General features: G+C 69.3%; 56 protein-coding genes (2 of these 56 running past the window's edge). 27 read left to right on the top strand and 29 right to left on the bottom strand.

Features of this window, described 5'->3' with window-relative positions:
* The 5 genes from HNQ05_RS06445 to HNQ05_RS06425 form a co-directional block, all read left to right on the top strand.
* Nucleotides 1-1,028, top strand: partial view of a cbb3-type cytochrome c oxidase subunit I gene (locus tag HNQ05_RS06445; RefSeq protein ID WP_147148616.1) — the 3' end only. Its footprint begins 1,351 nt before the window's first position; only the last 1,028 of its 2,379 coding nucleotides appear in the window; its start codon lies beyond the left edge, outside the window; its stop codon occupies nt 1,026-1,028.
* A gap of 54 nt (nt 1,029-1,082) precedes the next feature.
* The gene (locus tag HNQ05_RS06440) at nt 1,083-1,643 is read left to right on the top strand and encodes a methyltransferase family protein (RefSeq protein WP_183677673.1); all 561 of its coding nucleotides are present in this window, start codon (nt 1,083-1,085) and stop codon (nt 1,641-1,643) included.
* A 43-nt stretch (nt 1,644-1,686) separates the two neighbouring features.
* Entirely contained in the window at nt 1,687-2,649 is a 963-nt protein-coding gene (locus HNQ05_RS06435; RefSeq protein WP_147148612.1) for an aldo/keto reductase family protein, read from the top strand.
* 228 nt (nt 2,650-2,877) lie between these two features.
* Nucleotides 2,878-4,227, top strand: a complete 1,350-nt coding sequence (locus tag HNQ05_RS06430) for a hypothetical protein (RefSeq protein ID WP_147148610.1) — start codon at nt 2,878-2,880, stop codon at nt 4,225-4,227.
* A gap of 71 nt (nt 4,228-4,298) precedes the next feature.
* Entirely contained in the window at nt 4,299-5,063 is a 765-nt protein-coding gene (locus HNQ05_RS06425) for an SDR family NAD(P)-dependent oxidoreductase (protein ID WP_147148607.1), read from the top strand.
* Nucleotides 5,064-5,075: 12 nt separating this feature from the next.
* Here HNQ05_RS06425 and HNQ05_RS06420 read toward each other — a convergent pair whose 3' ends face one another.
* Nucleotides 5,076-6,836, bottom strand: a complete 1,761-nt coding sequence (locus HNQ05_RS06420; protein ID WP_183677671.1) for a sensor domain-containing diguanylate cyclase — start codon at nt 6,834-6,836, stop codon at nt 5,076-5,078.
* A 75-nt stretch (nt 6,837-6,911) separates the two neighbouring features.
* On the opposite strand from HNQ05_RS06420, the gene ligD reads away from it, so the two are divergent.
* Nucleotides 6,912-7,823 (top strand): non-homologous end-joining DNA ligase, encoded by a 912-nt coding sequence (ligD, locus tag HNQ05_RS06415; RefSeq protein WP_147148604.1) that lies wholly within the window; start codon nt 6,912-6,914, stop codon nt 7,821-7,823.
* Between the two features lie 5 nt (nt 7,824-7,828).
* Here ligD and HNQ05_RS06410 read toward each other — a convergent pair whose 3' ends face one another.
* From HNQ05_RS06410 to HNQ05_RS06395, 4 genes are read right to left on the bottom strand one after another with little or no spacing between them, the layout of a single operon-like run.
* Complete coding sequence (locus HNQ05_RS06410) at nt 7,829-9,034, bottom strand: NRAMP family divalent metal transporter (protein WP_147148602.1); 1,206 nt, start codon at nt 9,032-9,034, stop codon at nt 7,829-7,831.
* Entirely contained in the window at nt 9,027-10,319 is a 1,293-nt protein-coding gene (locus HNQ05_RS06405; protein WP_147148600.1) for an APC family permease, read from the bottom strand. Before HNQ05_RS06405 ends, HNQ05_RS06410 begins: the two co-directional genes overlap by 8 nt.
* Nucleotides 10,304-10,732, bottom strand: coding sequence for an NUDIX hydrolase (locus HNQ05_RS06400; RefSeq protein WP_183677669.1), 429 nt, complete (start codon nt 10,730-10,732; stop codon nt 10,304-10,306). The genes HNQ05_RS06405 and HNQ05_RS06400 overlap by 16 nt, the downstream gene beginning before the upstream one ends.
* On the bottom strand, nt 10,729-11,451 hold the full coding sequence (locus HNQ05_RS06395; protein ID WP_147148596.1) for a DUF72 domain-containing protein: 723 nt from the start codon (nt 11,449-11,451) through the stop codon (nt 10,729-10,731). The genes HNQ05_RS06400 and HNQ05_RS06395 overlap by 4 nt, the downstream gene beginning before the upstream one ends.
* Nucleotides 11,452-11,483: 32 nt before the next feature.
* On the opposite strand from HNQ05_RS06395, the gene HNQ05_RS06390 reads away from it, so the two are divergent.
* From HNQ05_RS06390 to HNQ05_RS06375, 4 genes are all read left to right on the top strand, one after another.
* A complete protein-coding gene (locus tag HNQ05_RS06390) occupies nt 11,484-12,839 on the top strand; it encodes an FAD-binding oxidoreductase (RefSeq protein WP_147148594.1) in 1,356 nt (451 codons plus the stop codon).
* Nucleotides 12,840-13,032: 193 nt separating this feature from the next.
* Nucleotides 13,033-14,091 (top strand): iron ABC transporter substrate-binding protein, encoded by a 1,059-nt coding sequence (locus HNQ05_RS06385; protein WP_147148592.1) that lies wholly within the window; start codon nt 13,033-13,035, stop codon nt 14,089-14,091.
* Between the two features lie 97 nt (nt 14,092-14,188).
* Entirely contained in the window at nt 14,189-15,730 is a 1,542-nt protein-coding gene (locus HNQ05_RS06380; protein ID WP_183677667.1) for an ABC transporter permease, read from the top strand.
* Complete coding sequence (locus tag HNQ05_RS06375; RefSeq protein ID WP_147147089.1) at nt 15,727-16,776, top strand: ABC transporter ATP-binding protein; 1,050 nt, start codon at nt 15,727-15,729, stop codon at nt 16,774-16,776. The genes HNQ05_RS06380 and HNQ05_RS06375 overlap by 4 nt, the downstream gene beginning before the upstream one ends.
* Nucleotides 16,777-16,851: 75 nt before the next feature.
* On the opposite strand, the gene HNQ05_RS06370 is transcribed toward HNQ05_RS06375, so the two are convergent.
* Nucleotides 16,852-19,509 carry a PD40 domain-containing protein gene (locus HNQ05_RS06370; protein WP_147147087.1) on the bottom strand — a complete coding sequence of 886 codons (2,658 nt, stop codon included), beginning with the start codon at nt 19,507-19,509 and terminating at the stop codon, nt 16,852-16,854.
* A 52-nt stretch (nt 19,510-19,561) separates the two neighbouring features.
* On the opposite strand from HNQ05_RS06370, the gene HNQ05_RS06365 reads away from it, so the two are divergent.
* On the top strand, nt 19,562-19,771 hold the full coding sequence (locus tag HNQ05_RS06365) for a hypothetical protein (RefSeq protein ID WP_147147084.1): 210 nt from the start codon (nt 19,562-19,564) through the stop codon (nt 19,769-19,771).
* Here the strand turns inward: HNQ05_RS06365 and HNQ05_RS06360 are convergent.
* The 3 genes from HNQ05_RS06360 to HNQ05_RS06350 are packed head-to-tail and all read right to left on the bottom strand — an operon-like array spanning nt 19,768 to nt 22,574.
* Entirely contained in the window at nt 19,768-20,496 is a 729-nt protein-coding gene (locus tag HNQ05_RS06360; protein ID WP_147147082.1) for a cytochrome c biogenesis CcdA family protein, read from the bottom strand. The two genes, HNQ05_RS06365 and HNQ05_RS06360, sit on opposite strands and share 4 nt — an antisense overlap.
* A 13-nt stretch (nt 20,497-20,509) precedes the next feature.
* Nucleotides 20,510-22,117, bottom strand: coding sequence for a mercury(II) reductase (merA, locus tag HNQ05_RS06355; protein WP_147147080.1), 1,608 nt, complete (start codon nt 22,115-22,117; stop codon nt 20,510-20,512).
* Between the two features lie 52 nt (nt 22,118-22,169).
* Nucleotides 22,170-22,574, bottom strand: coding sequence for a heavy metal-responsive transcriptional regulator (locus HNQ05_RS06350; RefSeq protein WP_147147078.1), 405 nt, complete (start codon nt 22,572-22,574; stop codon nt 22,170-22,172).
* A gap of 369 nt (nt 22,575-22,943) precedes the next feature.
* Here HNQ05_RS06350 and HNQ05_RS06345 point away from each other — a divergent pair, with 369 nt between their 5' ends.
* The 3 genes from HNQ05_RS06345 (at nt 22,944) to HNQ05_RS06335 (ending at nt 25,493) form a co-directional block, all read left to right on the top strand.
* The gene (locus tag HNQ05_RS06345; protein WP_147147076.1) at nt 22,944-23,594 is read left to right on the top strand and encodes a hypothetical protein; all 651 of its coding nucleotides are present in this window, start codon (nt 22,944-22,946) and stop codon (nt 23,592-23,594) included.
* Nucleotides 23,595-23,624: 30 nt separating this feature from the next.
* Entirely contained in the window at nt 23,625-24,497 is an 873-nt protein-coding gene (locus HNQ05_RS06340; protein ID WP_147147074.1) for a hypothetical protein, read from the top strand.
* A gap of 183 nt (nt 24,498-24,680) precedes the next feature.
* Nucleotides 24,681-25,493, top strand: a complete 813-nt coding sequence (locus tag HNQ05_RS06335) for a hypothetical protein (RefSeq protein WP_147147070.1) — start codon at nt 24,681-24,683, stop codon at nt 25,491-25,493.
* A 130-nt stretch (nt 25,494-25,623) separates the two neighbouring features.
* On the opposite strand, the gene HNQ05_RS06330 is transcribed toward HNQ05_RS06335, so the two are convergent.
* Together HNQ05_RS06330 and HNQ05_RS06325 are read right to left on the bottom strand one after the other, a co-directional pair.
* Entirely contained in the window at nt 25,624-26,532 is a 909-nt protein-coding gene (locus tag HNQ05_RS06330; protein WP_147147068.1) for an alpha/beta fold hydrolase domain-containing protein, read from the bottom strand.
* 61 nt (nt 26,533-26,593) lie between these two features.
* Nucleotides 26,594-27,490: a hypothetical protein gene (locus HNQ05_RS06325; protein ID WP_147147066.1), complete on the bottom strand. Its 897-nt coding sequence runs from the start codon at nt 27,488-27,490 to the stop codon at nt 26,594-26,596.
* A 169-nt stretch (nt 27,491-27,659) separates the two neighbouring features.
* Between HNQ05_RS06325 and leuS the strand changes: the two genes are divergently transcribed.
* From leuS to HNQ05_RS06275, 10 genes are all read left to right on the top strand, one after another.
* A complete protein-coding gene (leuS, locus tag HNQ05_RS06320; RefSeq protein ID WP_147147064.1) occupies nt 27,660-30,290 on the top strand; it encodes a leucine--tRNA ligase in 2,631 nt (876 codons plus the stop codon).
* Between the two features lie 182 nt (nt 30,291-30,472).
* A complete protein-coding gene (locus HNQ05_RS06315) occupies nt 30,473-30,688 on the top strand; it encodes a cold-shock protein (RefSeq protein WP_013457102.1) in 216 nt (71 codons plus the stop codon).
* 153 nt (nt 30,689-30,841) lie between these two features.
* Entirely contained in the window at nt 30,842-31,933 is a 1,092-nt protein-coding gene (locus HNQ05_RS06310; RefSeq protein ID WP_147147052.1) for a hypothetical protein, read from the top strand.
* 9 nt (nt 31,934-31,942) lie between these two features.
* Entirely contained in the window at nt 31,943-32,455 is a 513-nt protein-coding gene (locus HNQ05_RS06305; protein WP_147147049.1) for a DinB family protein, read from the top strand.
* Between the two features lie 65 nt (nt 32,456-32,520).
* Nucleotides 32,521-32,811 carry a hypothetical protein gene (locus HNQ05_RS06300; RefSeq protein WP_183677665.1) on the top strand — a complete coding sequence of 97 codons (291 nt, stop codon included), beginning with the start codon at nt 32,521-32,523 and terminating at the stop codon, nt 32,809-32,811.
* Nucleotides 32,811-33,023: a YdeI/OmpD-associated family protein gene (locus tag HNQ05_RS06295; protein ID WP_183677663.1), complete on the top strand. Its 213-nt coding sequence runs from the start codon at nt 32,811-32,813 to the stop codon at nt 33,021-33,023. The genes HNQ05_RS06300 and HNQ05_RS06295 overlap by 1 nt, the downstream gene beginning before the upstream one ends.
* A 4-nt stretch (nt 33,024-33,027) precedes the next feature.
* Nucleotides 33,028-33,423: a methylmalonyl-CoA epimerase gene (mce, locus tag HNQ05_RS06290; protein ID WP_147147045.1), complete on the top strand. Its 396-nt coding sequence runs from the start codon at nt 33,028-33,030 to the stop codon at nt 33,421-33,423.
* Complete coding sequence (locus tag HNQ05_RS06285; RefSeq protein ID WP_147147044.1) at nt 33,420-33,737, top strand: VanZ family protein; 318 nt, start codon at nt 33,420-33,422, stop codon at nt 33,735-33,737. Before mce ends, HNQ05_RS06285 begins: the two co-directional genes overlap by 4 nt.
* Before the next feature lie 217 nt (nt 33,738-33,954).
* The gene (locus tag HNQ05_RS06280) at nt 33,955-35,178 is read left to right on the top strand and encodes a DUF1800 domain-containing protein (RefSeq protein WP_246104110.1); all 1,224 of its coding nucleotides are present in this window, start codon (nt 33,955-33,957) and stop codon (nt 35,176-35,178) included.
* An 8-nt stretch (nt 35,179-35,186) separates the two neighbouring features.
* Complete coding sequence (locus HNQ05_RS06275; RefSeq protein ID WP_147147039.1) at nt 35,187-36,392, top strand: DUF1501 domain-containing protein; 1,206 nt, start codon at nt 35,187-35,189, stop codon at nt 36,390-36,392.
* Nucleotides 36,393-36,453: 61 nt separating this feature from the next.
* On the opposite strand, the gene HNQ05_RS06270 is transcribed toward HNQ05_RS06275, so the two are convergent.
* The 9 genes from HNQ05_RS06270 to HNQ05_RS06230 all read right to left on the bottom strand — a co-directional run bounded on the left by HNQ05_RS06270 (nt 36,454) and on the right by HNQ05_RS06230 (nt 44,140).
* Nucleotides 36,454-36,702 carry a ferredoxin gene (locus tag HNQ05_RS06270; protein ID WP_013457093.1) on the bottom strand — a complete coding sequence of 83 codons (249 nt, stop codon included), beginning with the start codon at nt 36,700-36,702 and terminating at the stop codon, nt 36,454-36,456.
* A 74-nt stretch (nt 36,703-36,776) separates the two neighbouring features.
* A complete protein-coding gene (locus tag HNQ05_RS06265; protein WP_147147037.1) occupies nt 36,777-37,328 on the bottom strand; it encodes a CBS domain-containing protein in 552 nt (183 codons plus the stop codon).
* On the bottom strand, nt 37,312-38,058 hold the full coding sequence (mobA, locus tag HNQ05_RS06260) for a molybdenum cofactor guanylyltransferase (RefSeq protein WP_147147035.1): 747 nt from the start codon (nt 38,056-38,058) through the stop codon (nt 37,312-37,314). Before mobA ends, HNQ05_RS06265 begins: the two co-directional genes overlap by 17 nt.
* A 58-nt stretch (nt 38,059-38,116) precedes the next feature.
* Nucleotides 38,117-39,535, bottom strand: coding sequence for a PEGA domain-containing protein (locus tag HNQ05_RS06255; protein WP_147147033.1), 1,419 nt, complete (start codon nt 39,533-39,535; stop codon nt 38,117-38,119).
* Nucleotides 39,536-39,626: 91 nt separating this feature from the next.
* On the bottom strand, nt 39,627-40,577 hold the full coding sequence (locus HNQ05_RS06250; protein WP_147147031.1) for an acetyl-CoA carboxylase carboxyltransferase subunit alpha: 951 nt from the start codon (nt 40,575-40,577) through the stop codon (nt 39,627-39,629).
* On the bottom strand, nt 40,567-41,427 hold the full coding sequence (gene accD / locus HNQ05_RS06245; RefSeq protein ID WP_147147029.1) for an acetyl-CoA carboxylase, carboxyltransferase subunit beta: 861 nt from the start codon (nt 41,425-41,427) through the stop codon (nt 40,567-40,569). Before accD ends, HNQ05_RS06250 begins: the two co-directional genes overlap by 11 nt.
* Nucleotides 41,427-41,864 carry a bactofilin family protein gene (locus tag HNQ05_RS06240; protein WP_147147027.1) on the bottom strand — a complete coding sequence of 146 codons (438 nt, stop codon included), beginning with the start codon at nt 41,862-41,864 and terminating at the stop codon, nt 41,427-41,429. The genes accD and HNQ05_RS06240 overlap by 1 nt, the downstream gene beginning before the upstream one ends.
* A gap of 10 nt (nt 41,865-41,874) precedes the next feature.
* Nucleotides 41,875-42,807, bottom strand: a complete 933-nt coding sequence (locus tag HNQ05_RS06235) for a M23 family metallopeptidase (RefSeq protein ID WP_147147026.1) — start codon at nt 42,805-42,807, stop codon at nt 41,875-41,877.
* Nucleotides 42,808-42,859: 52 nt separating this feature from the next.
* Nucleotides 42,860-44,140 (bottom strand): thymidine phosphorylase, encoded by a 1,281-nt coding sequence (locus HNQ05_RS06230; RefSeq protein ID WP_183677661.1) that lies wholly within the window; start codon nt 44,138-44,140, stop codon nt 42,860-42,862.
* A 170-nt stretch (nt 44,141-44,310) separates the two neighbouring features.
* On the opposite strand from HNQ05_RS06230, the gene HNQ05_RS06225 reads away from it, so the two are divergent.
* Nucleotides 44,311-45,609 (top strand): hypothetical protein, encoded by a 1,299-nt coding sequence (locus HNQ05_RS06225; RefSeq protein ID WP_147147023.1) that lies wholly within the window; start codon nt 44,311-44,313, stop codon nt 45,607-45,609.
* Nucleotides 45,610-45,680: 71 nt separating this feature from the next.
* Here the strand turns inward: HNQ05_RS06225 and fba are convergent, their stop codons facing one another.
* The 5 genes from fba to HNQ05_RS06200 are packed head-to-tail and all read right to left on the bottom strand — an operon-like array spanning nt 45,681 to nt 50,584.
* Nucleotides 45,681-46,607, bottom strand: a complete 927-nt coding sequence (gene fba, locus HNQ05_RS06220) for a class II fructose-1,6-bisphosphate aldolase (RefSeq protein ID WP_147147022.1) — start codon at nt 46,605-46,607, stop codon at nt 45,681-45,683.
* Between the two features lie 32 nt (nt 46,608-46,639).
* Nucleotides 46,640-47,710, bottom strand: coding sequence for a type IV pilus twitching motility protein PilT (locus HNQ05_RS06215; protein ID WP_147147103.1), 1,071 nt, complete (start codon nt 47,708-47,710; stop codon nt 46,640-46,642).
* Between the two features lie 11 nt (nt 47,711-47,721).
* Complete coding sequence (gene panC / locus HNQ05_RS06210) at nt 47,722-48,552, bottom strand: pantoate--beta-alanine ligase (RefSeq protein WP_147147020.1); 831 nt, start codon at nt 48,550-48,552, stop codon at nt 47,722-47,724.
* Nucleotides 48,506-49,480, bottom strand: a complete 975-nt coding sequence (locus HNQ05_RS06205) for a GGDEF domain-containing protein (RefSeq protein ID WP_147147018.1) — start codon at nt 49,478-49,480, stop codon at nt 48,506-48,508. The genes panC and HNQ05_RS06205 overlap by 47 nt, the downstream gene beginning before the upstream one ends.
* A 33-nt stretch (nt 49,481-49,513) precedes the next feature.
* A complete protein-coding gene (locus tag HNQ05_RS06200; RefSeq protein WP_147147016.1) occupies nt 49,514-50,584 on the bottom strand; it encodes a M28 family peptidase in 1,071 nt (356 codons plus the stop codon).
* A 35-nt stretch (nt 50,585-50,619) separates the two neighbouring features.
* Between HNQ05_RS06200 and HNQ05_RS06195 the strand changes: the two genes are divergently transcribed.
* A complete protein-coding gene (locus HNQ05_RS06195; RefSeq protein ID WP_147147014.1) occupies nt 50,620-50,889 on the top strand; it encodes a hypothetical protein in 270 nt (89 codons plus the stop codon).
* A gap of 40 nt (nt 50,890-50,929) precedes the next feature.
* Nucleotides 50,930-52,399 carry an IMP dehydrogenase gene (guaB, locus tag HNQ05_RS06190; protein WP_147147012.1) on the top strand — a complete coding sequence of 490 codons (1,470 nt, stop codon included), beginning with the start codon at nt 50,930-50,932 and terminating at the stop codon, nt 52,397-52,399.
* Between the two features lie 70 nt (nt 52,400-52,469).
* Here guaB and HNQ05_RS06185 read toward each other — a convergent pair whose 3' ends face one another.
* The 4 genes in view from HNQ05_RS06185 to HNQ05_RS06170 are tightly spaced (at most 9 nt apart) and all read right to left on the bottom strand, a layout consistent with a single transcriptional unit that may run on beyond the window.
* Nucleotides 52,470-52,772, bottom strand: a complete 303-nt coding sequence (locus HNQ05_RS06185; protein ID WP_147147009.1) for an MTH1187 family thiamine-binding protein — start codon at nt 52,770-52,772, stop codon at nt 52,470-52,472.
* Nucleotides 52,772-54,535 carry an adenosylcobalamin-dependent ribonucleoside-diphosphate reductase gene (locus HNQ05_RS06180; protein ID WP_147147007.1) on the bottom strand — a complete coding sequence of 588 codons (1,764 nt, stop codon included), beginning with the start codon at nt 54,533-54,535 and terminating at the stop codon, nt 52,772-52,774. Before HNQ05_RS06180 ends, HNQ05_RS06185 begins: the two co-directional genes overlap by 1 nt.
* Nucleotides 54,536-54,537: 2 nt before the next feature.
* Nucleotides 54,538-54,768, bottom strand: a complete 231-nt coding sequence (locus HNQ05_RS06175) for a hypothetical protein (RefSeq protein WP_147147005.1) — start codon at nt 54,766-54,768, stop codon at nt 54,538-54,540.
* Between the two features lie 9 nt (nt 54,769-54,777).
* Nucleotides 54,778-55,288, bottom strand: the final stretch of a protein-coding gene (locus HNQ05_RS06170; protein WP_147147003.1) for an ABC transporter ATP-binding protein. It continues 1,202 nt past the right edge of the window; 511 of the gene's 1,713 nt are visible here — the last part of the coding sequence; the start codon falls outside the window, past its right edge — the gene reads right to left on this strand; the stop codon is at nt 54,778-54,780.

Here is a 55,288-nt window from a genome sequence, read left to right as displayed (position 1 = left end):
ACACCTACCCCGCCGACGTGCCCGGACTGGTCCCCCTCAACCAGATCTCGACGATCGGCGCAGTCGTGCTCACCATAGGCGGCCTCGTCTGGCTCTGGGCAATGTACAAGAGCCTGCGCTCGGGCCCCAAGGCCCCGGCCAATCCCTGGGGCGGCTGGACGCTCGAGTGGGCCACCAGCTCGCCGCCGCCGGCGCACAACTTCGACGTCAAGTTCCCCGAGAAGATCGAATCGGAGCGCCCGCTCTACGACTGGGAACGCGCGGGCCTGAAGCCCGAACCCGTGGATCCGAAGACGATCCATCTGCCCAACTCCTCGTTCTGGCCCGTCTTTACCTCCACGGCGCTGTTCGTGATGTTCTTCGGCATGGCCGCCTTCGACTGGCCCAACGGCTGGATGCTCGCGGGCGCCCTGCTGACGCTGGTCGGACTGGTGGGCTGGGCGCTCGAGCCCGAGTACAGCCACCCGGTGGAGCACCACACCGTCACCGGCAAGAGCCAGGGCTGGATGGGCATGGCCTGGTTCATCACCTCCGAGATCGGCCTCTTCGCCATCCTCATCGCCGGCTACCTCTACCTGCGACTCACCGGCAACGCGGTCCCGCCCGAGGAACGCCCCGCGCTCTGGCTGGCGCTCGTGAACACCTTCTTCCTGGTCTCGTCGAGCTTCGTGGTGCACTCGGCCCACCACGACCTGAAGCACGGCAGGGCCAGCCCCTTCAAGCTGGGCCTGTTGATCACCATCGTGCTGGGCGTCGTCTTCCTGGGCGTGCAGGGGTACGAGTTCGTACTCGCGCACCAGCACCTCCCCTGGACCGAAGACTTGTGGATGGCCGCCTTCTTCACCATCGTCGGCCTGCACGGCCTGCACGTGCTGATCGGGGCCACGGGCCTGAGCCTCGCCTACCTGCAGGCACTCCTCGGCCGGTCCGACGCCAAGAACCACGCCACGCTGGAAGCCGCCGGAATGTACTGGCACCTGGTCGACGCCGTCTGGCTCTTCATCGTCGTGCTCTTCTACGTCTGGTAAGCGGCCCCGCACGCTGCGCGCCCCCCGCGTTCGCGGGGGGCGTAGACTGTGGGTGTGGTGTCCAACGCGGTGCGGTGGCTCGTCTGGGTCTTGTTCCTGGCCGGCGGCGGCGCGCTCGGGGTCTGGCTCGACCTGCGCCTCTGGCCCGCCTGGTGGCACAACCCCTTCTGGCACCTCGTCAGCGCGCTCGCGGGCATCGGGGTGTTCCGCATCGTGCTGACGGTCAGCCGCGTCACCGGGCGCTGGCTGGCGCGCTGCGGGCGGGTCGGCGAGCTGCCGCGAATGGAAACCAACCGGCTGGTGACGGTGGGCCCCTACGCCTGCATGCGCCACCCCATGCACCTGGGGCTGATGCTCTTCCCCCTCGCCTTCGCGCTGGTCCTGGGCTCACCGGCCTTCGTGCTCCTCGTCTGGCCGCTCGAGGTGCTGGCGATCGTGCTGCTGGTCCTGCTCGTCGAGGAGCGCGAGGCGCGGCTGAAGTTCGGCGCCGACTACGCCGCCTACGCGCGGCGGGTGCCGGCGTTCAACCTGGCACCCGCCTGCTTGGCGAAGCTGCTGCAAGACCCGCCGGAACGTCCCGACTGCACGAGCACCTTCCGGCTCGCCGAGAAGTGACCGCCCGGTCAGTCACGGCTATACTGGTTGGGGGGAGGTGCGCATGAACTACCGCAAACTAGGGCAGTACGGCATCAAGGTATCGGAGATCTCGCTGGGGGCCTGGGTCACCTACGGCAACCAGGTGAAGGACCTGGAAACCATCAAGGAGATCACCAAGCTGGCCTACGACGCCGGCGTAAACTTCTTCGACAACGCCGACGTCTACGCGATGGGCGCGGCCGAAGAGCTGATGGGGCAGGTATTGAAGGATTACCCGCGCCACACCCTGGTGATGAGCTCCAAGGTCTTCTGGCCCACCTCGGAGGACGCCAACGGCCGCGGCCTGGGGCGCAAGCACGTGCACGAGTCCATCGACCGCAGCCTCGAGCGGCTGCAGACCGACTACCTGGACCTCTACTTCGCCCACCGCTACGACCCCGAGACGCCCATGGAGGAGATCGTGACCGCGTTTTCCGACCTGGTGAAGGCGGGCAAGATCCTCTACTGGGGCACCAGCGAGTGGCCGGCGGCGCGGATCGCCGAGGCGGTGACCTTTGCCCGCGCCAACGGCTTGGCCGCGCCGGTGGTGGAGCAGCCGCAGTACTCGCTCGTCTACCGCGACCGGGTGGAGAAGGAGATTATTCCCGAGGCCGAGCGCTTCGGCATGGGGCTGGTGGTCTGGAGCCCGCTGGGCCAGGGGGTGCTCACCGGCAAGTACGACGAGGGGCTGCCCGAGGGTTCGCGCCTGGCGCAGTACGAGCAGTTCCGCGAGCGGCTGCTCACCGAAGAAAACCGCGAGCGCGTGAAGAAGCTGAAGGCCGTGGCCGACGAGCTGGGCGTGACCCGCACCCAGCTGGCGCTGGCCTGGGTGCTGCGGCAGGGTCAGGTCTCGAGCGCCATCACCGGCGCCCGCACGCCCGAGCAGCTTCAGGAAAGCCTGGGCGCGGCCGAGCTGCAGCTGACTCCAGAGATCATCGAGAAGATCGACGCCATCTTCCCGCCGGGTCCGGACTGCTACGCCTGAGTGCACGAAGCAACGCATGCCTCCATCCATGGAATAAGCCAGCGGTGGGGGCACTTTTTCGCCGAGCCGGATTGAACACCATCTGAATGGAACTTTCCTCGGCTCTAAGTGCAGGTTCTTCATTTCATTGAAATTTCGCAAAATGCGGCGCGTCGCCTCGATGGACTTTGTCCATCGAGGCGACAAACACGCACTGGCGCGATCCTGAAGACCTTTTAGACTAAAGACATGAAACGACTTCCCCTTCTCTCCCTCCTCGCCCTGGGCGCACTGTTGCTCGGGGCCTGCCAGCAGCAAGAGGACAACCCGGCGCCGGTCAAGCTGACCTGGACGCAGGTGCTGATCACGCCGTACAAGATGGCGCTCGACCAGTACGACACGAATGGCGACTATTTGTTCGCCGCGGTGGAAGAAACGCCACTGGACGGCGACGCCAGCAAGAATTACTTCTCGCTGTGGCGGGTCGACGGGGACGGCACGGTGCTGGGGCCGCAGCCCTTCCCCGACCCCTCGCTGGTGACGGAGCTGGCGGCACAGGGCGAGAGCTGCCCGGCGCCACAAAACCCCCAGCTGGCGGTTTCCCCAACCGGTGAGGCTTTCGTGGCGGCGGCGTTGCGCAACGGTGCGGCTCAGGCCGAGGGGTGTGACACCACCGGAGTTTGGCCGGCCTGGTCGGGGCTCGCGCGCTACGACGTGAACCTGAACCGGCAGGCGTTCGCGCTCCTGAAGGCGTTCGACGGGACCGATCCCTATTACACGGAAGTCATTACGGGCGCCGTCAAGGGAGACGGGCTCTTTGATGGGTACTACCGCCCCGACTACCGGCTGGTGACCAATTACAACTTCTATGCTCGGCTGGCGGCCGACGGCACCCTGACCGCGACGCGGCGACCGGACCCCGAAGACTTCGCTACGCGCCTTGCTCACGCCACCCCCGACGGCGGGCGGGTCGAGGTGCAGGGGGCCCTGGACCGCTTCACCGCCGGTTGGGGCGAGCGGCTGGTGCGCTACGACGCCGCCGGGAACGCCGTTTGGAGCGTGGTGACGACGACGGCCTTCTCGCCCACCATGTACCTCGTGCCCGCAGATGGCGACGTCCTCTTCGTGAGCGGCTACCTCGACGAAGACGCCGACTACCTGGGGGTCCCGGTCCCCAACCCCGGCAGCGAGAAGCGCCACTTCGTGGCCCGCCTCGACGGGGGGCAGCTCAGCTGGCTGCGCTGGATCAGCGACGAAGAAGAGCGCATGGTCCACTCCAGTGGCTTCGCCTACGTCCCCATCGCCTACGACGCCGCCCAGGACGAGCTCTACGCCGCGGCCTGGCAGTACCTGATGGCGCTGGACCCGGCGACGGGAGCGACGCGCTGGATCGTGAATCTTCCCGAGATCACCAGCGGCAGCCCCACGGGCGTCACCGAGTGGGACATCAAGTACCAGCCGCAGAGCTTCGAAGAGCTCTTCGTCGTCGACGGCGGGCTGCTGGCGGTGCTGCCGTCGATCTGGGACACCGACGCCTACGGCCAGCCCACCCCGACGACCCGCTACCGGCCGCTGGTGCTGCGCTTCGACCGGAGGTAGGGGATGCGGTGGGGGTGGGTGGTAGAGGTGGCGATAGGCGCACAGCCTGGCAGCGCGACTAAACTAAGAGCATGTTCCAGGACACCGGGGTGCTCGTCACCGGAGCCGCCCGCGGCATCGGCCGCGCGGTAGCCGAGGCCTTCGCGCGCGAGGGGGCGCAGCTGGCACTCGTGGACGTGGATCCGGGCGGAGAAGCGGCGGCCCGTGCGCTGGGCGCGGTCTTCGTGCCCGCCGACCTGGCCGACGAGGCCGCGCGCGAGCGCGCCTTCGCCGAAGCACGGCGGGCGCTCGGTGGGGTGGACGTGCTCGTCAACAACGCCGCCATCTCCGCGCCGGGCTCGGCGCTCACCGTGCGCCTCGACACCTGGCGGAGGGTGCTCGAGGTCAACCTCACCGCCCCCATGCACCTTTCGGCCCTCTTCGCCCGCGCCCTCCCGAAGGGAGCGGGCGGCGCCATCGTCAACGTGGCCAGCGTGCAGGGCCTCTTCGCCGAGCAGGAGAACGCCGCCTACAACGCCTCCAAGGGGGGACTGGTAAACCTCACCCGCTCGCTGGCGCTCGATCTGGCGCCCCGGGGCGTCCGCGTCAACGCCGTGGCTCCCGGCGCCATCGCCACCGAAGGGGTGCTCGCGGCCATCGCCCGCTCGTCCGACCCCGCGGCCACCCGCCGCGACTGGGAAGACCTGCACGCCCTGCGGCGTCTGGGCCGCCCCGAGGAAGTGGCCGAAGCCGTACTCTTCCTGGCCTCGGAAAAGGCCTCGTTCGTCACCGGGGCGATCCTGCCCGTCGACGGCGGCATGACGGCCAGCTTCATGATGGCCGGTCGTCCGGTGTAGCCCTTTTGCCCCCTACGTGGGGAAGGTCGGCGGGGGCAGGAAGCCCCGCGGCAGGATCGTCTTGCCCTGTTTCTTGGCCTGGTACATGCGGAGGTCCGCGGTGCGCAGCAGGGCCTCGGTGGAACCGGCGTCCTCGGGGTAACTGGCCACCCCCACGCTCACCGCCAGGGGCCGGTCCCCAACGCGCAGTTCCTGGACGGCTTCGGCGTGGCGCAACGCCGCCTGGCGTGCGGCCGCGGTGTCCGCCCGTAAGAGGATGAGGGCGAATTCGTCGCCTCCCCAGCGGAACGCCTGGTCGCCCTCGCGCAGCTGCTCCCGCAGCGCGAAGGCCACCCTGCGCAAGGCCTCGTCGCCGTGTGCGTGGCCTAGCCGGTCGTTGATCTGCTTGAAACCAACCAAGTCGAAAAGTGCCAGGGCGAACGGCTCGCCGTAGCGCCTCGAGGTCGCGAACGCCTGTTCCAGGCGCAGGTCGAAGGAGCGGCGGTTCCAGAGCCCCGTCAGCGGATCCCTGAGCGCGGCTTCTTCCAGCCGCCTGCGGGTGTCCGCCTCATGGAGCAGGGTAGCGACGGGGAGGACGAAGTGGCGAGCCGCTTCGAGCGCGTGGGCGTCGAACTCGCCGCTCAGTTCGAGGAGCGCCAGCAAACGGCCCGCATAGGGTACCGGCAGGATCAAGGACGCCCCCCGATCGAACAGCTTCGGCTGACCCCAGACCGCATCGGCGGCCGCCACCCCGCCGCGGACCGAGTAGAGGTCCGCCGGGTCCCCGGCGACGACGTGAAAACGGTCACCTTCCCGTAGCCAAAGCCGGCCCGAGCGCGCACCCGGCACCGAGACCACCGCCTCGGCCAGCACCTGCTGATAAAGCACGTCGATGGGGCGCTGCGGCGCGGCAAGCAGCAGGTCTTGAATGCGCGCCTCCCGCTCGCGTTCGAACGCGGCTTCGAGCGCCGAGTCCAGGTATTCGGCCACGGCCTTGAGGGCCGCTTCCTCGCCCGGCGCCCAGAGGTCGCCCCGGGCCCACAGGCCAAGCCGCGCGCGCACGTGCTCGAGCGGCAAAAGCGCGAACCGGTGGCGCTCGACCGCGCGAAACCACGGCCGCGCACCACGCGCCGTGCGGGCGCGCCGCACAAGCACCGGAAGGGGTTCGGAGCCGGTCTGCGCCAGGGGCCGCAGCTCCCGCCCGGCGCGCCGCCACAGCACCGCTCCCTCGAGCCGGAGCCGGCCCCGCAACAGCGAGAGGCTTTGGTCCGCAGCCTCCCCCGGCCGGCGGTGCCGGTACCAGATCCGCGAAAGCGCCGCCAGCAGCGTGTCTTTCTCTGCGAAGGCCAGCCGCGAGAGCATGAAGCTGACGGCCCGGGCGAAGCGTTCGAGCCCTTCCCGCTCGGAGGGGTGAAAAGGGCGGTCCCGATCGATGTTGAGCACGGCGACGGGGTGCTCCAGCTCCAGCAGCGGGAGCGCCAGCTCACTGAGGATCGCAAACGACGGCTCGGGGATGAAGTAGGGGTCCGACCGGGTGTCGGGAACATAGAGCGGTTTTCCCGAGGCGAACGCGCGGCCAACCACTCCGGTGCCGGGAATGCGCCGCAAGGTCATGGGGCGGCTGGCATGCAGCAACCGGAACCCCGTGGCGGTCGGGATCCACACCGCCACGTCACCCCCTTCGCCGGCGCTGGCGATGAGTTGGGGAAGTTCGCGCAGCAGCCGGTCGCGACGCTCGAAGCTGGGCAGGTGCTCGAGCGCCTGTACGAGCAAACGGTAGTTCCGCAAGGACACGTCCGACGGTATGTCCAAAGCCCATTTATTCTATCAAGGCCGGGGCTGCCCCAGCGGGGATAGACTGACAAAGGGGTGGTCGCCGTAGCCGGGCCAAACATCTGGCACCTTGCGGGAGTGGAGGTCGAGGTCAAGAACCTCGGCAAAACCTTCTGGCCCAAAGCTGGCTACACCAAGGGCGATCTGCTTCGCTATTACCGTACGGTCGCTCCCTACCTCGTGCCCTACCTGCGCGGACGTCCGCTAACCCTCAAACTATGCCCCGACGGCGTCAGCGCCGGTTGCTACTACCGCCGCAAGTTGCCCGGCTACGCACCCGGCTGGTTTCCGAAGGTGCTTTACAACCCTAAAACCAAGAGCGGGCAGGTGCCCCTGATTCTGGTCGAGAACGAGGCCCATTTGATCTGGCTGGCCAACCAGGCAGCTGTGGAGTTCCACGTATGGGCCAGCACCGAACCCGACCTCGCCCACCCCACCTGGCTCGTACTCGATCTGGACCCTGGTGACGCCACCGACTTCGGGACGGTGCTGGAGGCGGCCCTTCACGTTCGGGCGGAGTTGGCCCGTATCGGGCTTACCGGCTGGCCCAAGACCAGCGGAGGTCGGGGGATACACGTCCTCGTCCCCCTGGAAACAGGACGCTACACCCACGCCCAGGTGCGCGCCTGGGCCAAAGCCTTCGCCCTGCGGCTGGCGGAACGCTCGCGTGGTCTGCTGCGGCTGCCCCACGGGGCCACCCACCTTGGCGAAGGCGTTTTCGTGGACTACGCCCAGAACGGCTACGGGCGCAACACCGCCGCCCCTTACAGCGTGCGCGCCCGGCCCGGGGCCCCGGTGAGCACGCCGCTCACCTGGAATGAGGTCGAGCAGGGCGGCTTCGGCCCTGCGGACTTCCATCTGGGGAACGTCCCCGGACGTCTGAGCGAACAGGGTGACCTGTTCGCACCCGTGCGCGAGTACAGCCAAGCGCTGCCACCGCTCAAATGACCCGGCTATTTGAAGAACAATGCGGCTGCGTCAGCCAGTACGGCGAAGACCACCCCCAAGACCGCGGCCACGTTGACCCACAAAGGGTTGCGCCGCCCGGTGAGGCGGACGTCGTTTGACAAAAAGAGCAGCACCATGAGCATCAACGGTAGCAGCACGCCGTCGAAGACCTGGCTGTAGTAGAGTGCCTGCGCCGGGTTGAAGTGAGGAAGGAGCGCGATCAGACCGGCCAATACCAAACCGCCGACGAAAACCACGTAGAACCCTCTGGCGCGGGCCGGTCCCGCGCCCATGCCCTCGGGCCAGCCCATCCACTCGGCCACCGCGTAGGCGGTGGCTCCCGAAAGGGTGGGCAGGGCCAACAAACCCGAGGCGATGAACCCCGCTATGAAAAACCCGTAGCCCAGCCGCCCCAAAGGTGAAAGCGCCCGGGCGGCATCTTCAACGGTCTGCACCTGAGCACCCGTAGCATGGAGCACCGCAGCAGAGGCGACAACGATGGCCGCAGCGATCAGGTTCGAGTAAAGCATGCCCGGCCAGGTGTCCGCGAGACTCTGATCCTCACTGGCAACGATACCCGCCTGAATTTCCTCCAGCTCCTCACCGGCTTGCCAAAACATCATGTAGGGAGAAATCGTGGTGCCCAATAACCCGAGTGCGGCAATCATCCAAGCGTTGCTTGCTTCCAGTTGAGGAAGAAAACCAAGGGCTACCTGAACCGCGTCTGGCCTGGCCACCCACGCGGCCACGAAGTAGGCGAGCAACGCGGCCGTGAGGAACGCCAGCACCTGTTTGACCCGTTGGTATCCTTCCAACAACAGCAAAGAGAGTAGAGCGAGGACGGGCAGTACCCATACCTCCCATCGCACGCCGCTGAACATGGACAGCGCTACGGCTACCCCGGCGGTGTCGGCGGCGATGGTGGCCATGTTGGCCAACAGCAGGAAAAAGACCACGGCACCCGACGGTATGCGGCCGTAGCGACCCGCGAGCACGCTGGTCAAACCTTTTCCGCTGGCGAGGGCCACTTTGGCGGCCATGGTGGTGGCTGCCGCCAGCATGGGGGTGGTGAGCAACAGCAACCATAGCTGGGTGAAACCGGTGGTCGCGCCTACGACCGTGTAGGTAATCACCCCGGCCGGGTCATCGCCCGCTCCACCGGTGATCAGGGCCGGAAGCTCGCGCTCGAGCTGCTGGCTGGGTTTAGGCATATGGCCTACCGTAAATGCGGTTATAGAGCGCGGCCAAAACCCCGATTACCACGTACAGACCTAAGATGATCGTCAGCTCTTTGGGGTTGTGGACCGCCAGATAGGCTGCGATGGCCAGTACGGTAGCCAGCATCAGGGCCAGCCCCAATAGCGCAACCCAAAGGTTAGCGCCGGTGCGCGCCCGCAACTTAATGTTCGCAAGCGAAACTCCAATGGATACGAGCAGAAAGGTCATGCTCGAGAACTCGGCGATCACGCTGAGCGACCCCAGCAGGGTGAATACCCCGGCGAGTACGGTCATGACCACGACCGCAAGCCAGGGAACGCCTCTGCGGTCCCTCAGGTCGAACTCACGCGGCATCATTCCCCTGCTCCCCATTTCGGCCATCATGCGGCTGGCGCCGAAAAGGGTCGAGTTGATGGCCGAACTGGTCGCCATCAACGCGGCCAGGCCAATCAGTACCCGGCCGGCGTTCCCCAAAAGCGGCCGCGCCACCTCGGCGAGCGCGTACTCCTTGGCCTGGACGATCTGATCCATGCTCATCGTACCCACGGCCACCACCGCGAGCAGGAGGTAGATCAATCCGGTGATGAGGATCGAGCCGTAGATACCCCGGGGCACGTCGCGATCGGGATTCTCGGTCTCGGCCACCGCATTGGTGATCAGCTGAAAACCTTCGTAGGCCACGAAGATGACCGCCGCCCCCAAGAACAAACCTCCCGTACCCTGGTCGAAGAGCGGCAGGAAACGTCCGGGCTGCACGCGCGCCAACCCGATGATTGCAAAGAGACCGAGGATGGCGATCTTCGTATAAACGATCAGGTCTTCGGTTACGCCGGCGCTCTTCACGCCCTCGAGGTTGACGAACATAAAGAAGAGCAGCACGCTGAGCGAAAGCCAGATGCGGACGGTTTCGTTTCCGGCGCTGCCCAGCAAGTCGGCGCCGTAAGCGCCGAAGGTAAACGCGTAGAGCGCGAGCGTGCCGATGTAGCCCATGATGACCGTCCATCCCTCGATACCGGCTATCCACGGCTGTTCGGGCCAGCCGCGCAACAGATAGGTATAGCTGGCGCCGTCGTCGCGAAAGGTGAGCGCCAAACGAACATAGTGATAACCTGCGGCCAAAGCGATGAGCATGTCGATCACGAAGGACAGCGGCGCGGCGTGCCCGGAAAGGCTGACCGCGATACCCAGCACCGAGAAGATGCCGCCGCCGATCATGCCGCCGACGCCCATGGCGATCAATTCGCGAAGACCCAGTTTTTCGGTTACGTTTCGGTGCACGGCGCAGCCCCCTTTAGCGCTTCGAGCAGAGCGCGGTCACTCTTGTAGTTTAGTTTCCTAACGGCCTCGGCCAGCGGAAACCAGGCGGTGGCGCTGACCTCGCGGTCGTGTTCGCCCGCCTTGCGCAGGGGGCGCATGAGGAACCAGTCGACGCGCTTCTTGACCTTCTGCCCCTCGCGTACGAACCAGTAGGTGCTGGGCTCGAGCGGCCGCACGATCTCGGCGGCGTAGCCCGTCTCCTCGCGCACCTCGCGCAGCGCCGCGTCCTCGGGTCGCTCGCCGGGCTCGATCAGCCCCTTGGGCAGCGTCCAGACGGGCTCGCCCTTCAGGTTGGTGGTGCGGATGAGCAGCACCCGGCAGGCCTCGTCGAGCAAGACGCCGCCGGCGGAGTGTTCGAAGCGTACCCGGCTCACGCGTCCTCCAGCATCCCCCGGAAGGTCAGGGCGTTGTCCGGCGCAGCGGCCTCGGGATCGTTGTTGAAGTAGGCGTAGACGACCTCCGCCGAACCCGCCTGCACCCGCCGCGCCCAAACGGCCAGCTCCTCTTCGCGGTAACGGTAGCGGTACCAGGCGGTGCGGCCGTGGAAGCGTAGGTAGGCCCGGCCCGCGGTTTCGACGTAGTCGTCGGGCAGATCGGGGGCGCTCACGCTGGCGAAGATGGCGCCCGCGTCGTCCAGGGCGCGGTAGACCTCTTCCCGCCACCAGCTGGGGTGGCGGAACTCGAGCGCGTTGGCGAACGCCGGGTCGAGCGGCGCCAGCACCCGCTCCAGGTTCTCCGGGCTGTAGTGAAGGCTGGGCGGGAGCTGGAAGAGCACCGCCCCCAGATGGCCCTCCAGCGTACGCAGCACCGCGTACAGCTTGGCCACGCTGGCGGGCTCTTTCATGCGCTCGATGTGGGTGATGCGCCGCGGGGCCTTGACCGTGAAGCGGAAGTTCTCGGGCGCCTTCTTCAGCCAGCGCTTCACCGTGGCCTCGGTGGGGAAGCGGTAGAAGGTGCTGTTCATCTCCACGGTGTCGAAGCGCCGGGCGTAGAACTCGAACCAGCGGCTGGGCGGGGCGTCCTCGGGGTAGAAGCGGCCGCGCCAGCCCCAGTAGAAATAACCGGAACAGCCCACCCAGACCCGTTTTCCCATACCTCTAGTCTAGGGCGTATGCTGGGGGACAAATGGTGAACCGCCTCATCGAAACCCTGACGGCGGACAAGGTCAGCGCCCGCCCCTCCGACCTCGAAGCCCACGGCCGCGACGAGGGCTACCCCGAAACCGCCCTGCCCGAGGCGGTCGTCTTCGCTGAAAGCCCCGAGGACGTGAGCCGGACCCTGCAGCTGGCGCGCGAACTCGGCTACGCGGTCATCCCCTTCGGCGCGGGCACGAGCATCGAGGGGGCGCTCGTTCCGGTAAAGCCGACGATCAGCCTCGACCTCGGCCGCATGAACCGGATCCTCGAGGTGCGCCCGGGCGACTTCCTGGCCGTGGTCGAGGCCGGGGTGACGCGCAAGCAGCTGAACGAGCGGCTGCGCCGCGAGGGGCTCTTCTTCCCGGTCGACCCGGGGGCCGACGCCAGCCTGGGCGGCATGGCCGCCACCAACGCCTCGGGCACCACCACGGTGCGCTACGGCGGCATGCGGCGGAACGTGCTGGCGCTGGAGGCGGTGATGGCCAGCGGCGAGGTGGTGCGCTTCGGCCGGCCGGTGCAGAAGAGCTCGAGCGGCTACGACCTCAAGGACCTGCTCATCGGCAGCGAGGGCACGCTGGGCGTCATCACCAAGCTGTGGCTCCGGCTTTCGCCCCTGCCCGCCGAGGTGCACACCGTGCGCGTCTACTTCGAGAACGTGGGCGCCGCGGCCGAGGGGGCCTTCGCGCTCATGGGCGCGGGGCTGCCGGTGGCGCGGCTGGAGCTGGTGGACGAACGCGCCGTCGCCGCGGTGAACCGCCACCTGGGCCGCAACTACCCCGAGCGGCCGCTGCTGCTGGTGGAGTTCCACTCCTCCACCCCCGAGGCCGTCCAGGCCGAGAGCGCCTTCGCCGAGGAACTCCTGCGCGAGGCCGGGGCCACCGGCTTCGACGCCGCCCGTACGCCCGAGGAGCGCACCGCCCAGTGGGAGGCGCGCCATCAGGCCTACTGGGCCCTGGTGCACACCTTCCCCGGACGGCACTACATGATCACCGACACCGCGGTGCCGCTTTCGGAGATGCCGGGGATGGTGCGCTACGCCCAGGAGCTGATGGACGAGCTGGGGCTCGAGGGCAACATCCTGGGCCACGTGGGCGACGGCAACTTCCACACCATCGTGGCCGCCCGTCCCGGCGACGAGTACGCCCGCGCCGAGGCCTTCAGCGCCCGGCTGGTGGAGCGGGCGCTCGAGCTGGGGGGCACGGCCACCGGCGAGCACGGCGTGGGGCTGCGCAAGCGAAAGTACATGGCCCGCGAGCACGGCCCGGCGCTCGGTTGGATGCGCCGCGTCAAGGCCGCCTTCGACCCCGAAAACGTACTCAACCCCGGCAAGGTGCTGCCGGAGTAGCGCCCCGCGGCGGTCGCCCCGCCTTGGGGCCGCGAAGGACCCGGTCGCCCCCGGGCGGCGTGCGTTGCTGGCAACAGGAACAGTTTTCGTTATTATCTACTGTATTCCGACCGGATTACTTGACTTTACGCAAGGTCTTCGCTAGACTCGCTCGTGGAAGTGCCGCCCCGGGGCTCCGAGAGGAGGAATGTTCATGCGAAGACTTTACGGACTCTTGTGGTTGCTCCTGGCGTTCAGCCTGCCCGCTATGGCCCAGCCGCTGGTGATCTATTCGGGGCGTTCGAAGGCCCTGGTCGAGCCGCTGGTCAAGCGGTTCGAAGCCAAGACCGGGGTCAGGGTCAAGGTACGTTACGGAAAAGACGCCCAGCTGCTGGCCGTCCTGCAAGAAGAGGGGGCACGCAGCCCCGCCGATCTTTTCTGGGCCAACACCTCCGGCGCCCTCAGCGAAGCCGCGCGCCGGGACCTGCTGGCGCGCCTGCCCGACGATCTGCTGCAGCTGCCCGCCCGCTTCGTACCCCAAGACGGCCGGTGGGTCCCCGTCACCGTTCGTTTCCGGGTGCTCGCGTACAACCCCGAGCGGGTGGATCCCGGAACGCTGCCGCGCTCGGTGCTCGACCTTCCGGGCGTGGAAAGCCTCAAGGGGCGTATCGGCTGGACGCCGGCGTACTCGAGCTTCCAGGACTTCGTCACCGCGCTGCGGAAGCTGGAAGGCGACCCGGCCGCCCGCGCCTGGTTGGAGGGCATGAAAGCCCTGCAGCCCAAGGCCTACGCCTCCAACACCCCCATGCTCCTGGCCCTGGCGTCCGGGGAAATCGACGTCGCCCTCACCAACCACTACTACGTCTACAGGCTCCAGCGCGGCGGGGCCGAAGGCGAATACGAAGGACCGGAGGAGGAAGAGGAAGAAGAGGAAAACGAGGCGTCGCCCGCAGTCCGCGACCTACCGCTCGACATGTACCACTTCGCTCCGGGCGACGTGGGCAACCTGGCCCTCGTCACCGGCGCAGGCGTCCTCCAGCGCAGCAAGAACCGCGACCTGGCCCTCGCCTTCCTCCGCTACCTGCTTTCGAGCGACGCGCAGGAATACACCGCGGAGTCGGTCTACGAGTATCCGGTCGTCTCCGGGGTGCGCACCCCGGACTTCATGCTGCCCGTCCGCGAGGCACTGGAGCTGAGCCCGGAGCCCGACTTCGGCCGGCTCGAGGACCTGAACGGCACCCTCAACCTGCTAAGAGAGCTCGACCTGCTCTAGCCACCCGCGGCCGCCCGAGGGCGTTCCCCGGGCGGCCGCCACCCTGCACCGAGCCCGCCATGAAGACACCCGACGCGAACGCCGCAGGCCCCCAACGATGAAGCGCGCGCCCTTCTACCTGCTGCTGCCGGGTTTCGTCACCCTGGCCGCCGTGGGCGTTCCCCTCGCCTACCTGGTGCTCCGGGCCCTGGAAGCCGACCCGCAGACGCTCGCCGGGGTCGTCTTCCGGCCCCGGAACTTTGCGCTGCTCGCCAGCACCCTGCAGCTCACCGTCGGCGTGCTGGTCGTCGCCTTGCTGCTGGCCCTCCCCCTCGCCTGGCTCACCACCCGCACCGACCTGCCGGCGGGGCGGCTGGCCTCCCTCATCGGCGTGCTGCCCCTGGCGGTGCCGGGCTACGTCACCGCCTACGCACTGCTTTCGCTCGGAGGGCCTTACGGCCTCGGCGCCCGGGTTCTGGGCGTGCCCCTGCCCCACCTCAACGGTTATCTGGGGGCGTTGATCGCGCTTTCGCTCTACACCTACCCGTACTTCTATATGAACCTACGCAGCGCCTTCCTGCGTCTCGACCCCGCGCTCGAAGAGGCCGCCCGCGCCCTCGGCCACCCGCCGCTCAGCGTCTTCCGGCGCGTGGTGCTGCCCCAGCTGGTGCCGGCCTTTACCGCGGGCGGTCTGCTCGTCGCCCTGCACGTCTTCGCGGACTTCGGCGTGGTGAGCCTGATGCGCTACCCTACGTTCAGCTACGCCATCTACCTGCAGTACAGCACCGCCTACGACCGCGTCGGCGCCGCATGGCTGGCGCTTTGGCTGCTTACCCTCACGGCTACGCTGCTCTTCTTCGAAGCCCGGGTCGCGCGCGACGCCGCGGCGCGGACGCAGAAACGACCGCCGCCTAAGCTTCGCCTTGGTCGGCTGCGCCCCCTCGCCCAGGCCTACCTGGTCGGGCTTTACACGCTCAGCGTGGGGCTCCCGCTCTCGGCGCTGCTCTACTGGGCGCGCGCGGGTTTTGCGCGCATCGAGCGGGCGGACCTTCTCGAGGCGCTGGCCCGGTCCGTGCTCGCCAGCGCGCCCGCGGCCGTCTTCGCCCTCGCCCTGGCCCTTCCCCTGGCCTACCTGGGGGTTCGCTACGCCCGCGGTGCGGCCCGCACGCTGGAACGCGCCGCCTACCTGGGCTACGCCGTACCGCCGCTGGTCCTGGCCCTGGCCCTCGTTTTCTTCACGCTCAAGGCCGTGCCCTGGCTCTACCAGACCCTCTTCGTCCTGGTCTATGCCTACACCTTCCACTTCCTGGCGGAGGCGTTGAGCCCGCTGCGCGCGGCGCTCAGCCAGGTCCCGGCCGCCGTGGAGGAGGCGGCCCGCGCCCTCGGCTCGCGGACCCCCGCCGTCTTCGTCCGAATCCTCCTGCCGTTGCTGCGTCCGGGGCTCGCTAGCGGCGGCATTCTGGTCTTTCTCTCGACCCTGAAGGAACTGCCCCTCACGCTGCTCCTGGCGCCGATCGGATACGACACCCTGGCGATCAACGTATGGAGCTACACCCAGGAAGCCATGTTTGCGGAAGCCGCGCCCTATGCGCTTACGCTTCTCGCCGGCGGGGCGGTCTTCGCGGGCCTGCTCCTGGGTAGCGAAGGAGGGCGACGATGAAACTTCTGCGCGTCGTCGACGTGAGCAAACGTTTCGACGGTCAGCCGGTGGTGCGCCACCTGCGGTTCGAGCTCGAGCCGGGCGAGATCCTGGCCGTCCTCGGACCTTCGGGTAGCGGCAAGACCACCATGCTCCGTCTCATCGCGGGCTTCGAGCGGGTGGACCGGGGGGAGGTCTGGCTGCAGGAAAAGCAGTTGAGCGGCTCCGGCCGGCACGTTCCGCCCGAGGCGCGCGGGATCGGATTCGTCTTTCAGGACTACGCACTCTTCCCCCACCTCGACGTACTCGGGAACGTCACCTTCGGTCTGACGCGGCTCGGCGCCGCCGAGCGCCGCCGGCGCGCCGAAGAGGTGCTCGATCTGGTCGGGTTGAAGCTGTTCCGCCGCCGTCGCCCGCACGAGCTATCCGGCGGCCAGCAGCAACGGGTGGCCCTGGCGCGGGCGCTGGCCCCCGAGCCCAGGCTCATCCTCCTCGACGAACCCTTCTCCAGCCTCGACGCCGGGCTGCGCGAGAGCACGCGCGACGACGTGCGCGCGATCCTCAAGCAAGCCGGCATCGGGGCCGTCCTGGTCACCCACGACCAGGAAGAGGCGCTCTCCTTTGCCGACCGCGTCGCCGTCGTCCGTGACGGCGCGATCGAACAGCTGGGGCCTCCCGAGGAGGTGTACCACTCCCCCACCACGCCTTTTGTGGCCAGCTTTCTGGGACACACCAACCTGATCCCGGGCCAGGCCCGGGGAAGGGTCGCCGACACGCCCCTGGGAACGCTACCCATCAGCAAAGAAGCGCAGGGCCGCGTGCTCCTCTCGCTCCGCCCCGAACACCTCGAGCTCCTGCCCCCCGGACACGCAGGACTCGAGGGAAGCATCGTCAAGCGCGGCTTCAAAGGCCACGACCTGACCTTCGAGGTGGCGACCCCGCAGGGCCGCTTCAGGGTGCAAACCGATTACCGGGCCCCCTGGGGGGTTGGCGACGAGGTGGTCGTCCGCCCCCGGGAGGCTGCGGTGGTGCTGGACTCGAGCCCGTCCGCTACCGCTTCCGTCTGAGCCGCCTGCGGGCTGGCAACGTCCCGGTGCCCCGGGGCGCCTCCGCCGCGGGCCGGCTCCTGCGCGCCGTGCCCTCTACCAGGGCCCCAGCTCCAGCCGCCACCACCAGCCGCCGTCCCAGCCGCCGCGCAGGCCCAGCGGCAGCGGCAAGGCGTAGAACAGCACCGCGTCCGCGTAGACACCAAGGTCGGCGCCGTAGCCCAGCGCGCCCGCGGCCGGGTCGTAGCGCCCGTGGGCGGCCGGGGCGAAGGTAAGGCGCTCGAGCGCCAGCCAGCCGTCCCCTGTGCGCCAGCGCGGCCGGGTCCAGTAGCGCAGCCGCGCCTCAAGCGCCACCGCGTCGCCCACCACGCCCGGGCCCAGCGGCAGCGGCGTGCCCGCGCCGCCCGCCAGCCGCGCCTCGAGCGCCAGGTTCCCCCCGCCCCACTTCCAGGCCGCGCCCGCGAGGCCCCAGGCGGAACCCGGCCCCCCGTAGACACCGCCGTAGCCGCCGCCGGTGAGGTAGCCCCAGGGGTCGCGGCCTTCGCGGCCCGCCCGCAGGGACCCACCGTAGCTCAGCCGCCATCCCGAAGCCGCACTCCAGACGGGCCCCGCCTCGAGGCGCGCCCACCAGTTCCAGCGGTCCCAGTAACCGCGGCTCGCCAGCCCCGGCATCACCCCGAAGACCACCTCACCGCGGGAAGGCCAGGCCCCGCCGCGGATCGTGAACCCCAGGGGCGCGGTACGCCCGGCCAGATCCACGCCCGCCCCTGCGCCGGCCTCCAGGTAGGCGTAGGCGCCGTAGGGGCTTCCCGCGAGCGCCGGGTCGTAGCCGAGCGCCGCCCGGTAGCCGTAGACCCCCGTGTCGTCGAGACCGTAGAGGCTCAGCTCCAGGCCCAGGTAGGGCGGGTTCGGGGCGGGGGCGAGGCCGGTGGGCAGCCAGCCGTAGGGCTTCAGGCTGGACCAGGGCCGGTAAGGGGCGCGCTCCAGGGGGCGTTCGGGCGGCCGCCAGTCCGCGGGCATCGTGGCGGAACACGGCCCGCCGCCCCCCGGACCCGCGTCCGGAGCCGCGGGGCCCACGGGCTCGTCCAGCGGCGCCAGCGGGTAGATGCCGTAGCCCCGGCCGTCCAGCTCGGCCGCCAGGTAGGCGCCCTGCTGCGCCGCGGCCCCTACGACTCCGCCCAGGGCGGCGCTGAGCCGGGTCACCCGCCCATCGCCCAGCTCGAGCCGATAGAGGTCGAAAACCCCGCCCTCGTCGCCGAGGAAGAGCAACGCCCCCTCGCCGTCCCAGGTGGGTTGGAGGTGCTGGTAGCGGTCCCGCCGGTAGCCCGTCCCCAGCTCCGCGCCCGCTCCCGCGCAGGGGTCGGGCGGGCGCGCGGGCGGTTCGATGTCGAGCCGACCCGCCGCCAGGTAACGCAGCCGGCCGCTCTCGAGCAGGGCCAGGTCCACCCGCCCGCCGTGGGCCACGGCCAGGGCCACCCTTCCGCCGGGGCTCAGCGCCAGGCCGACCGGGTGCTCGCCCTCCGGCGCCCGCCACACCTCCTCCGGCCGCCCGCCGCACCAGCGCTGCAACACCGCGGCTTCGCCGGCGCGGTCGCGCACAAAATAGACGCAGCCGTCGGGGGCGGGGGCGGCCAGCCGGGCGTGCCGCCCCCGGGTGAGGCGGGTCTCCCGCCCGGTCGTCGCGTCGAGAGCGAAGACGTCGCTGGCCACCCCGTCGCCCTCACGGAAGTAGCGGCTGTAGATCAGGGTGTCCGCGTCGGTCCACCAGAGCCGTTGCGGCTGGACCCGGGCCAGCCGCCGCGCCCCGGAGCCGTCGCGTGCGGCCACCCACACGCCGCTTCGCCGCACGAAAGCGAGCCGGCGGCCGTCCGGGCTCAGGACCGGGTCGCGGCCGCGCGCGACGCGGTCGCCGCGCGGCTGCGCCGCCTCGGCGTAGGCCGCGGCGCGGCGGCGTTCACGCTCCACCCAGTCGCGCCACTCGGCCTCGAGCGGGCGGCCGTTCGCCCGCTCCCAGGCCTCGGCGAACGAAGGCGGCGCCACCAGGCCGGTGTTGTACACCCGCAGAGCGTTCAGCACCGCGTCCCAGCCGCGCCGCTCGATCAGGTCGTGCACGAAACGCACCCCGAGCAGGTAGCGGGTCAGCCCCCGGGGCCAGTCGTCATAGGTGTAAAGGCTCATCTCGGCCAGATCGGGAAAACGGCCCTCCTCGAGCAGCGCGTTGATCAGCCCCTGGGTGAAGGCCCAGTCGAGCCGCCCGCCCGGGGTGAAGCGCGACTCCATGAAGGTGGCCAGCCCCTCCACGAACCACGCCGGCGGCATCGGCGCCGAGCGCTCGGTCACCAGCCCCAGCCGCAGCGGCGGCTGGCCGTCCGGCCGTTCGTGGAAGCTGAGCTGGCGGGTGTGGGTCAGCTCGTGCACCAGCAGCAGGTAGGTCACGCTGGGGCTGCGCAGGTCGACGATCGCGCCGGCGGGTACCGGGGCGAGGAGCTCTACCGTACGCCGCGGCAGGGTGGTGGCGTAGGCGTTGAAGAAGTCGGCGGCCTCGTTGATGCGCAGCACCACCGGCCCCTCGCGCGCCCCGAAGAGCGGCTCCAGCACGTCGAGCGCGGCCTCCGCTTCGCGCGCCAGCTGCTCGGCGTAGGCGGCCAGCCCGGGCCCGGGGTAGAGCACCCGCACCCGTTCGCTCGTCACCTGCCCCCACCCGGCTCCCAGCGCGACGGCCAGCATCCAGCCCAGCAACACCAGCCTTTTCATGCATTCAGTTTACCTTTCACGACCTCCACACCGCGGCGGGGATAATGGGAACGTGAACGGACGTTTCGCCCGACGCTTCAACCTGCGCGGACCCCTGGCCTGGGCGGTCTTCCTGGTGGCCGCGCTTCTCGGCCTCGTGCTCACCGTTTGGGTGCTGGTCACCGCCTTCGTCTACATCGCCATCCTGGCGCTGGCGGGCTGGGTCTACTACGCCTGGTTGCGCTTCAGGTACCGCAACCGCCGCCTGCCCCCCGGCTTCTAGGCCGGACGCGCAGCGCGCCAGCCCCACACGAGCCAGGTCACGAGCCCCGCGGCCAGCGGCAGGCCCCACGTCAGCTGCCGCAACCCGAGTAGGAAATCGAGCTGGAAACCCAGCAGGTAGGACCCGGCGAGGAGCAGCAGCGCACCCCCCAGCCGGGTAAAACCGCGCCCCGCCATGCGGAGCCAGCGCAGGGCCCCCACCTTGCCCATCCCCACGACCCAGCCCACCGCCGCCAGAACGCCGGCCATGCCCAAGCCGTAGGCCAGGAGCACGGCGAGCCCCCCAGGACCGCGCGACAGGGCCAGCCCCGCCACCGCCAGAAAGACCGGCAGGGTGCACCCCAGGCTGGCGAGGCCGTAGGCCACACCGAAGAGCAGGAACTCCGCCAGGCTCCCTTCGCGGCCCTCAGGACCCAGGACCGCCAGCGAGGGCGGGCGCCCCAGCAGGCTGCGAAGCCCCAGGGCGATCAGGACGAGCGCCAGCAACAGGTTGACGTAGGGCAGGTAGGCGCCCACCGCAGTGCCAATCAGGGCGATCAGGGCGCCCACCGCAGCGAAGGTGGCGAAGACCCCCAGGCCCATGAGCAGCCCCACGGCCAGCCCCGCACCTCCTCCCCGGCGCCGGTTCGCCAGGAACCGTCCCAGCGCCGCCGGCAGCAACGCGAAGCCGCAGGGGTTCAGCGTCGCCAGCGCTCCCGCAGTAAAAGCGTAGCTCACAAGCTCCATACCGTCCCCCCTCCTAGGCGCAGCACGAGAGCCGGTGCACGTCCTGGTCCAGCGCCTGGGCCACGAGGCGCACCCCCTCGGCCAGGGTCAGGTAGGGGTGGAAGGTCTCGATCAGCTCGCGGTAGCCGAGGCCCAGGCGCACGACCAGTGCCCCCTCGGCGATCACGTCGCCCGCCTCCGGTGCCACGACGTGCAACCCCAGCACCCGACCCCCCGCGTCGACGACGATCTTGAAGCGCCCGCGGGTGTCGAAGGCGGCCAGTGCCCGCGGCAGGTCGGCCAGGTCGAGGGTCGCGGCGCGCACGTCCTCGCCGTGGCGCGCCCGCGCCTCGGCCTCGCCGAGGCCCACGGCGGCAAGCGCCGGATCGGTGAAGGTGACGCGGGGAACGGCGGTGAGGTCGAGGGTGGCGCTCGCTCCAAGGGCGTTTTGCGCCGCCACCCGCCCCGACTGGGCCGCGATGTAGACGAACTGGGGCAGCCCCGCCACGTCGCCCGCGGCCAGGACGCGCGGGTTGGAGGTGCGAAGGGCATCGTTCACGCGAACGAAGCCGGCGGTGTCCAGCTCGACGCCGGCGTCTTCGAGGCCCAGCCCCCGGGTGCGCGCGCGACGACCGGTGGCCACGAGCACCCGCTCGCCCTCGTACACCCCTCCGATCGTGCGAACCTCGCGCCCTTCGATTCGCTCCACCCGGGCACCGGTGACGATTTGCAGGCCTTCCTCTTCCAGGTAGCCCCGCAGCAGGGCGGCGAGTTCCTCGTCCTCGGCCGGCAGGATGCGGTCCTGGGCTTCGAGGACGACGACCCGGCTCCCCAGCCGCCGGAAGGCCTGGGCCAGCTCGAGCCCGACCGGACCGGCCCCGATGACGACGAGGCTCTCGGGCCGTTCGCGGGTGGTGGTGGCGTCCAGATAGGTCCAGACCCGGCCCCTCTCCAGCCCGGGAATGGGGGGAAGAACCGGCTCCGCCCCGGTGGCCACCAGGTAGGCGCGGGCGGCGAGCGGCTCCCCGTCCACCTCCAGGCGGTCGGGCGCGGTGAAGCGGGCGCGCCCCTGTTTGATGGCCACCCCCGCGGCCTCGAGCACCTCGCGGTACTTACGCTCGCGCAGCTCGCCCACCAGCCCGTCGCGGGCGCGGGCCACCTCCGCGAAGTCCACCTTCGCCCCCCGGGCTTCGACGCCGGGAAAACCCGCATGGCGGGCCCGCTGCGCGGCCTCGCCCGCCCTGAGCAACGTCTTCGAGGGAACGCAGCCGACGTTGACGCAGGTTCCCCCGAGGGTTCCGCCCTCCACCACCAGCACCCGCGCCCCGCGGCCGGCGGCTTCGAGCGCCGCGGCCACGCCGGCGGAGCCGCTGCCGATCACCACCAGATCGTAGCTCCCTTTCTCGCCCACCATCGGCTTGGGGACGGCCCCGGGCCGCTCCGGGTCGAGGGGCTCGGCCCCGTAGCCGGCCTCTCGCACCGCCCGCACGAGCGCTTCGAGGGAAGCTTCGCCTTCCACCTCGGCCACGCCTTCGGGGTAGTAGACCGCAACCCGCTCCACGCCCGGCACCCCAGAGAGCGCCCGGTCCACCGTCTGGGCGCAGCCCTCGCAGGTCAAACCGCTCAGTTTCAGCTGGACCATCCTCGCCTCCTGCCCGCAGCCTAGACCCTGGAGCACACTCCAGGGTCAAGCCCTAGGGCAGGGGCTCGAGGTAGACGCAGCTGTCGCGGCCGTCGCAGGCGGGGTCGGGGTGGGCGCGGGCCCAGGCCAGGCGCTCGGAGAGGTCGCGCCGCATCTCGGCGAGAAGCTCCATCTGCCGCTCCAGGTCGGCCAGCTTCCCCTCGAGCAGAGCACGCACGTGGGCGCAGGGGGGCTGCCCCCCTTCCATCACCCCCAGCACGCCGGCGATCTCGGCCAGGGTGAACCCCAGCGCCTTGGCCCGCTGGATGAAGGCCAGGCGCGTGAGCGCGGCCTCGTCGTAAAGACGGTAGCCCCCTTCCGAGCGCGCCGCGGGCGCGAGCAGCCCGCGGCGTTCGTAGAAGCGCAGCGTGTCCGCCGACACCCCCGCAACGCGCGCCAGTTCGCCGATGCGAAGCATGCCTCAGTCTAGGGCGCGGGGGGTGAGGTGGGGTGAATTCCGCCCGGGCGGCCCGGCGCGTACTCCTACGGGCCGTCGTCGGCCTGGGTGCCAACCGGGAGGCATCGCCCGCGGGAAAGGCCGCGGACAGGGCGCTGCATCCGTGCATCGGCGCAGCCCGCTCCTCCTTCCTGAACAGCAACCGGGCTCTTGGGGATTTCGTGCCGGTGGCCACGTATGCGGGCGGCGTAGCGGCGCAAGAGGCGATGGCTGCATCTCCTCTCTGGATTTGCGGTGAATATGCGCTTATTTAGACTTTCTCGCGGTCTCGCTTGACTTGGTATCTTTTTTTTTGCTACGCTGCCACTAAGGAAACCAAGGAGGTGGGACATGCCAAAGGTCTGGGTCATCCTGCTGGTCTGCCTGCTCGGCTCGGCGGTGCTGGCCGATGGCAAAGTACCGCTGGGCGGTGTACCAGGCATAGAGCGCTTTATCGCTCAAGTCCTGGCGTTAGAGGAACGGATTCCCGGCTACAGCGGAACGTACTACGACAAAGAACGCGGCGAGATCGTCGTGCGCATCGTCCCCCGCCTCAACCCCAAACTGGCGCGGATGCTCGGCGACCGGGCAGACGCCCTGCCCCTGGACCGCGAGCTGCGGCTGCCGCGTATGCTGGCGCGCGAATATGAACAGATCGTCCGCGAACTGCGCCTTGGCCCCAGCCGCAAGAACACCCCGATACGCTTCGCGGTGGGCAAGTACACCTGGCCGCAACACTTCAAGTGGCAGGCGATGATCTACAAGTTCTGGAGCGACCCCCACAGCATGGCCGCCTACGGCTACCCGGAGTGGCCCAGGCGCTGCGTTCAGTCCACTTTCGTACGCGATGTAAAGGAAGACAAGAGCTACGTCTTCGTTTTGAAGTCGAACTGCGACGAGAAGTTCTTCCAAAGCTTTTTACGGGCGATCCATGAACAGCTGGGGATTCCCACCGACGCCATCGGGTTCCACTTCCTGACCAGCCCGCTCCGGCTGTTGTAACCCGCACTGTCCGCGGAAGGAGGTTCGAAGATGCCCAAGCCCCATCGTACTCCGGAGCACACCGGGAACGCCGGGGAAAAAGGCGGCGGCGCCACCCGCTGGCCCCTGTTGATGCTGCTGGTGGCGTTCGCGCTCCTTGCAGGCTGCAACCCCACCCCCCAGAAAACGCTCGCCAACAAGCTCCGCCCATTCCAGGCGGGGAGCTGGATCGACGTCGAGCAGCCTTCATTATCGAAAATCGCGCACTGTTCTTACGGGTTCCACGCCCAGCGTTACGGCCAGATCGGCCTCGTCACCGCGGTTCACTGCACGGACACGGTCTTCGGCCAGGACGGTCGCTTCACCGTATCCGACGAACGCGTCTGGCAGTCCTACGACGACGATACGAACGCGGTGGCGCGGGTGGCCCTGAAGCCCACCTTGGTGAACTATTCCAATGACGACACCTGCCGGGCCGCCATCGACGCGCTGGGTTCGCAGGGGTACGGGATCTACTGGTGCCTTGGCGCGGACGCCGCATTTGCGCCCTTCATTAACCAGGGGATCCGCGATGATGAGGATATGTATAAACTCGGTGCGGTCGCTAACCTGCCCCTGAGCGATACCAAAACCCGACTCGGCCCGGTAAAGGAAAAAGATCCGGCCCGTTACACTGGTTATTTATACGCCCCGCTGGCCGACGATCCCATTTACAAGATAGGCTCCACTACGGGCAAGACCGAAAGCACTTTGTATGCCAATGCCATGAAAGGCAACTTCATTGCGCCGTTCCCCGACGGCCACGATATCCTCTACCTCGGCGTATACTTTGCCACCGGTACCCACGCCGCGCCCCTGGTCGACAAAGGCGACAGCGGCGGCGGGGGTGTTTCAGTCCTACTGGGGTCCGGACGGCGACTTTAACCTCGTCGGCCTGACGGCTGCAATGGCGGAGTACCAGGGGCAGACCCTTTTGATTATCGAGCCCCTGGGCGACATTCTGGACGCCCTCGACGTGGCGGTCGAGTACGCCGGTGAGCCCGGAGGTCTTGGCGTTCCTACAGAAAAAAGATGAGGTCCGGTGCAGCAGCAAGAAAGGAGGCAGCCATGCCCGGCAGCAAGAAGGTCAGGTGGTTCCTGGTCGTAACCGCGGCCCTGCTGGCCCTGGTGGCGTGCAACACCCAGCAGCACAGGCACGCGGCCGCGCCGGCCAGCTATCCCTACGAAAAGCTGACCAGCGTGGGGCAACAATTGAACATGGTCCGCCATGTCGTGGGCGACGTCATCGATCAGCTTCAGCACCGCTACTGGGGGTGGGAGCGTTTCCCGCCGTCGCCAACCTCGCCGTACAAGGACTTTTACCGCGATGTGCCCGGGTGGTTCTACCCCGAGCTGGAGCGTGTTTTTGCCCAGGCCGCTCGGATCCAGCCTTTGCTCAGGGACGGGAGCCGGGTGAGCTACACCTGGCATCAGATCGTCAGGCTTTCCGAGGCCACCGAGGTGGCGCCGCACACGGTGGTTGACTTCCGCATTTCGACGGAGCGGCGGGAGGCGGGCCGTGACCATTACGACGTGATCATGCGGGCGGTGGTGGATCTCGACCGCTGGAAGATCCTCTATTGGAAGGCCTGGGCCCGGCCCCTGCGCAAGACGGTGTACGGGGGAGCGGTGGAGAAAGCGATCGGTTGCGCCCGGCTCGACCAGCCCTTCCGCTTCGTCCTCCCGCCCGGCGTGGACTTCGACGACCTGTCGCAAAGCCCCGAGGCCGACCGGATAGTCCAGGTGGCCACCTGCCGCAGTCCGCGCCGCGTGGTCTACTACGATAACCGGGGTGGCATCTACGAGCGGCGCGTCGCCCAGTCGGCGGAAGGTTTCGAGCTGGTCAGGGTGGCCGAGTTCGACCCGGCCGACGCGCGGTAGGGCCTTTGCGCCGTGGCCGCGGCAACACCACCGCCCGCGGGCGGTGGCTTCTTTTGGCGCAGCGCGCAGCACCGCCGCACCGCACCCGGAGCCGCGCGAAGGTCATGGGCTGCGGCGCCTCGCAAGGAGCTCACCTCGATTGGGCAAAAGCAGGGCTGAGCCCCGCACCGTTCCGTGCCGGGCCGCGTTTGCGCTCGATGCGCGCCAGGGTCTGCTCGACCCACGCGAGCGCCTGCGAACCGGGCACCAGGATAGCCGAGTGGTTTTCGCCGGTAACGAAGGTTTCGATGCCCAGGGTTGAGCCGTCGGGGCGGCGGTTGGGTACCGCGTCGTGCAGCGACGGTGTGCGCGTGCGCACCTCCAGATTGTAGGCCGCGCCGGGGTAGGCCACGTCCTTGACGTCAAAAAGGCGCTTTCCGCCCGCTACGGGAACGGCTTCGACGCGGCAGCTGCGCGCAGGATCGGCTTGCCACCGCTTTTTTCTAGCGGCACGTTCGTACGCGGCGAAGTACGCGGCGTTGTCTTCTTCCCACCGGTCGCAGACGCCGTCGAGATCAATCAGATAGTCCACGGTCCATTCCGGGTGGAGGCGCAGCAGGTTGTGGGTCCAGTTGACCCCGTGCGAGTGGCCCACAAGCACCCTTCTCGTATGTGGCCAGTTGCGCTGCACCAGGTCGAAGTCGGCCTCGAGCTGCAAGAAACCGTACTGCGGCTTCCCTCCCGGGCCGCGGGCCGGTGCGGTTTTGAGGTGAGCCCGGTAAGCCAGCGTGTAGACCGAAAACCTGTGGCGCCGAAACGCGTTCGCCAGCGCTTCGACGGTTCCTGCCCCGGTCAGGTACTCGTGGTTGTCGTCGGGTGCGTTGCAGTGTATCCCGCAGCGGCCAGAAACCGCAAAGATCACCACCGCAGGCGGTGCTTCGTCTGCCCACGCGATCCGCGGCTTGTAGCTGTACTCGATTCCCGCCTGCCGGAACGGAACGCCGTAAAAGATTACGAACGCAACCACGAAGACGCCGACAAAGAGCAGCAGGCGTTTCATGTTTTTCCCGCATGCGCCATGGCTTCATTCTAGAACGTCGCGGGCGGGCCTCGGCACGGAGTTAGGGCATGCCCAACGCGGCGATCGGACTTGTGATCCAGTCCAGGGCGCTCGAGCCCGGGTAGGTGATGCCGTTGTGGTCCTCGTCCGCGACGTAGGTCCAGACGTTCCGGTACCCTGCGTCCAGCCGGAGGTTGTCGGTGTAGTCGAAGACCAGGCTGGTGTTCCCCTCCGGCTGCACGTCCGAGGCCAGGAAGCGGGCCGACTGCACCTCGAGGTTGTACCTGGCGCCGGGGTAGGCCACGTCCTTGGCGCTGTAGTAGGAGGTCCACCACCAGTACTTCTCGATGGGCTCGACGTCGCAGCTCTGCGAGAGGTCGACCGGCCAGGGGTTGCCGTAGGCGGCGTAGAAGGCGTCGAAGTCGGCCTGGTTGTCGCCCTCCCAGAGGGCACAGATGCCGTCGAGGTCGATCAGGTAGTCCACGGTCCAGCCGGGGTGGGCCCTGAGCAGGTTGTGGGTCCAGTTGGTCCCGTGGGAGTGGCCCAGCAGCACCCGGCGGCTTGCCGGCCAGTTGCGCCGCACCCAGTCGAAGTCGGCCTCGAGCTGCAGGAAGCCGTACTCGTAGGCGCCGCTGATCGAGGAGTAGTGGTTGTAGAGGTGCGAGCTGTAGGTGAGCACGAGGACGCTGCGCCCCAGGTCGCGGAACGCCTGGGCCACGGCCTCGGCGGTGCCGCGCTCGCTGAGGTAGTCGTAGTTGTCGTCGGGGGCGCCGTCGCAGGGCACTCCGCAGCGACCGGAGACGGCGAAGAGCACCACGTCGGGCACGGCCAGGGCCAGCCCCGCCTGCTGGGCCGCGCGCGGTTCGGGGGCGTAGGCCGGCCTGCCGGCCGCCGGCCCGCTGCAGGCGGAAAGCACGAGAACGACGAGCAACGCAACGAATCCGATAAGCTTTTTCATAGCACCTCCCAAACGGTTTACGTCGTTATATCATCTTTGTTTTTTCCATGCACGCGAGCGTATACTCTTAGCGATGACGCGCACCGGCCTACCCCCCGCCTGAGGGAGCCCTACGGGTCCGCTCCCTCCCCTGCTGCGGGAGGGTTTTTTAGGCTTCACCGGAGGAACGATGAGCAAATACAACCCCCACGCGATCGAACCCAAATGGCAGCGTTTCTGGGAAGAGCGCGGCCTGATGAAGGCCCGCGAGGAAGGGGCGAAGTACTACGTCCTGGAGATGTTCCCCTACCCCTCGGGCGACCTGCACATGGGCCACCTCAAGAACTACACCATGGGCGACGCCCTGGCCCGCTTCAAGAAGCAGCAGGGGTACAGCGTCCTCCACCCCATGGGCTGGGACGCCTTCGGCCTGCCCGCCGAGAACGCCGCCCTCAAGTTCGGCAAGCACCCGGCCGACTGGACCTTCGACAACATCGAGCGGGCCAAGGAATCGCTGAACCTGATGGGGATCCTCTACGACTGGGACCGCGAGGTGACCACCTGCACCCCCGACTACTACCGCTGGAACCAGTGGATCTTCATCAAGATGTACGAGGCGGGGCTGGTCTACCGCGCCGGCGGGCTGGTGAACTGGTGCCCCAAGTGCCAGACGGTGCTGGCCAACGAGCAGGTCGTCGAGGGGCGCTGCTGGCGCCACGAGGACACCCTGGTCGAGAAGAAGAACCTGGAGCAGTGGTACCTGAAGATCACCGCCTACGCCGACCGCCTGCTCGACGACCTGGACAAGCTGGAGCACTGGCCCGAGAAGGTCAAGGCGATGCAGCGGGCCTGGATCGGGCGCAGCGAGGGGGCGACGGTCCGCTTCGCGCTCGAGGGCCGGGACGAGGCGCTCGAGGTCTTCACCACCCGGCCCGACACCCTCTTCGGGGCCACCTTCATGGTCATCGCCCCGGAACACCCGCTGACGCTCGAGCTGGCCACCCCCGAGCGGCGCGCCGAGGTGGAGGCCTACGTGCGCGCGGCGCAGCTGAAGAGCGAGATCGAGCGCCAGACCGAGGACCGCGAGAAGACCGGAGTCTTCACCGGCGCTTACGCGGTCAACCCGGTCAACGGCCGCAAGGTGCCCATCTGGACCGCCGACTACGTGCTCTACGGCTACGGCACCGGCGCTATCATGGCCGTACCCGCCCACGACCAGCGCGACTTCGAGTTCGCGAAAAAGTTCGGGCTGGAGATCGTCCCGGTCATCAAGCCCGCCGGAGAAGACCTGCCCCAGCCGCTGGAGTCCGCCTACGAAGGCCCCGGGGTGATGATCCACTCCGGCGACTTCAGCGGGCTCGCCAGCGAAGAGGGCAAGAAGAAGATCACCGAGTGGCTCGCCTCCAAGGGGCTGGGCGAGGCCACGGTGACCTACCGCCTGCGCGACTGGCTGATCAGCCGCCAGCGTTACTGGGGCACGCCCATCCCCATGATCCACTGCGAGAACTGCGGCGTGGTCCCGGTGCCCGAGGACCAGCTTCCCGTCGAGCTGCCCGAGATCAAGGACGTCGAGCAGATCCGCCCCCAGGGCAAGAGCCCGCTCGAAGCCCACCCCGAGTTCCTGAACACCACCTGCCCGAGGTGCGGCGGACCCGCAAAGCGCGACGCCGACACCATGGACACCTTCTTCGACTCGTCGTGGTACTACCTGCGCTACACCGACGCCCACAACGACAGGCTCCCCTTCGCCCGCGACAAGGCCGACTACTGGATGCCCGTCGACCAGTACATCGGCGGTATCGAGCACGCGGTGCTGCACCTGCTCTACTCGCGCTTCTTCACCAAGTTCTTCCACGACCAGGAGATGGTGGGGGTGGACGAGCCCTTCGAACGCCTCTTCACCCAGGGCATGGTCATGGGCTGGACCGACTACGGCCCCGTCGAGGTCGCGGGCGAGCGGGTGCGGCTCGGCGAGGAGGCGCGCATCCGCCTCGAGCTGGAGACCTCCGAGCTGAGCCTGGACGAGGTCAAGAAGATGGGCGCCGAGCTGCGCGAAGGCGACGACGGCCGCCTCCACTTCTGGAAGCCCGCGGTGATGAGCAAATCGCTGGGCAACGGGGTGATGGTCGGCCCCTTCGTGCGCGAACAGGGGGCCGACATCGCCCGCGTGACCATCCTCTTCGCCGCCCCGCCGGAGAAGGAGATGGTCTGGACCGAGGAGGGCGTGCAGGGCGCCTGGCGGTTTTTGAACCGCGTCTGGCGGCGGGTGGTCGAGGACGAGGAGGCCCTGCGCCAGGCCCCCGAGGCCTTCGACCCCGCCCGGCTGGAGGGCGCCGACAAAACCCTCTACCGCAAGCTCAACCAGACGATCAAGAAGGTGACCGAAGACGTCGAGGGCCTGCGCTTCAACACCGCCATCGCCGCGCTCATGGAGATGCTCAACGCGCTCTACGACTTCCGCAAGGAGCGCGAGGTGAACGCGGTCTACAAGAACGCGGTGCTGGGCTACCTGCAGCTCCTCGCCCCCTTCGCCCCCCACCTCGCCGAGGAGCTGTGGCACCGCTTCAGCGAGAACTCGGTCTTCGACGCCCGCTGGCCGACCTACGACGAGGCCGCCCTGGCCGCCGACACGATCACCCTGGTGGTGCAGGTGAACGGCAAGGTGCGCGCCCGCCTGGAGGTGCCCGCCGACATCGACAAGGACGAGGCGCTCGCCCGGGCCAAGGCGCACGAAAACGTCCGCCGCCACCTCGAGGGCAAGCAGCTCGTCAAGGAGATCTACGTTCCCGGAAAGCTCGTCAACCTCGTGGCCAAGGGCTGAACGGCCCGTCCCCCGCCCCCCGCGGCCGGCCGCGGGGGGCTTTTCACATCCCCCGCAAATGCGGCGGCGAACATCTGTGCTACAATAAAGCGCGCTGCGGGAAAGCTGTGGTGGCCAAATTGGTAAGTCTCATCGCCCAGCCCCCGTGCGTTGCCCGAAAGGGCAGGAGTAAAGGAGCAGTAATGGAAAAAGGTAAAGTGAAGTGGTTCAACGCGGAAAAAGGCTACGGTTTCATTGAGCGCGAAGGTGGCAGCGATGTGTTCGTGCACTTCAGCGCCATCAACTCCTCGGGTTTCCGCACCCTCAACGAAGGCGACGTCGTGGAGTTCGAAGTGGAAGACGGCCCCAAGGGCCCCTCGGCCGCGAACGTGACCGTGGTGGAGTCCGCGGGCTACTAGCCTGAACCCGCAACCGACCAAAGGCGCCTGCGGGCGCCTTTGTTTTTTGGCTTCCGCCGCTTCTGGGGGTAGGGCGGTAGGATGGGAACGAGCCGACCGCGCCCGGCGTTAAGGAAAATCCGGCCGGCGGCCTCGGGGAGGGAGGGCCGCGACGTGCAGGCAGCCGGGCTACCGCAGGGGAAGGCCCCCGCCCGCGGGCGGGGGTTGCGCCGCATCGCGCTGCTGCTGGCGGCGCTGCTGGTCCACCCGATCCTGGCGCAGACCGCAAGCGGCCCCTGGATGGGCTTCTTCCCCTCCCCCGCCCGCATCGAGTGGCCCAGCCTGCTCGCCACCCTGCGCGGCATCGGCCGCCACGCCGACGCCGTGCTGCTGCAGCGCAACGTCCCCTGGGAGGCGTTCGAGCGCGGCCCCGAGGCCGCGTCGCGCCGCTTCGCCGACCTGGACAACCTGGTGCGGTTGAGCCGCGCGCAGGGGCTCGAGCCCATCTTCGTGGTCGACGCCCTCAACGGCCTCGACCGCCGCGCCTTCCAGGGCGTGCCCGCGGCCTGGGGGAAGCCCAGCTTCGCGGATCCGCGCATCCGCCGGGCGTTCCGCAACTTCGCCGTGCGGATCGCGCGCAGCTACCGCCCCCGCTACCTGGGCCTGGGCTCCGAGGTCAACACCTACATGACCGCCCACCCGGAGGACGCGCCCCACCTGGTCTCGCTCTACCTGGAAACCTACGCCGCGGTCAAGCGCGCCTCGCCCGCCACCCGCGTCTTCGCCACCTTCCAGTGGGACGAGCTGCGCGCCGCCCCCAAAGGCCCCGACTGGAGCCTGATCGAGGCCTTCGAGCCCCAACTCGACCTCTGGGTGATCTCCTCCTACCCCTGCCTCTGGCTCGGCGGCCGGCCCCCGGGCGCGGGGTACTACGCGCCGCTCGCCCGGCGTACCACCCGCCCGCTCGCGGTGGCCGAAGGCGGCTGCGCCTCCCGCGGAACGCCGCGCCACCCCGGTTCGGACCAAAATCAGGTCGCCTACCTGAACGCCGTCGCCAACCAGCTGGGCCCGAGGCTCGAGTTCTGGATCTACCTGCTCTACAACGACCTGGACCTGGACGCCTACCGGGAAGCGGTCGGCGGCGGCCGCGACCTGCAGACCCTGGAGCTTTTCACCCGCATGGGCCTCGCCGACGAAAAGGGACGGCCCAAGCCCGCGCTGGAGACCTGGGACCGGATCCGCCGGCGGCTCCGGTCCCCGCCCTAAGGAGGAGGCATGGAACCCTACGCACAGGAATTCCGGAGGTACCGAGGCATGCTCGAGGAAGCGGTGGCCCAGCTCGACGACGAGGCGCTGTTCGCCCGCCTGGGCCCCGGGGAGAACGCGGTGGCCGACCTTTGGAAGCACCTCGCGGGCAACCTGCGCTCCCGCTTCACGAACTTCCTCAGCGAGGACGGCGAGAAGTCCTGGCGCGAGCGCGAGGCCGAGTTCGACGCCTCCGGATCGAGCCGGGACGAGCTGGAGCGCGGCTGGCGCGAGGCGTGGGCGATCCTGGAACGGGAGGCGCTGGCGCTCGGCGAGGGGGACCGCGCCCGGCGGGTCACGATCCGCGGGGTGGCCTTCAGCGTGGAGGAGGCGCTGGCGCGGTCGCTGGCGCACCTGGCCTACCACGTGGGCCAGATCGTGCTGCTGGGGCGGCACCTGAAGGGGCCCGAGTGGCGCTTTCTGACGATCCCGCCGGGGGAGAGCGACCGTTACAACCAGAACCCCGACAAGGAGCGGGGTTGAGCCTTCCGGAAAAGGTGCAGATTCCCCGCCGCGCACCGCCGCCGGGGGGTAGGCTGAGGGGGACGATGAACCGGGGCACCCTCTACGTACGCAACCGCTACAGCCGCCAGATCGAGTACACCGGCCCGCTGACGGCCGCCCTCGACGGCGAAACCCGCCTCCCCGAAGCCGTGCGCCGCTGGGTGCGCGAGGCCCGCCAGCGGTACGAGCACCTCGACGAAGAACGCTTTCTGCGCTACCTGGCCGTCGCTCTGCCCACCTCGATGGAGCTGCTCATGCAGGGTTACCTCGTCAGCGTCGACCCCGACGGTACGGCGCCGCAGCCGGAGGCCTTGAGCCGGGCGGGAGCCGACTAGTGGAACAAGGCGAACGCGCCCGGCTGGAAGCGGAGCTGGCGGCGCACCCCGCCGCGCTCGCCGCCTGGCGGGCGCTGGCCCCCTCGCACCAGGCGGAGTGGCTGCGCTACCTAACCGAGGCCCGGCGCGCCGAGACCCGGACGCGCCGGCGCCGCAAGGTGCGGGAGGCGATGGAAACCCGCGCCGCCGCGGGCCGCGGTCGGGCAGAATGAGGGCATGGACCTGCACCACGTAGGCATCGCCACCCCGGAACCGGAGGCCATGCTCGAGCGCTACCGGGCGCTCGGCTACACGCTCGAAGCCGAGGACGAGCTGCCGCAGCAGGGCGTCCGCGCCTACATGCTGGAAAGCGGCGGCCACCGCCTCGAACTGCTCGTCCCGCTGGACCCCGAAACCCCCGTGGGCCGCTTCCTGGAGCGCCGCGGACCCGGCCTGCACCACCTGGCCTTCGCCACCCCCGACCTGGAGCGCACGCTGGCCGAGCTCGCGGCCGCGGGCGCCCCGCTCATCGACGAAAAACCGCGCCGCGGCTTCGGCGGGCACCGGGTGGCCTTCGTGCACCCGCGCTGGTACGGCGGCGTCCTCGTCGAGTTCGTCGAGGCGGGGGCTTGAACCGGGTCTTTCTGCTGCTCGCCCTCGCCTGGGCGGCGCTGATCTTCGCCGCCTCCAGCCAGCCCGGCAGCAGCGTCGGCCTGCCGCCGCCCTGGGACAAGCTGGCCCACCTGGTCACCTACGCGGTGCTCGCGGGGCTGCTGCGCGCCGGCGGACTGGCCCCCGTCGCGGCGCTCGCCGCGGCCGCGCTCTACGGCCTCAGCGACGAGTGGCACCAGTCGTTCGTGCCGGGCCGCGACGCCAGCCTGGGCGACTGGACCGCCGACGTGGCGGGGGCGGTGCTGGCCTTGTGGCTTTTCCATCGGAAAAAGTAGCCTTCGTTACACCGGGTATATTCCTTGCATTTTTTTACAACTTTTTCCGCGGCGGTTGCTACCATGGGTCATGGACAAAAACCGCACCCTAAACCCTCCCCTTCCGGAATCTTCGCTTGAAGCTTCCGGATCGGCTCCGACCACGGGTGCCTTCCCCGCGACGGCGCCCTACCGCCCCAGCGGCTCCGCCTGGAAGTCAGCGCTCGCCCTGCTCCTCGTGGGCGGCACGCTGACCGCCTGTGGCCGCCTGGGGGCCCGCGCCAAGTACCGTGGCCCCTTCGGGCGCTACGAGGCCACGCACCTGCTGCGCCGCGCTGCCGCCCGCGGCAACGCCGACGAGGCCGACAATCTGGCCGCGATGGGGCTCGAGCGCGCGGTGGACGCCGTGCTCGACACCCCCGACCTGCCCACCGAACAGGAGCCCGCCTACTTCGACGACGCCAACTACGTGCACGAGTGGGTGAACCACTGGCTCACCACCCAGACGCCCCTGGCCGAACGCCTGACCCTCTTCTGGCACGGCCACTTCGCCACCGAAGCCTCCAAGACCGGCGCCTGGAACACCTACCACAAGATCAACAAGCTGCGCGAGCTCAGCCTCTCCTCCTTCCGCGACCTCCTCTACATGATCGCCGAGGACCCGGCGATGCTCATCTACCTCGACAACGACGACAGCACCAAGGAGCACCCCAACGAGAACTGGGCCCGGGAGCTGATGGAGCTGTTCACCCTGGGCGAGGGGCACTACACCGAGAAGGACATCCAGGAGATCGCCCGCGCCTTCACCGGCTGGCGCGTCAGCTACGAGGACGGCCACCACTACTTCCTCTTCTACGGCGAGGTGCACGACTTCGAACCCAAGACCATCCTCGGCCAGCGGGTGCACAACACCTTCAACCCGCTCTTCGAGGGCTACGAGGTCCTCGACATCCTCCTCGCCAAGGACCAGACCTACCGCTTCATCGCCGGCAAGCTCCTCAGGTACTTCTTCCACCCCGAACCCACCCAGGAGATGGTCAACGTCGGCGCCGACGTGCTCAAGGGCGGCACCGTGCGCGACTTCCTCAAGTGGCTCTTCATGCACCCCGACTTCTACGCCGAGGAGACCCGCAACGCGCTGGTCAAGAGCCCGCTCGAGTACGCCGTCGGCCTCCTCTACGCCGCCGGCAAGCGTGAAGTGCCCATGGACAGCGACCTCTCCTACTGGTTGCGGGCGCGCCTCGACCAGGACCCCTACAACCCGCCCGACGTCTCGGGCTGGCCGCTCGCCAACACCGACTGGCTCCCCGACGCCTCGCTGCTGCAGCGCCTCAAGTTCATCGACTTCGCCACCCAGCCCCCCGACAGCGGACCCCCGCCGGGACCCATCGACTACTCGGTCTTCATGGACGGAGCCGTCAACCCGCTCAGCCTGGTTGCGCCCGAGGCGCAGCTGCTCTAGGAGGGAACATGAACCGCCGCAGCTTCATCAAACGCAGCCTGTTTACGCTCGCCGCCACCGGGATGGTGCCCTCGCTGTTCAGCCGCACCGCCCTGGCCGCGGGGGGCAACGGAAAGATCCTGGTGCTCTACCACCTCTTCGGGGGCAACGACGCGGTCAACACCCTGATCCCCTACAACCAGCCCGAGTACGCGGCCTACCGCCCCGACATCGCCATCCCGGCCGCGAACGTCCTCGACCTGGGCGCCCCGGGCATGACCCTGGGGTTGCACCCCGCCATGCAGCCCATGGTGGACGACCTCTGGAACAACGGCCAGCTGGCCCTGATCAGCCAGGTGGGCTACCCCAACCACAACCGCAGCCACTTCGTCTCCACCGCCATCTGGAACACCGGGGACCCCGAACGCCCCAACAAGACCGGCTGGCTCGGGGGCTTCATCGACGAGCAGAACGACCCCTTCTGCGCGACCAACTTCGGCTCCACCCTGCCCCGGGCGCTGCGCGGCGTACACACCTCGGGGCTGAGCATCGAAAGCATCGGCGGCTTCGGCCTGGGCAGCAGCGACTGGGAGCAGCAGCTGCAAAGCGAGCTGCAGCGCCAGATCCAGCAGGTCCGCAGCGGCACCGCCGAGGAGGTCCGCCGCGCCATGGACCACATGCTGCGCAGCGTGGACAAGGTGCGCGGCGCCCAGGCCGGCGAGTTCGCCCCGGCCACCACCTTCCCCAACAGCAGCTACGGCCGCCGCTTCCGCGACATCGCCCGCCTGATCAAGTACGACTTCCCCTCCCAGGTCTACTACGCCTCCTCGGGCGGCTTCGACACCCACTCGGGCCAGGGCGGGGTGCAGGGCGCTCAGGCCAACCTGCTCGCGGGCCTCTCCGAGGCGCTCTCGGCCTTCCGCCAGGAGATGATCCTTCAGGGCAAGTGGAACGACGTGATGGTGATGGTCTTCAGCGAGTTCGGCCGCCGCGCCAAGCAGAACGCCTCGGCCGGCACCGACCACGGCAAGGGCGGGGTGATGTTCGTCACCGGCGGCGCCGTCCAGGGCGGCGTCTACGGCGGCGAGCCCAACCTCGCCGAGGAAGCCCTCGACAAGGGCGACCTGCCGGTGAAGGTCGACTTCCGCAGCGTCTACGCCGCGGGGGCGCAGTTCATCGGGGCCAACCCTGCGGAGCTGGTCGGCGCGGAGTTCACCCCCATCAACCTGGTCTGACCGCGCGATTACCAAACGGGCCGCCCCGCGCGCACGCGGGGCGGTCTTCCTGCATTGGCGACTACTTCAAGCCGGCCAGTTTGTAGTTCAGGTCGATGTAGCTCTTCCACTGCTCGGGCACGTCCTCCTCGGGGAAGATGGCCGAGACCGGGCAGGCGGGAACACAGGCGCCGCAGTCGATGCATTCCTCGGGGTGGATGTACAGCATGTCGTACTCGGCAGGCGCCTCGTAAATGCACTCGACGGGGCAGACCTCGACGCAGGCCTTGTCTTTGACGCCAACACAGGGTTCACAGATGATATGGGCCATACCGCACCTCCTTTCGGCGGCCCACCGCGGGCGCGCCTGGGTCTATTGTAAACGATGGCCCGTGACGGATAGCCCTAAACCGTGAGGCGGCCGAAGCCCATCAGCTGAAAGAAGCGCTCGCGGGTGATCACGCCCAGGACCTCGCCGTTCTGGACCACGAAGACGACGGGGCTCTTCCAGAAGAGGGCCGAGAGCTCGCTCACGGCGACGTCGGCGGGCACCACCGGCGCCTGCTCCCAGGGGACCATGTGGTCTTCGAGCCCGAGGACGCCCTGGGGCTCGCCGGCCTCGGTGAGCACGGCCAGGCGCCCCTCGAACGACTCCACCTGTTCGATCGTGGGCAGCGGCCGCGCCACCTTGCCTGCCGAAGGCGGGGCCACCAGGCCCGCGGTGAGCAGGGTGGTGCAGGGGACGCGGACGGCGCGCTTGGCCGCCCAGAGGCCGAAGGTGAAGGCGAAGACGAAGGCAATCCCCTCGAGTACGCCCCAAACGTTGAAGCCCTCCCAGCCGAAACGCCCCTGCCCCTTGAACAGGGCGTGCAGCACGAAGGCCGCCAGCAGCCCCGCGGCCAGCGCCGCGAGGTAGGCGATGGCTCCCGCCCAGCGCAGTTCACGAACCGTTCGCACGCGCATCCTCCCCCTCGAACCAGCGGATGTCCTCTTCGCTGTCGGCGTCCACGCCCACCTCGGCGTGGTTCGTGACGAGCGCCCGCATCGGCATCCCGAACAACTGCTCGGCCCGCCGCTCCACGTCGGCGATGGTGAGCCGGCCCAGGAGCAGCTTGAGCAGCACCCCCCAGCCCACGGTTCCGGCGAGCGCCAGCGGCTTCTTGCGCAGGGCGACAATCTTGCGCGCCATCGGCAGCGCCCGCTCGAAGAGGGCCTTGTCGAGCAGGATCAGGTTCCCCCCGGTGAAGACGCCGTCGCGCAGCCGGGCGTAGGTGCGGCGCATGCCCGGCCAGCGGGCCTCGACCGCCGCCTTGGGAACGATCGGGTAGACGAGCGCGGCCTCCGGGGCGCGCTCGAGCAGGTCCCGCACGGCCTCCAGCGTGATGAAGGGGTTGTCGCCGCTGGCGACGATCACCCGCGCGCTTCGGGCCTCGGCCAGCCCCGACTCCAGGTTGGCCAGCAGGCTGCCCTGATCGGGCAGCACCGCGTCGGGAGCGGGTACGAGCCCCTGCGCCGGCACGGGCCCCACGTAGACGATGCGGTCCACCTCCGGGGTGGCCTTCAGGGCCTCGAGCGTGAACTCCACCATCGGCCGCCCGCGCACGGGCGCCAGGGTCTTGCTCGGCACCCCGTACCGGGCCGCCAGGGGGTCTTCGGGCGAACCGCCCGCGAGCACGATTGCGTCCACAAAGCCTACGATAACACCCCGCCGCGCAGGCCGCGCGGCGGGGCGAAGGCGCGGAGGATCAGCGGATGCGCTGCAGCCGCACCACGAACTTGTGGTAGCCTCCCGCCTCGAGGCGGACCGTCTCCACGTAGACGTGGTACCCCGGAGCGAGGACGACGAGCTCGCGGCTGCCCGGCGAGACCTTGGCGACCAGCCGGCCGTTCTTGGTCTTGCCCAGGAAGTAGCCGTCGAGGAAGACCTGGGCGTCGACGTTGACGCTGAGGTCGAGCGTCGCCTTCGCCGCGGTCAGGCGGGCGTAGACCCGCGTGGTCGCGCCGGGGTCGACGCGGACCCGGGCCCGGTAGCTCGTGTAGCCGTCCAGGCGCACCTCGACGTCGTGCATCCCGGCGTCGAGCTCCATCAGGAGCCGCGTGCGCCCGCGGTAGGCGCCGTCCACGTAGACCTCGGCGCCGTCGGGGGTGGAGGTGACCTCGAGGGTCCCGGTGCGCACCACCGCGACGAGGCGCGGGCTCAGGCGGGTGGTCTGGCCGGCGCGCACCTGGACGCGGGCGCGGTAGGGCTCGTAGCCCTCGAGGCGCAGCTCCACGTCGTGCATCCCCTCGTCCAGCGCCAGCTGGACCGGGGTGCGGCCGACCGGGTCGCCGTCGACGTACACCTGGGCCCCCTGCGGCGAGGAGTCGACGGACAGCGTTCCGGTCCGTACCGTCCGCACCAGCCGCGGGCTGAGGCGGGTGGTCTGGCCGGCGCGCACCTGGACGCGGGCGCGGTAGGGCTCGTAGCCCTCGAGGCGCAGTTCCACGTCGTGCATGCCCGGCCGCAGCTCGAGCGCCAGCGGCGTGCGCCCGCGGTAGGCGCCGTCGATGAACACCTTGGCGCCGCCGGGGCTGGACTCGACCGTCAGCGTGCCCGTCGCCGGCGGCGGCGGCGCGCGGCGGCCCACGAAGTAGCGGATCGCGTCGGTCGCCCACTCGCGGTTGGGCACGGGACGCACGATGATCGAGAGGGTCTGCGACAGGTTGCGCAGCCCCCTCAGGTTCACGCGCCCGCTCTTCACGTCGGCGAGCTCGCCCAGCGAGAGCGGCCGCAGCGAGGCCAGCGCCAGCACGTAGTTCTCGCCTTCGGGTCCGGTGATGGTGAACTCGTAGCGCGCCCCCTTGGGCGGGTAGGTGCGGGTCTCGCCGGCGCGCAGGCGGTTGTTGCGGTCGTAGGCGTTCGGCAGGATCAGGTCGACGCTGCCGTCGGCGTTGACGTTGAACAGGTAGACGTAGGCGTCGCGGTTCACCTCGACGCCGATACGGATAGGCTCACCAATCTTGTATACGGCGTTGCCGCTGCGTCCCGGGTCCTTGTCCACCCAGACGGTGACGGTGAGGTCGCCCGGGGTGGGGTTGACGATGATGCCCTGGGGCGAGATCGTCGCCTGGGCCATCGCCGCCCCGGCCAGCGACCAAAGCAGCAGGAATAGCCATCTGCGCATATGCTTCACCTCCGTCTTCAGCCTACCCTGCGCCCTCACGAGAAGATGTAAACGAGGTGTAATAAACTTTAATTTTTCTCTCTTGCGGCGTTTAGGCTTCCCGGACCGCGCCCATCTGGCGGAAGCGGCGGTAGCGGTCCTCGAGCAGCTCTTCGGGCGTGAGCCGCTCGAGCTCCGCGAGCTCCTCGGCCAGCGCCTCCGCCAGGGCCTGCATGGCGCGCTCGGGGTGGCGGTGCGCTCCGCCGCCCGGCTCCGGGATCACCCGGTCGACCACCCCCAGCTCCCGCAGGTCGTGCGCGGTCAGCTTGAGGGCGTCGGCCGCCTGCTCCGCCTGGGCGGCGTCGCGCCAGAGGATGGCGGCGCAGGACTCGGGGCTGATGACCGAGTACCAGGCGTTCTCCATGATGAGCACGCGGTTGCCCACGGCGATGGCGAGGGCCCCGCCCGAGCCCCCCTCGCCCAGGATGACCGCGACGGCCGGCACCCTGAGCCGGCCCATGCGCTGGATCGACTGGGCGATGACCCAGGCCTGGCCGCGCTCCTCGGCGGAGACCCCCGGGTAGGCGCCGGGGGTGTCGACCAGGCTGACGAAGGGGAAACCGAAGCGGTCGGCAAGGTCCATCATCCGCATGGCCTTGCGGTAGCCCTCGGGGTGGGGCATGCCGAAGTTGCGGTGGATGTTCTCCTTGGTCGTCTTGCCCTTCTGATGCCCTACGACGACGACGCTGCGCCCGCGGAAGCGCGCCAGCCCGCCGACGATGGCGGGGTCGTCGGCGAAGGCGCGGTCGCCGTGCAGCTCGATAAAGTCTTCGAAGACGTTTTCGACGATGTCCAGGGTGGTGGGCCGGCCCGGCGCGCGGGCCAGCTGCACCCGCTGCCAGCGGCTCAGGTTGGCGAAGGTCTCCTTCTGCAGCCGCTCGAGCTTCTGCTCCAGCAGCGCGATCTCGTCGGAGAGATCGACGCCCTTCTCCTGGGCGTACTCGCGCAGCTCGCGGATGCGCGATTCGAGCTCGAGGATCGGCTGTTCAAACTCAAGCGCCATCGGCCTGGGCTCCTTCGGGGTGCAGCAGGCGGAGGATCCGCGCCAGCGTGGCCTTCAGCTCGGACCGCGGCACCACCCGGTCGAGGAGGCCGTGCTGCAGCAGGAACTCGGAGCGCTGGAAGCCCTCGGGGAGGTCCTGGCGGATCGTCTGCTTGATGACGCGCGGCCCGGCGAAGCCGATCAGCGCGCCCGGCTCGGCCAGGATGACGTCGGCCAGCGTGGCGAAGCTGGCCGTCACCCCGCCGGTCGTGGGGTCGGTAAGGATGGAGACGTACGGCAACCGGCGCTCCCAGAGGCGGTCGAGCGCCATCGTGGTCTTGGCCATCTGCATCAGCGAGAGCGCGGCCTCCTGCATGCGCGCCCCGCCGGAAGCGGCGACGATCACCAGGGCGCGGCCCTCGGCCGCGGCCCGCTCGGCACCCCGCGCGATCTCCTCACCGACGACCGAACCCATCGAGCCCCCGGCGAAGGCGTAGTCCATGGCCAGGAGCACCGCCGGCACCCCCTCCACGGTGCAGGTGCCGCCGTAGATGGCGTCGGGGCGGCCCGTCTTCTGCTGGTAACGGGCCAGGCGTTCGGTGTAGGGCTCGGTGTCGCGGAAGCGCAGCGGGTCCTCCGGCAGGACGTGCCCGGTCGTCGGCTCGAAGCTGCCCTCGTCGGCCAGCAGGCGGACCCGCTCCTCCACGCCCATGCGGAAGTGGTAGCCGCACTCGGGGCAGACCATCAGGTTGGCCTCGAGGTCCTTCTTGTAGATCTGCGCCTCGCAGGCGGGGCACTTGAGCCAGAGCTCGGGTACGTCGCGTCCGCCTCCCCGCGTCCGGCGGCGGCGGAACAGCCGGTCCAGGGCCATTAATCCTCCTTAGCGGGTGGCTGCTTGCCCTTGGGCGGGGTCTCCGAGGTGACCGTCGGGGGGAGCTGCTTGCCGTCGCCGGTCACGCTGCGGCCCACGAAGGTCGCGCCCGCCTCGATGTCGAGCGCCTTGGCCACGACGTCGCCCTCCACGCGGGCGCGTTTGGTCAGGGTCAGCTTGCCGTCGGCGATGATCTTGGCCCGCACCTCGCCGTTGACCAGGATGTTGCGCGCCCGCACCTCGTCGCCCTCGATGCGGCCGCCCGGGGCGATCTCCAGGTCGCCGTCGATGAGCAGGGAGCCGAGGATCACGCCGTCCACGCGGACCGGACCCTTGGCCTTGAGGTCGCCGTGGATCTGGGTGCCCGCGGCGACGAAGGTGGGGGCCTGGGAGGAACCGCCCGGCTTGGGTTGGGGGGAGGGTTTGCGACCGAACATAGTGTGTAGTTTACCGGTTTGCGTAGCTGGGAGCCTTGAGGTAGGGGACCGGGTTGACGGCCTTGCCCCAGACGAAGACGGAGTAGTGGACGTGGGGGCCGCTGGAGCGCCCGGTGCTGCCCACCTTGCCGATCACCTGGCCGCGCTCGACGGTCTGACCGCGCTTGACCAGGATCTTGGACATGTGCCCGTAGAGGGTGCGGTAGCCGTAGCCGTGGTCGATCTTGACGTAGCGGCCGAAGATGTTCGACCAGCCGGCCTCGATCACCTTGCCCGGAGCGGTGGCGTAGATCGGGGTGCCGTACCAGGCGGGCAGGTCGAGGCCGTCGTGGAACTCGTAACCGCGGCCGAAGGGGTTGCGGCGGGTGCCGAAGCCGGAGGCGATGTAGGTGTCGACCTTGAGCGGGTAACCGACGGGCCGCGCGGCTTCCTTGGCCAGGGTTTCCTGGAGGGCGGGCTCGACCTCGCCGTTGAGGTCGCTCAGCAGCGTCTTGAGCCGGTCGGCGGTGAGGTTGTAGAGGTCCTCGGCGGAGAGCGGCCGGCCGCCGCCGCCCTGGCCCTCGGAGGCGGGGGTGCGCCCGTTCACCGGCGTCAGCTCGAGCTTGGGCAGACCGGCGCGTTCGCGCAGGCGGTTGATCTCGGACTCGAGGGTGTCCAGCTCCTCGAGCATCTTCGCCGCCTGACCCGCCAGGTTCTCGTTGCGGTTGCGCTCGGCCGCCAGCTCCAGGCCCAGCTGCCGCGCCTGCTCGGAAAGCAGCTCGAGGCGCTGCTGGGTGTCGTGCAGCGCGTTCAGCTTGTAATAGGCGTAGCCGCTGGCCGCGGTCCAGACGAGCACGATCAAGGCGGCCAGCAGGAGCGCCAGGGGCCGAAAGGAGACCACCAGGGGCTCGCGGCCCGTTCGGGTGATCAGGATGGTGTAACGCTCGTTTACCCGCCTCTTCATACCGCCCGTTTCTCCTTTGGTGGCGCGGGCAGGCGCACGTAAAAGCGAGGAATCATGCGACGACTTCCAGGATCAACGGGGGAACGCTGGCGCGTTGCCCAATCCGGTAGGCCTCCTTCAATCGTTGCGACGATTCCTCAAGTCCGCGCCCCGCGCGATGAAATACCGTAGCCAGTATATCACCCTCGGCCACGCGGTCGCCAACCTTCTTGGCGAGCCGCACCCCCACGCCGTGGTCGATCGCGTCGCCCTTGCGCTCGCGGCCGCCGCCCAGCCGCAGCACCGCCAGCCCCACCCGGTAGGCGTCGAGCTCGGTGACGACGCCGGACGCCTCGGCGCGCAGCTCGTAGACGTCGGGGGCCAGCTCGAGCCGCTCGGGTTCGTCCACCACGCGCGCGTCCCCGCCCTGGGCGGCCACAAAGGCGCGCAGCTTTTCGAGCGCCGCGCCGCTCTTCCAGACCGCCTCGGCCCGGGCCGGGTCCTCGCCGGCGGCCTCGAGCGCCTCGCGCGCCAGCGCCAGCGAGAGCTCGGTCAGGTCGCCCGGCCCCTCGCCCCGCAGGGTGGCGATCGCCTCGCGCACCTCGATGGCGTTGCCCACCGCGCGGCCCAGGGGCTCGTCCATCTGGCTCAGCACCGCCCGCACCTCGCGCCCGGCGTGCCGGCCGATGGAGACCATCAGCCGCGCCAGCTCGCGGGCGTGGGCCAGGTCCTTCATGAAGGCCCCCTTCCCCACCTTGACGTCCAGGGTGATGATGCGGGCGCCGGCGGCCAGCTTCTTCGACATAATCGAGCTGGCGATCAGCGGAATCGAGGGCACCGTGCCCGTGACGTCGCGCAGGGCGTACATCTTGCCGTCGGCGGGGGCCAGGTTCTTGGACTGCCCCGCGATCACCAGCCCCACCTCGCGCGCCTGGCGCAGAAATTCCTCGTCCGAGAGCTCGGCCCGCCAGCCGGGGATGCTCTCCAGCTTGTCGATCGTGCCGCCGGTGTGGGCCAGGCCGCGGCCGCTCATCTTGGCCACCACCAGCCCCGCGGCCGCGAGGATGGGCGCGACGACGAGCGTCGTCTTGTCGCCCACGCCGCCGGAAGAGTGCTTGTCCACCGTCTTGCCCAGGCCGGCGAGGTCGAGCACCTCGCCCGAGTGGGCCATGGCCAGCGTCAGCTCGGCGGTTTCGGCCGCGGTCATGCCCCGAAAGTAGACGGCCATCAGCCAAGCGGCCATCTGGTAGTCGGGGACCGCCCCCTCCACGTAGGCCGCGATCCACTCCTGCAGTTCCGCCGGGGAATGCTCCCCGCCGTCCCGCTTCTTCTCGATGAACTCCACGGCGTGCATACCGGTCAGCATAATCCGCGATCGTGAGGAACGACACCCCGAAACGGGGGCGCACGCCCCTTGCCAAAGGCCGGCGCGCGGAGGAGAATGAAAACGAGGGAACAATCAACCGGCTGACGCGATCCGTCCGCCTTGCGTTATCGTGCCCCGTTCTCCACGGGAGGTGCATTATGAGAAGGACGTTCGCGGTACCCGTTCTGGCCCTGCTGGCGGCGCTGTGGCTCGGCGGCTGCAACCAGCAGCAGGGCACGGAGGTGTCGGTCAAGCTGATCAACCAGTGGGGGACCCCGGCCACGGCCACGGTGATCTACCAGGTCGGCGACGGGGCGTGGAAGCTGGCCGCCCAGAAAGACTACGGCGAGTACAGCTTCATGGTGCCCCCCGGCGAGACCCGCTACGGCGTCTCGGTCAACTGCCTGCCCGGCATACCTCTCTTGAGCACCTTTGGCTTCTTCACCACCTACCAGCTCACGACGAACGACACCACGGCGCCCGTCTTCTCCTGCCTCAACATCAGCGACCAGCAGTTCACCGAGGTCACGGTCAACTGGGACGTCAGTGCCGTGGGCGGTGACCGGCTGCGCACGGTGGCGCCCGCAGACGACTCCGAGGATGCCAGCTCGCCCGATACCGTCCAGGCGCTCGTTGGTTCGCAGCAACCCTTCCTCTACCTGGCCTACAACGGCAGTTTCGACTTCGCCAACCTCGTTGGTATGCGCTATGAACGCAGCGACTTGAGCGGCTACGACAACCTTACGGCTACCTTCACCGCCGCCGATACCCTGACCACGGGTACCGTCAGCGGCCCCTCCGCCCCGTCGGGTTTCAGCGGCTGTGACTTCGGGGCGGCCTTCGCTACCCCCGAGGGGCTGTTCGCGGAAGATCTGGGTCAGGGCAGCGGTAGCCCCTGCAGCGGCAGCTTCGCCAAGGTGCCGGGAGCAGGGAGCGACGACGTCTACGTGATGCAGGCGAGCTACCAAGACATCGTCAACGACCGCTCGCTGATCAGCATGGCCTTTCCTGCGGCCGCCGGTATCGGCAACGTGAACCTTCCGGCGCTGCCCACCGCCTGGCCCACGAGCTACAGCGTGACCGCGGCCGCTCTGCCCACCTTCGACCTCGACCACCCCGACGCCGACGTGACCGGTTACATGATCCTCTACGCCGCCACCACCGCCACCAGCGGACCGACCAGCTACTGGCAGATCTACGTAAGCCCCGACTGGCTGGACAACGCCACCGGCTACACCCTGCCCGACCTCTCGAGCGCGCCCGACTTCAGCGGCCTCAAGCCCCTTTCGGGCGACGAGGCCATGTGGCAGGTGGCGGCCTTCTTCTCGGACCGGCCGATCGGCGACTGGCTCAGCAGCACGCGCTGGATCCCCACCGGCGGCCCCATCGTGGCTCCGGTGCTGCCGGGCACCTCGATGGGCGCGGCCTCCATCAGCGGTACCTACACGGTTCCCTAGCCTCAGGGCGCTTGGAAAGAAGACCGGGCCCGTGGCCCGGTCTTCTTAAGCAACGCGCCCGCCGGCTAAAATTAATCGGCCTTGCCGCTCGAGCCGAACAGGTCCATGCGCGCCTCGACGACCTTTCGCATCTCCTCGCGCGCCGGGCCCAGGATCTTGCGCGGGTCGAAGACCTTGGGGTTCTCGTTCAGCACCTCGCGCACCCGGGCGGTGAAGGCCAGGCGCAGGTCGGTGTCGGTGTTGATCTTGGCGATACCCTCGGAGACGGCCTTCTGGATGTCCTCGGGAGCGATGCCGTGGGCGTCGCCGATCTCGCCGCCGGCGGCGCGGAAACGCCGCACCAGCTCCTGGGGCACCCCGCTCGCACCGTGGAGCACCAGCGGGTAGTCCTTACCCAGCAACTCGGCGATCTTGACCAGGCGCTCGTGGTCGATGAAGGGCTTGCCCTTGCCCTTGTAGGGGCCGTGCGAGGTGCCGATGGCCACCGCCAGGAAGTCGATCCCGGTCTGCTCCACGAAGAGCTGGGCCTCGCGCGGGTTGGTGAGCAGGGCGTCCTTCTCGTCCACGGCCACGTGCTCCTCGATGCCCGCCAGCCGCCCCAGCTCGGCCTCGACGCTCACCCCCACGGCGTGGGCCGCCTCGACGACGCGCCGGGTCTCGCGCACGTTGGTCTCGAAGTCTTCCCCCGACTTGTCGATCATCACCGAGGTGAACCCGTAGCGCAGCGCCCTGAGCACCGTCTCGTAGGACGCGCCGTGGTCCAGGTGCACGGCCACCGGCACCCTGGCGTCGCGGGCCGCCTCGCGCACCATCGTGGTGAGCTCGCGACCTCCGTACTTGAGCGCGCCTTCGGAAAGCGCGAGAATCACGGGGCTGCGCTTGGCCTCGGCCGCCTCCAGGATCGCCTGGGTGATCTCCATGTTGTTGGTGTTGAAGGCACCGACGCCGTACCCCTGCTTGCGGGCCCTAGAAAGGATCTCCAGACCGGTTACGAGCATGCCTACCTCCCGCCCTGATTGTACGGCAAGGGTCAGTCGGTGAAGCTCTGACCGGTCATCTGGGTGAGCAGCAGCTTGAACTCGTGGGGGCTGGTGGCGAAGTCCTGCGCGTCCTCCAGGGAGATGACGCCCTCCTTGTAGAGCTCGACCAGGTGCTGATCGAAGGTGTGCATGCCGCGCACGTTGTCCTCCATCAGCGCCTCCTTGATCTGCGGCGTCTTGGCCTCGTCCTTGATGTACTCACGGATCAGCGGCGTGGCCACGAGCACCTCGTGGGCCAGCGCCCGACCGCGGCCGTCGGCGCGCGGCAGGAGGCGCTGGGAGACGATGCCCAACAGCGACTCGGCCAGCAGGATGCGGATCTGCTGGTGCTCGTGCAGCGGGAAGAAGTCGATGATGCGGTTGATCGTGCGGATCGAGTCGAGGGTGTGCAGCGTCGAGAAGACCAGGTGGCCCGTCTGGGCCGCGGTGATGGCCGCCTCCACCGTCTCGCGGTCGCGCATCTCGCCGATCAGGATCACGTCGGGGTCCTGACGCATCGAGTACTTGAGGCCGGTCTGGAAGGAGTCGGTGTCGACGCCCACCTCGCGCTGCACCACCAGGCTCTTCTTGTTGCGGTGTAGGTACTCGATCGGGTCCTCGATGGTGATGATGTTCTTGGGGTAGTGGGCGTTGATGTGGTCGATCAGGGCCGCCAGGGTGGTGGACTTACCGGAGCCGGTGGGGCCGGTGACGAGGACCAGGCCGCGCTCCTGGCCGCCGAAGTGTTCCATGATGGGGCGCGGCAGCCCCAGCGCCTCGAAGCTGGGGATGGCGTCGGAGATGACGCGCATCACCAGGCCCATGGAGCCGCGCTGGCGCAGGAGGTTGCAGCGGAACCGGGCGACGCCGGGGATCGTGTAGGCGAAGTCCATCTCTTTTTGGTATTCGAACATCTCCCACTGCTCGGGGGTGAGCAGCACCTTGATGATCTGTTCCACCTCGGCGGGGCTGAGCTCCTTGGGGCTGAAGGGCTTGAGCTTGCCGTCGATGCGCACCGTCGGCGGCGCCCCCGCCTGCAGGTGGATGTCGGAGGCGCGCTGCGCCACCATCGCCTTCAGCATGTCCACGATCGTCACGGGTTCCAGACCTCCATGTTGTCAATCAAGCGTACCGTAGGAAAGCGGCCGGCCACAACGGCCCGGGCTCCCGGTACCCATTCTTGCAAAGGCTCGAGCGTCTCGGGGTGCACCACGGCCAGGTAGTCGGGGGTGAACTCGGGCACCTCGGCCAGGACGCGCGCCCCCGCCCGCTCCGCCTCCCTGGGCGAGGCCCCGGCGGCCGCGGCCTCGCGTACGGCCAGAAGCGCCCGGTAGAGCACGGTGGCCTTGGGGCGTTCGGCGGGCGTCAGGTAGACGTTGCGGCTCGAGCGCGCCAGCCCGTCGGGCTCGCGCACGATGGGCACGGGCACGATCTCGACGCCCAGGTTGAGGTCGGCGGTGAAGCGGCGCACCACCTGGAGCTGCTGGTAGTCCTTCTCGCCGAAGTAGGCGCGGTCGGGACGCACCAGGTTGAAGAGCTTGGTCACCACCGTGGCCACGCCGTCGAAGTGACCGGGGCGGCGTTCGCCCTCCCAGCGCTCGGTCAGCGGGCCGCCCACGTGCACCGTGGTGGCGAAGCCCGGCGGGTACATGGCCGCGGGGTCGGGGTGGAAGATCCAGTCGGCCCCGGCCGCTTCGGCCAGGCGGGCGTCGCGTTCGAGGTCGCGCGGATAGCTTTCGTAGTCTTCGCCCGCGCCGAACTGGAGGGGGTTGACGAAGATCGAAACCACGGTCTCGGCGTTCTCCGCCGCCGAGCGGCGAATCAGCTCCAGGTGCCCCTCGTGCAGGTAGCCCATCGTGGGTACCAGGCCGCGGGGTCTAGGCCCGGTCCGTGGCAGGTCTTCCGGTTTCCGGAGGATCCTCACGGGACTCAGTATATTTCATGCGGTACATCGCCGCGTCCGCCCGGGCCAGCAGGGTCTCCAGGCTCGAGCCCTCGTGGGGCCGCCAGGTGACGACGCCGTGGTCCCCGGCGAGGCGGACCCGGCCCATCGACGTGGCGATCGGCTCCTCGAAGACGCGGCGGATCCGCCCCGCCAGCGAGCCGGCCGGTCCCGCCACCAGGAACTCGTCGCCGCCGTAGCGGATCACCAGGTCCTGCGGCCGCACGCCCGCGAGCAGCCGCCGGGCCAGCGCCTGCAGCACCTCGTCGCCCCCGGCGTGGCCGTAGGCGTCGTTGATGCGCTTGAACCCCTTGAGGTCGATGAAGGCCAGGTCGAAGGGCTCGCGACGGCGCACCCACTCGGCCAGGCGCTCGAGCCCCGCCCCCCGGTGCAGCACCTGGGTGAGGGGGTCGAGCAGGCTCTGGCGGCGTTCACCCATGAGCGTCAGCGAGGTCACCACGAAGAGAAGCACGCCCATCGTGTGCACCCCGAGGTAGGCCCCGTATCCCGGACCCCCGAGCCCGCCCAGGGCGAGGACGCCCCAGCCCAGCGCCGCCAGCAGCGCCAGCAGCCGCAGTTCGCCGTAGCGGGCGTTCATCGTCACCATGGCGAAGAGCCAGAGGTAGACCAGGATCGCCAGGGGGCTTTCGGAACGTCCGCCCAGCTGCAGGATCGCGAGCACCATCGAGAGGTCGAAGACCAGGTTGAACCAGTCGAGCCAGACCCCCGCGCGCACGCTCGTCTTCCAGATGAAGAAGAAGTGGGCGACGGCCACCGCGGTGAGCCCCAGGTAGACGCGCGGGTCCATGGGGACGACGCGCGTCAGCACCAGCAGCCCCACGGACACGCTGACGATGGCGCGCGACACGATGCCCGCACGCCACCTCCGGGTTCCCGACCGTTGCAGCATCGTCCTCACCCTACCTGTACGCCGCTGCCGTAACTACCCCTCTTTGAGGGGGAGCAGGCGGCCCAGCAGCCGCGAGGCGTAGGCGAAGGTCTCCTCGACTTGGAACCAGCGCACCCCCGCGGGGGCGTCGCTGGGCCAGTGCCAGTTGGGCGGCACCCCGCCGGCGAGCCGGATCAGCGTGAGCACGGCGCGCCCCCGGCGGGCGAAAGGCAGGGTGTCGAAGTAGGCGAGCCGGTACGCCACGGGCGCCGCCCCCTCCAGCTCCCGCGCCGCGGCCAGCAGCGGGCCGCGGTGGGGGTAGTAGGCGAGCATCCCCTCGCCGGTGGCGTAGTGGAGCGTACCCGCACCCACGTTGTCCACGTTGAGCACCCAGGCGTCCGGCGGCACCCGGCCCGAGGCAAGCAGCCGTTCAGCCCCCGCCGCTCCGGTTTCCTCGGCGCCGGTGAGCGCCAGCAGCACCCGCCAGCCCGCCGGCGGCCGCCGCGCCAGGTCCATAAAGAGCCGGGCGACCACGGCCACGCCGCTGGCGTTGTCGTTGGCGCCGTTCACGTAGGGGGCTTTGAGCTCGCGCCAGCCGAGCAGGCCCGCCTGCGCCAGAAAATAAGCGCCCACCAGCGCCCCCGCGACGCCGCCCCACCACGCCAGCGGCACAGCCAGCCCGGCCAGCGCCGCGTTGGACAAGAACTGCGCCCGGAAGCCGCGCACCCGGGCGGGGTGGTAGGCGAAGTAGGTCTTGGCGGTGTCGTAGTGGGCCATCAGCACCAGCGTACGCGGCCCCTCCCCCGCCTCGGCGAGCACGTTCTGCGAGGTCGCCCGGGCGAACAGCCGCTGCCAGGGCCGGGGCCAGCCGGAAAAGTAGGCCCAGAAGCCGTAGAAGCCCAGCGCTGCCAGCCAGGCCCAGCCGAAAAGCCCCCCGAGCCCCAGCGCCAGCGAGATCGCCAGCACCTCGGGCCCCCAGCTGGCCGGAGCACGGAAGCGCTCCACCTCGGGGGCGAAGCCGTGCGCTTCCAGGTAGGCGGCCAGCCACTCCGCGGCCTCGCGCTCGAGCCGCGTGCCCGTACCCCGGTGCTCGAAGGCCACCAGCCCCCGCCAGACCTCGCGCATGCCCCCAGCCTACCGCGTAGAGTATGCTGAGCCGCGTGGGAAAGAAGAAGAAGCTGAAGAAGCTCTACCAGCGTCAGCTCGAAGAAGCCAGGAAGCCCACCCTGGGCAAGATGCTGCGCCTTTTCCTCAAGACCTTCCTGCTCTTTTCGGCCCTGCTGATCCTGATGAGCGTGGGGATCGCCTCGGGGCTGGCGGTATTGAAGAGCTGGTGGGCCCAGCTCATCGTCTACGCCGGGGCCTACATCCTCTTCCAGCCCTGGCTGATGCGCGAGTTCCGCCCCCCGCCGCCCAAAGAGCTGAAGTAGGGGCTCGCCGGGTCCGCCGTCCCTCTATAATCGGGGGAAGATGCTCGACTTCACCCAAAAGATCACGGGAACCGGCCTCACCTTCGACGACGTGCTGCTGCTGCCCGGCTACTCGGAGGTGCTGCCCGCCGAGGTGGACACCCGCACGCGCCTCACCCGCACCCTGGCCCTCAACCTGCCCCTGCTCTCCGCCGCCATGGACACGGTCACCGAGGCCAAGATGGCCATCGCCATGGCCCGCGAGGGCGGGATCGGGGTGATCCACAAGAACCTCGACCCCCGCACCCAGGCCGACCACGTCCGTCGCGTCAAGCGCAGCGAGGCGGGGATGATCACCGACCCCATCACCCTGCCCCCCAACGCCACCCTCGAGGACGCCGACCGGCTGATGGGCGAGTACAAGATCGGCGGTCTGCCGGTCGTCGACTTCCACGGCCAGCTGCTGGGCCTGGTCACCAACCGCGACATCCGCTTCGAGACCGACCTCTCCAAGCCGGTCTCCGAGGTGATGACCCCGCGCGAGCGCCTCGTCACCGGGCCGCCGGGGATGACCCTCGACGAGGCCGAGGCGGTGCTGCGCAGGCACAAGATCGAGAAGCTGCCGCTGGTGGACGAGTCCGGAAAGCTGCGCGGCCTGCTCACCCTCAAGGACCTGGTCAAGCGGCGCCAGTTCCCGCGCGCCGCCAAGGACGCCCAGGGCCGGCTGCTCGTCGCCGCCGCGGTGGGCACCGGCGCCGACCTGGAGGAACGCGCCGGCCTGCTCGTCGAGGCCGAGGTGGACGTGCTCGTGCTCGACAGCGCCCACGGCCACTCGAAGGGGATCCTGAACGCGCTCGCCTACCTGAAGCGAACCTACGGCGAGCGGGTGCAGCTCATCGCCGGCAACGTCGCCACCGGCGAGGGGGCGCGGGCGCTGGCCGAGGCCGGCGCCGACGCGGTCAAGGTGGGCATCGGCCCCGGCTCGATCTGCACCACCCGGGTGGTGACCGGGGTGGGGGTGCCGCAGATCACCGCGGTGATGGAGTCCGTGGCCGCGCTGGCGGGGTCGGACGTGCCGGTGATCGCCGACGGCGGCGTCAAACAGACCGGCGACGTGGCCAAGGCGCTGGCCGCCGGCGCCCACACGGTGATGCTGGGCAGCATGCTCGCCGGCACCTACGAGGCCCCGGGCGAGGAGATCATCAAGGACGGGCGGCGCTACAAGATCTACCGCGGCATGGGCTCGCTGGGGGCGATGAAGCGCGGTTCCTCCGACCGCTACTTCCAGACCGAGGCCAAGAAGCTCGTGCCCGAGGGCATCGAGGGCATGGTGCCCTACAAGGGGCCGGTGGGCGACGTGCTCTACCAGATCGTCGGGGGGCTGCGCGCGGCCATGGGCTACACCGGCAGCCCCGACATCGAGACGCTGCGCAGCAAAGCCCGCTTCGTGCAGATCACCATGGCGGGGCTGATCGAAAGCCACCCCCACGACGTGACCGTGACCAAGGAAGCGCCGAATTATTCGAGATAGCTTGTAGCCCGTGGCCTGTGGCCTGTAGCCTGTGGAAATAAGTTTCGATCCACAAGCTACAGGCCACAAGCTACAGGCTGATCTTCTCCTCCACCGCCCGCACCTTGGCCTCGAGCCGCCCCGGAGGGCCTGCGCGCACGTCGAACTTGGCGGTGGCGTAGACGCGGTTGCAGTCTTCCGCTAACGCCGCGTAAGCCCGGTTCAGAAGCTCGGTCGCCTCGGCCATCGTCTCGGTCTCGACGATCGTGCCCATCGCGGTGAGCTGGTGAGGGTGGCCGCTTTCTCTGATCACGCGCAGCACCCGCGCCACGTAGGCGCTCACGCTCTCACCCTTATCGGTGGGAAAAATGGCGAACTCCATGAGGACCGACATCATCCCTCCTTCCCCGCCTCTTCGGCCCAGGTCTGCAGGGGCTCGGGCTTCTTCAGGCCCCGGGGGTGGAAGCCCAGCTCGAGCACCTGCTGCCCCTTCGAACCGTAACGAAAGACGGTGACCCCCTTGAGGCCGAGCCGCCAGGCCTCCAGGTAGATCCGCTCGATCTCCTCGGGCGTGGCCTCGGGACGCAGGTTGATCGTCTTGGAAACCGCGTTGTCCACGTGGGCCTGCCAGGCCGCCTGCATCTTCAGGTGGTCTTCGGGGCTCACCTCGAGCGCCGAACGGAAGACCCGCCGCACCTCCTCGGGCACCCCGGGCACGTCCTCGAGCGTCCCCGTCGCGGCCACCTCGCGCACCACCCGCCGCCAGTCGGCGCCGTGCTCTTCCATCATCCGCACGAAGAGCGGGTTCACCTCGGGCAGGGCCTCGCCGCCGAGGACGCCCTCGCGGGTGTAGGCGACCGCGAAGAGGGGCTCGATCGAGGGGGTGGTGCCGGCGATGATGCTGATCGTTCCGGTGGGGGCGATCGAGAGCAGGGTGGCGTGGCGCCGCGGTCGCTCGGGGTCGCGGGCGTAGGGCAGGTTGGGGAAGGCGCCGCGCTCGCGCGCCAGTGCCGCGCTCGCCGCTTCGGCTTCGGCGCGGACGAAGGCGGCGACCTCGCCGGCGAGGCGGCGGGCGGCCTCGGTGTCGTAGGGCAGACCCAGCCGGATGAGCATCTCCGCCCAGCCCATCACCCCCAGCCCGATCTTGCGGTTGCGTTCGGCCATGAGTGCGAAGGGGGTAGCGGGGTAGCGGTTCACGCGGATCACGTCGTCGAGGAAGCGCACGGCCAGGTGGACGAGTCCGCGCAGCCCCTCCCAGTCGACCTCGCCCCCGCGCACCCGCCGCGCCAGGTTCAGCGAGCCCAGGTTGCAGCTCTCGTAGGGCAGAAGCGGCACCTCGCCGCAGGGGTTGGTGGCGCGGATCGGACCCAGGCCGGGCAGCGGGTTTTGCCGGTTGATCGTAGAGAGGAAGACCATCCCCGGGTCGCCTCCGGCCCAGGCGGCCTCGGCAATGCGCCGGAAGAGCGCCCGCGCCGGTAACCGCCGCACCTCGCGCCGGTCCCGCGGGTTCACCAGCGCCCAGTCCGCGTCGGCCTCGACCGCCTCGAGAAAGGCGTCCGTCGCCCCCACCGAAAGGTTGAAGTTGCGCAAGACTCCCGGGCGCCGCTTGGCGTCGGCGAAGGCCTCGACGTCGGGGTGGTCGGCGTCGAGGATGCCCATGTTGGCCCCGCGCCGCTTGCCCCCCTGGCGCATCTCCTCGGTGGCGCGGTCGAAGACCCGCAGGAACGAAAGCGGGCCCGAGGCGCGCCCGCCGGTGCGGACGACGCGGTCGCCCTCGGGGCGGACGGCCGAAAAGTTGAACCCGGTGCCCCCGCCGCTCTGGTGGACGAGGGCGGTCTGGTGCAGGGTCTGGAAGATCGCGTCGATGGCGTCGTCGATCGGCAGCACGAAGCAGGCCGAGAGCTGGCCCAGGGGGGTGCCGGCGTTCATCAGCGTAGGCGAGTTGGGCAGGAAGTCCAGCCCCGCCATGGCCGCTTCGAAGCGCTCGGCCCAGGCCTCGGCGTCCTTGCGGCTCCCGTAGTCGAGCTCGGCCGCGGCGACCCCGCGGGCGACCCGGCGGAAGAGGGCCGCGGCGTCCTCGACGGGCCGGCCCTCGGCGTCGCGCAGAAAGTAGCGCGCGCGCAGCACCCGCAGGGCGTGGGGGGTGAGGTCGGCCACGGCTACTCCTCGAAGAGGGCGTCGAAGGCGCGCCTGGAGCCCTTGGGGGTGGCGCGGCGGTAGAGCTCGCCCTTCTGCTCGAGCTTGCCCTCGGCCAGCAGGGCCGCGAGCGCCTTTTGCAATTCCAGCCGTGAGAGCTCCTCCCCCGCTTCGTCGAGCCAGCGGACGATCTCGCGCTCGCCCGCCCAGCCCAGCTTCTCGACCGCGGTCAACACCCAGCCCTTGGCGTCCATGCCTTCATTCTAGGCGTAGCGCTCGCTCTGCAGCCGCCACAGTTCGGCGTACTCGCCGCCCCGGGCTAAAAGCCCGCCGTGGTCGCCCGCCTCGACCAGGCGACCGGCTTTGAAGACGAAGATGTGCCCGGCCGTGCGTACCGAGGCCAGCCGGTGGCTCACCAAGAGCGCGGTACGGCCCCGGGCCAGCTCGGCGAAACGGGCGAAGAGCCGCGCTTCGCTGCGCGGGTCGAGGGCGGCGGTGGGCTCGTCGAAGACGAGCAGCTTGGCCTTACGGTAAAACGCCCGCGCCAGCGCCACCTTCTGCCACTCCCCGCCCGAGAGTTCAGCGCCGCCGAAAGCCTTGCCGAGAAGGGTGACCGCCCCCGCGGGCAGCCGCGAGACCAGCTCCGCCGCGCCCGCCTGCGCGAGCGCCGGCCCGGCGGGCTCCCGCGCCTCCAGGTCGGCGAGGCGCACGTTCTCCTCGAGGCTGAGCGCGTAGCGGCCGAAGTTCTGGAAGACGGCCGAGACCCGCCGCCGC

It is taken from the genome of Oceanithermus desulfurans (genome assembly GCF_014201675.1).
GTDB classification, from domain to species: domain Bacteria; phylum Deinococcota; class Deinococci; order Deinococcales; family Marinithermaceae; genus Oceanithermus; species Oceanithermus desulfurans.
This window is presented reverse-complemented; position numbering and strand designations above follow the sequence as displayed.

What these genes read in the sequence shown, in the direction of transcription:
- HNQ05_RS06315 (WP_013457102.1), top strand. Translation starts at nt 30,473, where the DNA reads ATGGAAAAAGGTAAAGTGAAGTGGTTCAACGCGGAAAAAGGCTACGGT.
- HNQ05_RS06255 (WP_147147033.1), bottom strand. Translation starts at nt 39,535, where the DNA reads ATGCGCAGATGGCTATTCCTGCTGCTTTGGTCGCTGGCCGGGGCGGCG.
- HNQ05_RS06370 (WP_147147087.1), bottom strand. Translation starts at nt 19,509, where the DNA reads ATGAAAAGGCTGGTGTTGCTGGGCTGGATGCTGGCCGTCGCGCTGGGA.
- HNQ05_RS06200 (WP_147147016.1), bottom strand. Translation starts at nt 50,584, where the DNA reads ATGCGCGAGGTCTGGCGGGGGCTGGTGGCCTTCGAGCACCGGGGTACG.
- HNQ05_RS06425 (WP_147148607.1), top strand. Translation starts at nt 4,299, where the DNA reads ATGTTCCAGGACACCGGGGTGCTCGTCACCGGAGCCGCCCGCGGCATC.
- HNQ05_RS06330 (WP_147147068.1), bottom strand. Translation starts at nt 26,532, where the DNA reads ATGAAACGCCTGCTGCTCTTTGTCGGCGTCTTCGTGGTTGCGTTCGTA.
- HNQ05_RS06430 (WP_147148610.1), top strand. Translation starts at nt 2,878, where the DNA reads ATGAAACGACTTCCCCTTCTCTCCCTCCTCGCCCTGGGCGCACTGTTG.
- HNQ05_RS06360 (WP_147147082.1), bottom strand. Translation starts at nt 20,496, where the DNA reads ATGGAGCTTGTGAGCTACGCTTTTACTGCGGGAGCGCTGGCGACGCTG.
- mce (WP_147147045.1), top strand. Translation starts at nt 33,028, where the DNA reads ATGGACCTGCACCACGTAGGCATCGCCACCCCGGAACCGGAGGCCATG.
- HNQ05_RS06270 (WP_013457093.1), bottom strand. Translation starts at nt 36,702, where the DNA reads ATGGCCCATATCATCTGTGAACCCTGTGTTGGCGTCAAAGACAAGGCC.
- fba (WP_147147022.1), bottom strand. Translation starts at nt 46,607, where the DNA reads ATGCTCGTAACCGGTCTGGAGATCCTTTCTAGGGCCCGCAAGCAGGGG.
- HNQ05_RS06250 (WP_147147031.1), bottom strand. Translation starts at nt 40,577, where the DNA reads ATGGCGCTTGAGTTTGAACAGCCGATCCTCGAGCTCGAATCGCGCATC.
- HNQ05_RS06235 (WP_147147026.1), bottom strand. Translation starts at nt 42,807, where the DNA reads ATGAAGAGGCGGGTAAACGAGCGTTACACCATCCTGATCACCCGAACG.
- HNQ05_RS06225 (WP_147147023.1), top strand. Translation starts at nt 44,311, where the DNA reads ATGAGAAGGACGTTCGCGGTACCCGTTCTGGCCCTGCTGGCGGCGCTG.
- HNQ05_RS06435 (WP_147148612.1), top strand. Translation starts at nt 1,687, where the DNA reads ATGAACTACCGCAAACTAGGGCAGTACGGCATCAAGGTATCGGAGATC.
- HNQ05_RS06375 (WP_147147089.1), top strand. Translation starts at nt 15,727, where the DNA reads ATGAAACTTCTGCGCGTCGTCGACGTGAGCAAACGTTTCGACGGTCAG.
- HNQ05_RS06275 (WP_147147039.1), top strand. Translation starts at nt 35,187, where the DNA reads ATGAACCGCCGCAGCTTCATCAAACGCAGCCTGTTTACGCTCGCCGCC.
- HNQ05_RS06175 (WP_147147005.1), bottom strand. Translation starts at nt 54,768, where the DNA reads ATGGACGCCAAGGGCTGGGTGTTGACCGCGGTCGAGAAGCTGGGCTGG.
- merA (WP_147147080.1), bottom strand. Translation starts at nt 22,117, where the DNA reads ATGGTCCAGCTGAAACTGAGCGGTTTGACCTGCGAGGGCTGCGCCCAG.
- HNQ05_RS06335 (WP_147147070.1), top strand. Translation starts at nt 24,681, where the DNA reads ATGCCCGGCAGCAAGAAGGTCAGGTGGTTCCTGGTCGTAACCGCGGCC.
- HNQ05_RS06230 (WP_183677661.1), bottom strand. Translation starts at nt 44,140, where the DNA reads ATGCACGCCGTGGAGTTCATCGAGAAGAAGCGGGACGGCGGGGAGCAT.
- HNQ05_RS06205 (WP_147147018.1), bottom strand. Translation starts at nt 49,480, where the DNA reads ATGCTGCAACGGTCGGGAACCCGGAGGTGGCGTGCGGGCATCGTGTCG.
- leuS (WP_147147064.1), top strand. Translation starts at nt 27,660, where the DNA reads ATGAGCAAATACAACCCCCACGCGATCGAACCCAAATGGCAGCGTTTC.
- HNQ05_RS06240 (WP_147147027.1), bottom strand. Translation starts at nt 41,864, where the DNA reads ATGTTCGGTCGCAAACCCTCCCCCCAACCCAAGCCGGGCGGTTCCTCC.
- HNQ05_RS06345 (WP_147147076.1), top strand. Translation starts at nt 22,944, where the DNA reads ATGCCAAAGGTCTGGGTCATCCTGCTGGTCTGCCTGCTCGGCTCGGCG.
- HNQ05_RS06300 (WP_183677665.1), top strand. Translation starts at nt 32,521, where the DNA reads ATGAACCGGGGCACCCTCTACGTACGCAACCGCTACAGCCGCCAGATC.
- HNQ05_RS06395 (WP_147148596.1), bottom strand. Translation starts at nt 11,451, where the DNA reads ATGGGAAAACGGGTCTGGGTGGGCTGTTCCGGTTATTTCTACTGGGGC.
- HNQ05_RS06410 (WP_147148602.1), bottom strand. Translation starts at nt 9,034, where the DNA reads ATGCCTAAACCCAGCCAGCAGCTCGAGCGCGAGCTTCCGGCCCTGATC.
- HNQ05_RS06350 (WP_147147078.1), bottom strand. Translation starts at nt 22,574, where the DNA reads ATGCTTCGCATCGGCGAACTGGCGCGCGTTGCGGGGGTGTCGGCGGAC.
- HNQ05_RS06340 (WP_147147074.1), top strand. Translation starts at nt 23,625, where the DNA reads ATGCCCAAGCCCCATCGTACTCCGGAGCACACCGGGAACGCCGGGGAA.
- HNQ05_RS06385 (WP_147148592.1), top strand. Translation starts at nt 13,033, where the DNA reads ATGCGAAGACTTTACGGACTCTTGTGGTTGCTCCTGGCGTTCAGCCTG.
- HNQ05_RS06380 (WP_183677667.1), top strand. Translation starts at nt 14,189, where the DNA reads ATGAAGCGCGCGCCCTTCTACCTGCTGCTGCCGGGTTTCGTCACCCTG.
- guaB (WP_147147012.1), top strand. Translation starts at nt 50,930, where the DNA reads ATGCTCGACTTCACCCAAAAGATCACGGGAACCGGCCTCACCTTCGAC.
- HNQ05_RS06390 (WP_147148594.1), top strand. Translation starts at nt 11,484, where the DNA reads ATGGTGAACCGCCTCATCGAAACCCTGACGGCGGACAAGGTCAGCGCC.
- accD (WP_147147029.1), bottom strand. Translation starts at nt 41,427, where the DNA reads ATGGCCCTGGACCGGCTGTTCCGCCGCCGCCGGACGCGGGGAGGCGGA.
- HNQ05_RS06185 (WP_147147009.1), bottom strand. Translation starts at nt 52,772, where the DNA reads ATGTCGGTCCTCATGGAGTTCGCCATTTTTCCCACCGATAAGGGTGAG.
- HNQ05_RS06215 (WP_147147103.1), bottom strand. Translation starts at nt 47,710, where the DNA reads ATGCTGAAGGCGATGGTGGCGCAGCGCGCCTCCGACATCCACCTGCAG.
- HNQ05_RS06305 (WP_147147049.1), top strand. Translation starts at nt 31,943, where the DNA reads ATGGAACCCTACGCACAGGAATTCCGGAGGTACCGAGGCATGCTCGAG.
- HNQ05_RS06325 (WP_147147066.1), bottom strand. Translation starts at nt 27,490, where the DNA reads ATGAAAAAGCTTATCGGATTCGTTGCGTTGCTCGTCGTTCTCGTGCTT.